The sequence below is a fragment of the Pseudomonas sp. Hz4 genome (assembly GCF_054898165.1).
In genome coordinates, this window is record NZ_CM142719.1 from 5,557,295 (window position 1) to 5,614,965 (window position 57,671).

Below are 57,671 nucleotides of genomic sequence, written 5' to 3' on the forward strand. Positions count from 1 at the left end.
AGAGCCGCAGGCCAGCGGGGGTTTGGGTCAATCCCGGCGCGATGTCGATTTCACCTTCGCGCGCGGCGGTTTCCAGCTGCGCCAGGTCGGGAAAATTACGCCAGCTCAGCTCGACCTTGAGTGACTTGGCCAGCCATTTCATCAGCTCGACGTTAACCCCGGACAGGCGTTGCAAGCGGCGATCGTATTGGGCGTAGGGCACCTGCAACACCAGCCCCACGCGCAACTCGCCATGCTGCGCCAGCCATTGCTGCTGGTCTGCGGACAATGGCGCGACGTGCCCCGCTGGCGCGGGAGCCGCCCAGCCCATCAAGGGAAACCACAAACAGCCGATAACCCACAGGCAGCGAAAACGCATCATCGAAATCTCACACACTGACAAATACTGACCAACCCATTAGGCTGCCGGAATAACTTCTGGCCTGGAATATCCGATGCCCCCTGTTTACCGCCTGGCACTGCCAGCATTGTGCCTGTCGCTGATCCTGCCTTGCGCCTTTTCCGTCGAGGCCGCCGACACGGCACCTGCCGCGACGCAAATACCCGCCGACGCAAAACCGGTCGAGCGCCAGCCGCTGCTTGAGCGTAGTCAGGAAGAAGCGAACGCACTTGAGCGACAAATCCCTGCTCAGGAACAGCAGCAACTGCAAGCGGGCAGCGACACGTTTCTGGCCTTGTGGAAACCGGCCAATACCGCCGACCCCAAAGGCGCGGTGATTATAATCCCGGGTGCCGGCGAAAGCGTTGACTGGCCGCAAGCAATAGGTCCATTGCGACGTAAATTGCCAGACGCCGAGTGGAGCAGCCTGAGTATCACCTTGCCGGACGTGCAAAGCGATGCCATTGCACCCCGTATCGTAGAAGTGGCAACCACGCCAAAAACCCCCGACACCGGCAGCAAAGATTCGACCACCGCAGCGCCCATCGAACAAGCCGCGGGCGGTGAAGCGGAGGTGGCGGACAAGGCGATCGCCGAAACCACCGAGGAACAGGCCAACGCCGACGCCGAACGAATCTTCGCCCGCATCGACGCCGCCATTGCCTATGCCGAACAGCAAAGCGCTCGCCGCATTGTCATATTGGGTCATGGTACCGGCGCTTACTGGGCGGCACGTTATCTGAGCGAGAAGCAGCCCTCGCAAGTGGAGAAGTTTGTGATGGTCGCCGCTCAGATGCCGGCGAAAGCCAAACCAGAGCTGGCCGAACTGACACCGACCCTGAAGCTTCCCACCGCAGACATCTTCTATAGGGATAAGCCGCTGGATCGCAACGCGGCGCTGGCACGTATGCAAGCCAGCAAACGTTTGAAAGCTTCGGCATTCAGCCAGGTGTCGCTCAAGGCTTTGCCCGGTAATACCAAGGCTGAGCAAGAGCAGCTATTCCGACGGGTGCGCGGCTGGTTGAATCCGCTAGCCGATTGACCCTCGCCGCCTGGCAGGTATTACACCCCTGCCCTACTAGCGAAAATCCCGCCGCTCACGAATCAATGTGTAGGCGCTATGCAGTTCGCGAGTCTTGTCAGTGGCTTCGCGAACCTGCGACGCCGTCGCACCGCTGCCGGCAATCTTGTCCGGGTGATGACGACTCAGCAGGCGTCGATAAGCGCGTTTGATCTGCGCCGGCTCGCTGGTCGCCGACACGCCCAAAAGCCGCAGGGCATCTTGGTAGGTGACCGTGCTGCTGACCGGCGCCAGCTTGTGCTGTTCATAATCGGCCGCCAGCGCCTGCACTTGATGCCGTGTCCAGCCCAGCCATTTGCCCCACTGCGTAATCAGCGCTCGCTCAGCGCTACCGGCGCGACCATCAGCCCAGATCATCCGCCAACAGGCGCGCAAGACGCCTTCGGCCGCATGGGGTTGAGCACTCAAGCGGCGCAGGTAACCGCGCAACCGGTCATCTCCCGACTTGCCGCGATTGAACGCGGCAATTGCCCGGCGCTGGGCCGACTCGTTCATTTCCAGCGAACGCATTTCCTGACGGGCCTGCAGAATGTGGCCCTCCACCACCCGTCCATCGCATTTGGCCAGCCGTCCCAACAACACAAACAGCAGTTCGTCGTTGCGCAGCACCGAGCGACCACCGAGCTTTTCTCGCAAGTGCGCCCAGCTCTGCAATTTCAAGCGCCGATCCAGCGCCTGCCCCAATAAGGCGCCAAGCATGGCCCCCGGAATGCTGGCGATGGCATAGCCCGCTCCGGCTCCAATCAGAGTCCCTGGCCACAGCATGTCAGCGTCTCGCTTCTAACAGAGTTTCGACTTCAGCCAGACGCTCGTGAGTGCCGACATCCACCCAATGTCCGTTCAAGCGCTCGCCGGTGACTTGTCCATCGGCCATGGCCTTGCGCAACAGCGGTGCAAGCTTGAACGCGCCGGCTGAGCAACCGTCGAACAGTTGCGGGTGCAGCACCGCGATGCCGCTGTAGGTCAGGGTTGCAGTGTCTGGCTGACCGTCGTGTACTTGCCCATCTATCAGACTGAAATCCCCGGCTAGGTGATGGGCCGGGTTGTCCGCCAGCACCAAATGCGCCAGCCCGGTGATGGGTTGGTGCAACACGCTGAAGGCGTAGTCGGTCCAGATGTCACCGTTGACCACCACAAAGGCCTCGTCACCCAACAACGGCAACGCGCGGAAAATCCCGCCTCCGGTTTCCAGCGGCTCACCTTCCGGCGAGTACTGAATACGTACGCCGTATTGAGAGCCATCACCGAGGTAGTTTTCGATCAGCTGGCCAAGCCAGGCGTGGTTGATCACCACTTCGGTAAACCCCGCCACCGCCAACGCCTTCAAGTGATACTCGATCAACGGAATACCGCCCGCGCGAACCAGCGGTTTCGGTGTAGTCAGGGTCAGCGGGCGCATGCGCTCGCCTTTGCCTGCCGCCAGAATCATCGCCTTCATGCCTTCGCTCCAGCACGCAGACTGGCCAGCAACACATCCAGCTCGGCCAACTCAGAACGACGAGCGATCACTGCGTCTATATAAGCAAAGAAGCGCGGCACATCGCCGAGATAGCGCGGTTTGCCATCACGGTGGCAGATGCGGGCGAAGATGCCGATCACTTTCAGGTGACGCTGCACGCCCATCAGGTCGCTGGCACGCAGGAAATCTTCGAAGTCAGACTGAACCGGAATGCCCAAGGCGCCTGCTTGTTGCCAGTAATCTTGCAGCCAGGCGCACACGCGCTCTTCGGGCCAACTGAGGAACGCATCCTTGAACAGGCAGGTCACGTCGTAGGTCACAGGGCCATAGACTGCATCCTGGAAATCCAGCACACCGGGATTCGGTTCGCTGAGCATCAGGTTGCGTGGCATGTAATCGCGGTGCACCAGTACTTTTGGCTGGGCCAGGGCGCTGTCGATCAATAGCTCAGTCACGTTCTGCCAGAGCAGTTGCTGGGCCGAGTCGAGCTCGATACCCAATTCGCGCTTCACGTACCACTCCGGGAACAATTCCAGCTCGCGCCGCAGCAACGCCACGTCATAACTTGGCAGCGGTGCAACCATCGGCAATTGCTGAAAAGCCAGCAGTGCTTGCAGGGCATCCTTGAACAAATCGTCGGCATTTTCGCTGTCGATCACGTCCAGGTAAGTCTTGTTGCCCAGGTCATTGAGCAAAAGAAAACCACGTTTGAGGTCTTCGGCATAAATTTTCGGAACATTTATTCCGGACTTCGCCAGCAAAAAAGCGATATCCACGAAGGGTTTGCAGTTTTCCTGGGGGGGGGGCGCGTCCATAACGACGAAGCTTCTGCCCTCGCCTTCCCAGCGGAAATAACGTCGAAAACTCGCGTCGCTACTGGCCGCGATCAACGTGGCCGGGGGTACGGCACCCCAACCCTGTTCTGCAAAGAGGACAGCCAATTGCTCATCGAGCCAAACTTTCAGGTGTTGCAAACGTACATCTTGGTCAGGCATTGCAAGGGTCTCCGACGGCGCTAGCCGTCAAGCGGGGCATGCTTTATTATCCAGCATCTTTTTCAGACCATCGAGAGGCGTGCGGCCCACACCGCGGGCAGATGGCACGCAGGAAGCCCGGACTAATAAGATGGCATTGAAATCCCCCGCGTTTCGTAAAAAATTTCCGTTGTTGGTTACCGGCAGTCTGCTGGCCCTGCAACCTCTAGCCACTTCGTTCGTGGTCGCCGCGGAACAGTATGACTGCTCAGTCTCTGCTTCGGGTGCCTGGAACTGTGCGCCAAAATCTCCAGCAGCTGCGCTGCCACCGCGTCCCGTCCATGACGGCAGTGCGGCGGTAAGCGCGAGCGGCGAGACTCCGGCCGACAGCGGTTCCAGTCAAGACATCGGCGCCAAGCCTGTGCTGGTGACCGAGTCCAAGGGCCGCGGCTTGAAGTCGCGTAGCGAAGACTACAGCCACCTCGACTGGGTTCCGCGCGAGAAGCTCACTGCAGCGCAATTGGCCGAAACCGGTCCTTACTGCTCTGGTTCCTATATCGAACCGATTCGTCCTGGCATGAATGACAAGACGAATAAAAGTGACGCTCCGACCTTTCTCGGCGCCAAAGCCTCTCGCTATAAGCAGGATGAGCAGGTCGCGACCCTGGCCGGTGACGCGGTCATGCGTCAGGGCAGCATGCAGGTCGAAGCCGACGAAGCGAACCTCTACCAGGCCGAGAGCCGTGGCGAACTGAGCGGCAACGTCCGTGTTCGCGACAACGGCGCACTGATCGTGGGCGACCATGCCGACGTGCAGCTCGACACCGGTGAAGCCAAGGTCGACAACGCCGAATACGTCCTGCACAAATCCCGCATCCGCGGCAGCGCGCTGTACGCCAAGCGTGCCGAGAACGCGATCATCCGTCTCAAGGATGGTACGTACACCACGTGCGAACCGAACAGCAACGCCTGGCAGCTCAAGGGCAACAATATCACCTTGAACCCGGCCACCGGTTTCGGTACCGCGACCAACGTGACGCTGCGGGTCAAGGACATTCCGGTTCTGTACACGCCGTACATCTATTTCCCGATCGATGACCGTCGCCAGTCCGGCTTCCTGCCGCCGACCATCGGCACCGGAACCGATACCGGCTTCCTGCTGGTCACACCGTATTACTTCAACCTGGCACCGAACTACGACGCCACGTTGTACCCGCGCTACATGAGCAAGCACGGCTTGTTGATGGAAGGCGAATTCCGTTACCTGACCCCGTCCAGCGAAGGTCAGCTCGGCGCCGCGTACCTCAACGACGAAGACACCGATCGCAGTGGTCAGACCGATTACCAAAAAAATCGCTACATGTACAACTGGCAGCACAAGGGTGGTCTCGACTCGCGCGTTCTGACTCAAGTCGATTACACCAAGATCAGCGATCCGTATTACTTCCAGGATCTGCAAACCGACCAGATCGGGGTTAAAAGCTCCGATTATGTGAACCAGCAGGGTTCTGTCACCTATCGTGGCGACAGCTACACCGCTCGCGTGAACGCCCAGGCTTATCAGCTCGCAACCATTTCGAACATTACGCCGTATGACCGCTTGCCACAGATCACTTTCAATGGTCAGTTGCCGACTCACCCTGGCGGCCTGGACTTCGACTACGAGACAGAAGTCGTACGGTTTGATCGTGACTTGAAGAACGGCAACTTCGTAAATGAAGACGGCACCGTCGAGCCGCGTCTTGATAACAACGTGACGGGACTGGCACGGGCCAACGGCGACCGTTTGAATCTCAAACCGGGTGTCAGCCTGCCGCTGGACTGGACTTATGGCTACCTGAAGCCATCGCTCAAGTACCAATACACCCAGTACCAACTGGATCTGGACGGTACCGGCAAAAGTCAGATTGACGCGCAGACTGCGGAACAGCAAAAGCTCAACGGCACCTTCAGCAGCAACCAGAACCGTGGCGTGCCGATTGCAAGCATCGACAGCGGCCTGTATTTCGATCGAAACACCCAATGGTTCGGCAAGAATTATCGCCAGACCCTCGAACCGCGCCTGTTCTACCTGTACGTGCCTGAAACGGATCAGGAAGACATTCCGGTGTTCGACACCAGCGAATACACCTTCAACTACGCGTCGCTGTTCCGTGACAACCGCTTCTCCGGCTCCGACCGCGTCGGCGACGAGAACAAACTGTCGCTGGGCGTCACCAACCGCTGGATCGAAGACAATGGCTTCGAACGCCAACGCATCAGCGTCGGCCAGGCCGTGTACTTCAAGGATCGTGAAGTTCAGTTGCCGGGTATTGATGCAAAAACCCGCCAGGATGCGCAGGCTAATGTCTCGCCCTATGCACTGGAATACGAATATCGCTGGAACCGCGATTGGCGCACCACGGCCGATTACAACTGGGATCCGGACAGCCGCAGCCCGCGCTCGGGCAGCGCGATGTTCCACTACCAGCCTGAAGACAACCCGAACAAGGTCATCAACGCTGGCTATCGCTATCGCAATGATCAGGTCCGTTACGACCAGAACACCGGTAGGTGGCAAGTGGGCGGTGGTGACTACGGCACCCCGGGCACTCCTGGCTATGTGAAGGACTACTACAAGATTCAGCAGCACGATTTCTCGGTGATCTGGCCGATCGTGCCGCAATGGAACGCCATCAGCCGCTGGCAGTATGACTACAACCGCAACCGTACCCTGGAAGCCTTCGGTGGCTTCGAGTACGACAACTGCTGCTGGAAACTGCGCCTGATCAACCGTTACTGGGTTTCGTATGACGAGTTCAGTCAGAACGCCCCGGAAAACGAAAAAGGCGACCACGGCATTTTCCTACAAATTGTTCTGAAGGGACTCGGCGGCCTCACCGGCGCCAAAGTAGAGAGCTTCCTCGACAAAGGCATCCAAGGTTATCGTGAACGTGAAGACCAAGCTTTCTGATTGTCTGCGCCCGCTGATGCTGGGCGCGCTGTTCCTGGGTACCGCGGCGAACGCCGCGGTGCAGTCCATCGATAAAGTGGTGGCCATTGTCGACAACGACGTGGTCATGCAGAGCCAACTGGACCAACGCGTCCATGAAGTTCAGCAAACCATCGCCAAGCGCGGTTCAGCCGTGCCGCCGGCCGGCGTGCTGGACCAGCAGGTGCTTGAGCGCCTGATCGTCGAAAACCTGCAGCTGCAGATCGGCGAACGTTCCGGCATCCGCATTACCGATGAAGAACTGAACCAGGCTGTCGGCACCATTGCCCAGCGCAACAACATGTCCGTGGATCAATTCCGCGCCGCCCTGACTCGCGATGGTCTGTCTTATGAAGACGCCCGCGACCAGATTCGCCGCGAGATGGTCATCAGCCGTGTGCGTCAGCGCCGTGTGGCCGAGCGCATCCAGGTTTCCGAACAGGAAGTGAAGAACTTCCTCGCTTCCGACCTTGGCAAAATGCAGTTGTCCGAAGAGTTTCGTCTGGCCAACATCCTGATTCCTACGCCGGAAAGTGCTAACTCCGACGCCATTCAAAATGCCGCCAAACAAGCCGACACGGTTTACCAGCAGCTCAAGCAAGGCGCTGACTTCGGCCAGTTGGCAATCGCCAAATCCGCCAGCGAAACCGCACTGGAAGGTGGCGACATGGGCTGGCGTAAAGCCGGTCAACTGCCACCTCCGTTCGATCGCATGCTGAGCACCATGGCTGTCGGCGACATTACCCAGCCAATGCGCACGCCGGGCGGCTTCATCATCCTGAAGATCCTCGACAAGCGTGGCGGCGAGACCCAGGTGCGTGACGAAGTGCACGTGCGTCATATCCTGGTCAAACCGAGCCCGATCCGCGACGAGGCTAAAACCAAGGCTTTGGCTGAGTCGCTCTATACCCGAATCGAAGCGGGCGAAAATTTCGGCGAGCTGGCGAAAAGCTTCTCGGAAGATCCGGGTTCCGCCCTCAACGGTGGCGACCTGAACTGGATCGACCCGAATGCATTGGTGCCTGAATTCCGCGAAGTGATGGCCAAGACCCCGCAAGGTCAGCTGTCCAAGCCGTTCCAGACCCAATATGGCTGGCACGTTCTGGAAGTCCTTGGCCGTCGCGCCACTGACAGCACCACCCAGGCCCGTGAGCAGCAAGCGATGACCGTACTGCGTAACCGCAAATACGACGAAGAGCTGCAAACCTGGCTGCGTCAGATCCGTGACGAAGCGTACGTAGAGATCAAACTCCCTGGTGCAGACCAGGCAGCGCAGTGAAACCCAAACGTTTCGCGCTGACACCCGGCGAGCCGGCCGGCATAGGTCCTGACCTGTGCCTGCTGCTCGCCTCGCAAGCCCAGCCACATCCCCTGATTGCCATTACCAGCCGCGACCTGCTCTTTGAGCGGGCCGCGCAGCTGGGCGTGGTTGTCGATTTGCTGCCGGTAACCCCGGACAGCTGGCCGGATGTACCCGCGCCAGCCAACAGCCTGTATGTCTGGGATACACCGCTCAACGCCAAGGTCACCGCCGGGCAACTGGACAAGGCCAACGCGGCTTTCGTCCTGGAAACCCTGACTCGCGCTGGCCAAGGCTGCCTGGACGGGCATTTTGCCGGCATGATCACGGCCCCTGTGCACAAGGGCGTGATCAATGACTCCGGGATCGCCTTTTCCGGGCACACAGAATTTCTTGCCGACCTGACCCATACCGCACAAGTGGTGATGATGCTCGCCACTCGCGGATTGCGCGTGGCGCTGGTCACCACTCACCTGCCTCTTCGCGAGATTGCCGATGCGATCACGCCGGAGCGACTGGAACGGGTCACGCGAATTCTGCACACCGATCTACAAGAAAAATTCGGCATCGCCCAGCCGCGCATCCTGGTGTGTGGGCTCAACCCTCATGCCGGCGAAGGCGGACACCTGGGCCATGAAGAAATCGACATTATCGAACCTACATTAGAGCGCCTGCGTGGCGAAGGAATGGACCTTCGCGGCCCCCTGCCCGCCGACACTCTGTTTACCCCCAAATATCTGGAGCACTGCGACGCGGTGCTGGCGATGTACCACGACCAGGGCCTGCCGGTGCTGAAGTACAAAGGCTTCGGCGCGGCAGTCAACGTGACCCTCGGCTTGCCGATCATCCGCACATCGGTGGACCACGGCACTGCCCTGGACCTGGCCGGCAGCGGCAAAATCGACACCGGCAGCCTGCAAGTCGCCCTGGAAACCGCTTACCAGATGGCCGAGACCCGTTTATGACCGAGCATTACCAACACAAGGCGCGCAAACGCTTTGGCCAGAACTTCCTGCACGATGCCGGCGTTATCGACCGCATCCTGCGCGCCATCCGCGCCAAACCCGAAGACCGCCTGCTGGAAATCGGCCCGGGCCAGGGCGCGCTGACTCAAGGTTTGCTCAACAGCGGCGCGCAGTTGGACGTGGTGGAGCTGGACAAGGACCTGATCCCGATCCTCAACCAGCAGTTCGCCGGCAAGGATAACTTCAACCTGCACCAGGGCGACGCGCTGAAGTTCGACTTCAACAGCCTGAATGCCGCGCCGAACAGCCTGCGTGTGGTCGGTAACCTGCCGTACAACATCTCCACGCCACTGATTTTCCACCTGCTGAACAACGCCGGCATCATTCGCGACATGCACTTCATGCTGCAAAAGGAAGTGGTCGAGCGTCTGGCGGCAGGCCCTGGTGGCGGTGACTGGGGTCGCTTGTCGATCATGGTTCAGTACCACTGCCGGGTCGAGCATCTGTTCAACGTCGGCCCGGGCGCGTTCAATCCGCCGCCGAAAGTCGATTCGGCCATCGTGCGCCTGGTACCCCACGCGGTATTGCCGCACCCGGCCAAGGATCACAAGCTGCTCGAACGCGTCGTGCGCGAAGCCTTTAACCAGCGCCGCAAGACCCTGCGCAACACCCTCAAATTGCTGTTGAGCAACGATGAAATCGAAGCCGCCGGCGTCGATGGCAGCTTGCGCCCCGAACAACTCGATCTAGCCGCCTTCGTGCGCCTGGCCGACAAGCTCAGCGAACAAGTCCTACAAAAGCCTGCTGATATCTGACAGGCCTGAAGCGTTATCGGGTAGGACACCAGCGCCCATGTCTGGTTTACTACCCGATACTTGGCCTAGACTGAGTTCCATCAGCTACGCCCCGCGTTCCGCTTCGATTTTAAGGCCTCTTGCATGTCCGATCCTCGTTATCAGGTCGACGTCAGCGTCGTCACCCGCTATCTGGCAGAACAATCGCAACCCGAGCAAAACCGTTTTGCCTTCGCCTACACCATCACCGTGCACAACAATGGCGAGCTACCGGCCAAACTGTTGTCGCGGCACTGGGTGATCACCGACGGTGACGGGCATGTCGAAGAAGTTCGCGGCGCGGGCGTTGTTGGCCAGCAGCCGTTGATCGACGCGGGCGAAAGCCACACCTACAGCAGCGGCACCGTCATGACCTCCAAGGTCGGCACGATGCAGGGCACTTATGAGATGGTTGCCGACGACGGCAAACACTTCGACGCCATCATTGCCCCATTCCGTCTGGCGGTGCCCGGAGCCCTGCACTGATGGCAACGTACGCCGTCGGCGATCTGCAAGGCTGCCTTCAAGCACTGCAGTGCCTGCTCAAGCAAGTCGCCTTCGACCCGACACGGGATCGTCTGTGGCTGGTAGGTGACCTGGTCAACCGTGGCCCGCAGTCCCTGGAAACCTTGCGTTTCCTCTATAACATCCGCGAATCGCTGATGTGCGTGCTCGGCAACCATGACCTGCACTTGCTGGCCGCCGGGCAAAACATCGAGCGCCTGAAGAAGGCCGACACCCTGCTCGAGATTCTCGGAGCACCCGATTGCGCGGAACTGCTGGAGTGGCTGCGTCAGCAAAAACTCATGCACTACGACGAACAGCGCAACGTTGCTCTGGTCCATGCCGGCATACCGCCCCAGTGGTCGCTGCGCAAGGCCTTGAAATGCGCCGCCGAAGTCGAGACTGCACTGCGCGACGACAACCTGTTCCCGGCCTACCTCGATGGCATGTACGGCAACGATCCGGCGAAATGGGACAACGACCTCAAAGGCGTGACACGCCTGCGGGTGATTACCAACTATTTCACCCGCATGCGGTTTTGTACCGCCGAGGGCAGGCTTGACCTCAAAAGCAAGGAAGGTCTCGACAATGCGCCACCGGGTTACAAACCCTGGTTCCAGCACAAGGAACGCAAGACCAAGGGCCTGAAGATCATCTTCGGCCACTGGGCCGCGCTAGAAGGCCAGTGCAACGAACCCGGTATCTCGGCCCTCGATACCGGCTGTGTCTGGGGTGGCGCCCTGACCCTGATGAATGTCGACAGCGGTGAACGGCTGTCTTGCAAATGCGACGAGCACGGCCTTGCCCTGCCGCCAGTCGCCCCACTTAGACCCGAACCATCGTCAGCCAGCGCCCCGCGCTAGACTGCGCTTTCAGCCGAGCCACAGGAGCCCGCCATGAGCGAATTCAAACGTATCCCCCCGCAACAGGCCCAAGCTCTGCGCGAACAAGGCGCAGTGGTGGTCGATGTCCGCGATCCTGCGACCTTTGCCGCGCTGCACATCGCCGGCTCGAAGCATCTGGACAATGTTTCCATCTCGGATTTCATTCGTGCCGCCGACCTCGACGCGCCGACCGTGGTTGTCTGCTATCACGGCAATTCCAGCCAGAGCGCCGCTGCGTACCTGATCAGCCAGGGCTTCTCCGACGTCTACAGCATGGATGGCGGTTTTGAGCTGTGGCGTACGACTTATCCTTCGGAAACGGCGCAAGGCACTTCCGAATAATTTTTTTGTAACGCGCAAGCCCCGGCCCCTGTGGGCTCGCGCGGTGGCAGACGAACGGTCTGCCACAACTAATTACGTATCTCGCCTTTACCTGCCGAATTCCCAACTATCCTTAAGCGCAGGCCATCCAAAACAGGGGAGAGCCGGTACACCGGCGCGCGGGTCATCGGGAGTAGCTTTCGGGGTAGTCAGCTCCGAAAGAGTTCTGGGGGGTAAACAGCGACTGCATATCCAGTGGCTGCCAGCATCGACTGAATGATCCGGCGTCGGCTCCACGTATCGAGCGAGGTGACGTCATGAGTATCTTTAGCCACTTCCAACAACGCTTCGAGTCCACACGCCAGGAAGAACTCTCGCTGCAAGAGTATCTTGAACTGTGCAAAAGCGACCGTAGCGCCTACGCTTCCGCCGCCGAGCGTCTGTTGCTGGCCATCGGTGAACCGGAACTTCTCGACACCTCGGCCAACTCGAGACTGTCGCGAATCTTTTCCAACAAGGTGATCCGCCGCTATCCGGCCTTTGAAGACTTCCACGGGATGGAAGAATGCATTGACCAGATCGTGTCGTATTTTCGCCATGCTGCTCAGGGCCTGGAAGAGAAGAAACAGATTCTCTATTTGCTCGGCCCTGTGGGTGGCGGTAAATCGTCCCTGGCCGAAAAGCTGAAACAGCTTATCGAGAAGGTGCCTTTCTACGCGATCAAAGGCTCGCCGGTATTCGAATCGCCTCTGGGTCTGTTCAACGCCACTGAAGATGGCGCGATCCTCGAGGAGGACTTCGGCATTCCACGGCGCTACCTCAACACCATCATGTCGCCATGGGCTACCAAGCGCCTGGCCGAATTTGGCGGCGACATCAGCCAGTTCCGCGTGGTGAAACTGTATCCGTCGATCCTTAACCAGATTGCCGTAGCCAAAACCGAGCCGGGAGATGAAAACAACCAGGACATCTCGGCACTGGTGGGCAAGGTCGATATCCGCAAACTCGAAGAATTCCCGCAGAACGACGCCGACGCCTACAGCTACTCTGGCGCACTGTGCCGGGCCAACCAGGGCCTGATGGAGTTCGTCGAAATGTTCAAGGCACCGATCAAGGTGCTGCACCCACTGCTGACCGCCACCCAGGAAGGCAACTACAACAGTACCGAAGGTCTGGGGGCGATTCCGTTTACCGGGATCCTGCTGGCCCACTCCAACGAATCGGAATGGCACACCTTCCGCAACAACAAGAACAACGAAGCCTTCATCGACCGGATCTACATCGTCAAAGTGCCGTACTGCCTACGGGTCAGCGACGAAGTGAAGATCTACGACAAGCTCTTGTTCAACAGCTCCCTGGCCAAGGCTCACTGCGCGCCTGACACCCTGAAAATGCTCGCCCAGTTCACCGTACTCTCGCGCCTCAAGGAGCCGGAAAACTCCAACATCTACTCCAAGATGCGTGTGTATGACGGCGAGAACCTCAAGGACACCGACCCGAAGGCCAAGTCGATCCAGGAATACCGCGACAACGCCGGTGTCGACGAAGGCATGAACGGCCTGTCGACCCGTTTCGCGTTCAAGATTCTGTCGAAAGTGTTCAACTTCGATCCGCACGAAATCGCCGCCAACCCGGTGCATTTGCTCTACGTGCTGGAACAACAGATCGAGCAGGAACAATTCCAGGCCGAAACCCGCGAACGCTATTTGCGCTTTCTCAAAGAATACCTGGCACCGCGTTATATCGAATTCATCGGCAAGGAAATCCAGACTGCCTATCTCGAATCTTATAGCGAGTATGGCCAGAACATCTTCGATCGCTATGTGCTGTACGCCGACTTCTGGATCCAGGACCAGGAATACCGCGACCCGGAAACCGGCGAAATCCTCAACCGCGTAGCGCTGAACGAAGAACTGGAGAAAATCGAAAAACCGGCCGGCATCAGCAATCCGAAGGATTTCCGCAACGAAATCGTCAACTTCGTACTGCGCGCCCGGGCCAATAACAACGGCAAGAACCCGACCTGGCTCAGCTACGAAAAACTGCGGGTGGTCATCGAGAAGAAAATGTTCTCCAACACCGAGGACCTCCTGCCAGTCATCAGCTTCAACGCCAAGGCCAGCAAAGAGGACCAGCAGAAACACAACGACTTCGTCACACGGATGGTCGAGCGGGGCTACACCGACAAACAGGTACGGCTGCTGTCCGAGTGGTACTTGCGGGTCAGAAAATCACAATAACCCGTTGCCGGTCAGACCGGTTGTCGTCAGCCAGAGGCCTGTGTTCGCATTTTCTGTTACACAGACCTCTGGAAGGTGTTCGAAAGTCGGTAGCGAGGTTCAGTCAGCGTCCAAGAGCGCTTGGGGGAGCGTGAACATCCCTTGGCACGGTCGATGCTGCATAACCGCTCGCCCCTTTCAGGACAGCTTCTAAGGAGCAGTCATGAGCTATGTGATCGACCGACGTCTCAATGGCAAGAACAAGAGCACGGTGAACCGTCAGCGGTTTCTGCGGCGTTACCGTGATCACATCAAAAAGGCTGTCGAAGAGGCGGTCAGCCGGCGCTCCATTACCGATATGGAGCACGGCGAACAGATCAGCATCCCCGGCCGCGACATTGACGAGCCGGTGCTTCACCACGGTCGCGGTGGCAAGCAGACCGTCGTGCACCCGGGTAACAAGGAATTCACCAGCGGCGAGCACATTGCCCGCCCGCCTGGAGGTGGCGGTGGCAGAGGCCCCGGCAAGGCCGGCAACTCGGGCGAAGGGATGGACGAATTCGTCTTCCAGATCACCCAGGAGGAATTCCTTGAATTCATGTTCGAGGACCTTGAGCTTCCGAATCTGGTCAAGCGCAACCTGACCGGCACCGACACCTTCAAGACCGTTCGTGCCGGGATCAGTAACGAGGGCAATCCGTCACGGATCAACATCATCCGCACCTTGCGCTCGGCCCATGCACGGCGAATTGCTCTGTCGGGCAGCAGCCGGGCGAAATTGCGCGAAGCCAAAGACGAACTGCTGCGACTCAAGCGGGATGAGCCTGACAACTTCGGCGATATTCAAGAAACCGAAGCAGAAATCGAAAAACTCAGTGCGCGCATTCATCGCGTACCGTTCCTCGATACTTTCGATCTCAAGTACAACCTGCTCATCAAGCAACCCAACCCCAGTTCCAAGGCAGTCATGTTCTGCCTGATGGACGTGTCCGGCTCCATGACCCAGGCGACGAAGGATATCGCCAAGCGCTTCTTTATCCTGTTGTACCTGTTTCTCAAGCGTAACTACGACAAGATCGACGTCGTATTCATCCGCCACCACACCAGTGCCCGGGAAGTGGATGAAGAGGAGTTTTTCTACTCCCGCGAAACCGGCGGCACCATCGTTTCCAGCGCCTTGAAACTGATGCAGGAGATCATGGCCGAACGCTATCCGACAAACGAGTGGAACATCTATGCCGCCCAGGCCTCTGACGGCGATAACTGGAACGACGACTCGCCGATCTGCCGCGACATTCTGATCAACCAGATCATGCCGTTCGTGCAGTACTACACTTACGTTGAGATCACCCCGCGTGAGCACCAGGCCCTGTGGTTCGAGTACGAACGCATCGCGGAAGCCTTCTCTGACAATTTCGCCCAGCAACAATTGGTCTCGGCCGGGGATATCTATCCGGTCTTCCGTGAACTCTTCCAGCGCAGGTTAGTGACATGACCGCCAAAGAGCAGAAGCGCCAACCCATTTCCACCGGCTCCGAATGGACGTTCGAGCTGATTCAGGCGTACGACAAAGAAATCAGTCGCCTGGCGGCTCGTTATGCCCTGGATACCTACCCCAACCAGATCGAAGTGATCACTGCCGAGCAGATGATGGACGCTTATGCCTCCGTCGGCATGCCGCTGGGTTATCACCATTGGTCCTACGGCAAACACTTCCTCAGCACCGAGAAGTCCTACAGCCGTGGGCAGATGGGGCTGGCCTACGAGATCGTGATCAACTCTGACCCGTGCATCGCCTATTTGATGGAAGAAAACACCATCTGCATGCAGGCGTTGGTCGTCGCCCATGCCTGCTACGGGCATAACAGCTTTTTCAAAGGCAACTACCTGTTCCGCACTTGGACTGACGCCAGTTCGATCATCGATTACCTGGTCTTCGCCAAGCAGTACATCATGCAGTGCGAAGAGCGCCACGGCATCGACGCGGTCGAGGACCTGCTCGATTCCTGCCACGCCCTGATGAACTACGGGGTCGACCGCTACAAACGCCCGTACCCGATTTCCGCCGAAGAAGAACGCCGTCGGCAAAAGGATCGGGAAGAGCATTTGCAGAAACAGATCAACGATTTGTGGCGGACCATTCCAAAAGGTGCGGACAAGTACAGCGACAAGGACAACGCGCGCTTCCCCGCCGAACCTCAGGAAAACATCCTTTACTTCATCGAAAAACACGCACCGCTGCTGGAGCCATGGCAGCGGGAAATCGTGCGGATCGTGCGCAAGATCGCCCAATACTTTTATCCACAGCGTCAGACCCAGGTGATGAACGAAGGGTGGGCCACGTTCTGGCATTACACGCTGATGAACGACTTGTACGACGAAGGCCTGGTAACCGACGGCTTCATGATGGAGTTTCTGACGTCCCACACCAGCGTGGTCTATCAACCCGGCTTCGACAGCCCCTACTACAACGGCATCAACCCCTACACCCTGGGTTTTGCCATGTACCGGGACATCCGGCGCATGTGTGAAAAGCCTACCGAAGAGGACTACCGCTGGTTCCCTGAAATTGCCGGCACTGATTGGCTGTCGAGCATCAAGTTCGCCATGAGCAGCTTCAAGGATGAAAGCTTCATCCTGCAGTACTTGTCACCCCAGGTGATCCGCGACCTGAAATTGTTCAGCATTCTCGATGACGACCAGAAGGACGATTTGCTGGTCCCCGCCATTCACGATGAACCCGGCTACCGGTTCATCCGTGAAACCCTGGCGGCGCAGTACAACCTGGGTAATCGTGAACCCAACGTGCAGATCTACAGCATCGACCGGCGCGGCGACCGCTCTCTTACCCTGCGTCACCAGCAACATGACCGCAAACCGCTGGGCGAGTCCACCGAGGAAGTGCTCAAACACCTGCACCGCCTCTGGGGCTTCGACATTCACCTGGAAACCCTGCAAGGGGATCAGGTCATGAAAACCCAGCATGTTCCGCCCAGAGGTGAACACAGCGAGGGGGATTACGGCCGGCTGGACCTGGCTGTCATCCATCTTTGATCCTGTTTCTGCCTCCGGAAGTTCGACGCAACGGTTATTCTGTCGAGCTAACGGAGGGTTCTTATGCAGATTTATAAAGTCGGCGGTGCGGTACGCGATCGCCTGCTGGGCAAGCCTGTCACCGACATCGATTGGGTCGTGGTTGGCGCCACCACTGAAGAAATGCTCGCCAAGGGCTTTCGCCCGGTGGGTGCGGACTTCCCGGTTTTTCTTCACCCCAAAAGCGCTGAGGAATACGCCCTCGCCCGGACCGAACGCAAAAGCGGACGCGGCTACGGCGGCTTTACCTTTCACGCCAGCCCCGAAGTCACCCTTGAAGAAGACCTGATCCGTCGTGACCTGACAATCAATGCCATGGCAGAAGACGATCAGCAGAACCTGACCGATCCTTACCATGGCCAACGGGATCTCAAGGATCGCCTCCTGCGCCACGTTTCCCCCGCATTCGCCGAAGATCCTCTCAGAGTTCTGCGCGTTGCCCGCTTCGCCGCTCGTTATGCGGGGCTGGGTTTCACCGTCGCACCTGAGACACTGGAACTGATGCGTCAACTCAGCGAGTCAGGTGAACTGCAAGCCTTGACCGCGGAACGAAGCTGGAAAGAAATCTCTCGCGCCCTGATGGAAGACCAACCCCAGGTGTTCGTTGAGGTGCTTCGCGAGTGCGGTGCGCTCAAGGTGCTGATGCCGGAACTCGACGCGCTGTTCGGCGTACCGCAACCGGAAGTCCATCACCCGGAAATCGACACGGGCGTGCACACCCTGAGCGTGCTGGAGCAAGCGGCACTGCACAAACAACCACTCACTGTGCGCTGGGCCTGCCTGCTGCATGACCTGGGAAAGGGACTGACGCCCGAGGAGGAATGGCCCCGGCACATAGCCCACGAACACAAAGGCCTGAAGCTGATCAAGACAGTCAACGAACGCTTCAAGGCGCCGAGAGACTGTCAGGAGCTGGCTTTGCTGGTCGGCGAATATCACACCCACGGCCATCGCGCCTTGGAGCTGAAACCGTCGACCTTGCTGGAGTTGCTGCAACGTTTTGACGTTTACCGTCGACCGCAGCGGTTCGAGGATTTTATCGCGGCGTGCGAGATGGACGCGCGTGGACGCAAAGGGCTGGAACAGCGAAGTTATCCACAGGCGGATTATTTGCGCGGGGCGGCGAATGCCGCTCGGACCGTGGCGGTTCAGCCGTTGCTGGAGAAAGGATTCAAAGGGCCGGAGCTGGGTGAGGCGATCAAGCGTGAACGGCTCAAGGCGTTGAAGACTTACAAAGACGCGGCGTCCACCTGAGAAGCTTCGCGGGCAAGCCTCGCTCCTTGTCCGCATTGTTCTGTAGGAGCGAGCGGTGCGGCGATCCGACTTGCCCGCGAAGGCGTCAACAGGGTCACAGCAAATTCGAAGGGGTCAATTGCTCACCGCGCCACTCAAAAGCCACCGGCGCCAACACCTGATCAATTTGCGCCTCGCGCCACAACGTCGCGAAGCTCTTGCCTACCCCCGGATGCACGCGATCCGGTGCGATCAGCGACAACGGCCACAGCACGAAGGCATTTTTCAGAATTTCTGCCCGCGGCAAAATCAAGCCATCAAAGTTGCCCACCAGATCGCCGAACAGCAGCACGTCGATATCCAGCGGCAAACCCTTGCGGTCCGGTGCATAACGGCCGTTGTCCGCCTCGATGAATTTCAACCGGCGATCCAGTTCCATCAGCGGTAAATCGGTAAAAGCCGACACCACAAAATTGAAGAACGGCCCGCTCTTGATCCCCACTGGCTGGCTTTCGAACACCGCCGAGCAGCGTATATCCACCATGAAACCTGCCAAGGCTTCCAGGCCAGCCTGCAAATGGGATTCACGCTCGATATTGCTACCGAGCCCGAGATACACCTGAGTCAGCGGCATCCGCGCTCGATCTCCACGCCCACACCACCCGTGGCAGCCGGGATGGCACCTGGCTTGGTTAGCTTGAGGCGCATCCAGGTGATGTTGAATTCGCTCATCAGCACTTCAGCCAGACGCTCGGCGAAGGTCTCGACCAGCTGGAACTGCGCCTGCTCGGCAAAAGCCTGGATGCGCGACGAAACGCTCGCGTAATCGAGCGCCAGCGTCAGGTCATCACCGGCGGCGGCCGGGCGATTGTCCCAAGCGAAACTCAGATCAAGTCGCAAGCACTGTCGGATGCCTCGCTCCCAGTCATAGGCACCAATCACGGTGTCGACTTCCAGGCCCTCGATAAACACTCTGTCCAAGCACTTTTCTCCGCTGCACGACAAGGGCGCAATGCGCCGTTAGAATCAGGGCGTCCTTGCCCGGAATAGTTAGCATGTTTTGGTTATTGGCGACTCTCGCCTACCTGCTCGGCTCTCTGTCCTTCGCCATTTTGCTCAGCCGCCTGACCGGTAACCCCGATCCGCGAATGAGTGGCTCGGGCAATGCCGGCGCCACCAACATGTTGCGCTTGGCCGGCAAGAAACTCGCCGTCCTGACTTTGCTCGGCGACCTCTGCAAAGGCCTGCTGCCGGTGCTGATCGCAGGGCTTGCGGGCCTTTCGCTGCAAGAACAGGCCTGGATCGGCGTCAGCGCTGTCATCGGCCACCTGTTCCCGCTGTACTTTCGCTTTCGCGGTGGCAAGGGTGTCGCCACCGCTGCCGGAATGCTGCTGGGCCTCTACCCGCCTGCTGCACTGCTGGCGGTCTGCGCCTGGCTGCTGACGTTCTACCTGACTCGCACCAGCTCACTGGCCGCATTGATCGCCACGCCGCTGACCCTGCCGCTGCTTGCCTGGCAAGAACCGGCGGCACTGCTGCCCATGAGCGCACTCACGGGACTGATCGTCTGGCGCCATCGCGGCAATCTACGCGACCTGTTTGCCGGGCGCGAACGGCATTTTTAAATACCGGGCATGAGCGCCGCTCATCCCGCACGTCATCACAGCGCCGACAATTGCTCCATTGGCCAGCGCGCCTGCACGCTGATCGCCAGGCTTTCGTGCTGACCGGCCTGCAAGCGCTGGCAGCCGGCAAATGCGATCATCGCGCCGTTGTCGGTGCAGAACTCTGGACGGGCATAAAACACATCGCCCTTCATGTCGCCGAGCATTTTTTCCAGTGAAGTGCGCAGTGCCTTGTTGGCACTGACGCCGCCAGCGATCACCAGACGCGTCATGCCCGCCTGTTTCAGGGCGCGCTTGCACTTGATGGTCAAAGTCTCCACCACGGCCTGCTGGAACGCCAGCGAGATGTCGCAACGGGCTTGCTCGCTGTCGTCCCCGGCGCTGACGCTCTGCTGCCAAGTGTTCAGGGCGAAGGTTTTCAAGCCGCTGAAGCTGAAGGCCAGGCCTGGACGGTCGCACATCGGACGCGGAAAGGTGAAACGTCCTGCGACGCCTTGCTCTGCCAGTTTCGCGATTTCCGGGCCACCCGGATAATTGAGGCCCATCATCTTCGCGGTCTTGTCAAAAGCTTCACCGGCGGCATCGTCGAGGGTCTCGCCCAAGAGCGTGTATTGACCGATCCCGTCGACCTGAACCAGCTGCGTATGACCGCCTGACACCAACAAAGCGACGAACGGAAATTGCGGTGGTTGCGCCTCTAGCATGGGCGCCAGCAGATGACCTTCCATGTGGTGCACACCCAGCGCCGGAATGCCCCAGGCGAAGGCCAGCGCCTGAGCACAGGAGGCGCCCACCAGCAAGGCACCGACCAGGCCAGGACCCGCGGTATAGGCGATGGCGTCGATCTCGGTCGGCACACAGTCAGCTTCGGCCAACACCTGACGAATCAAGGGCAGCATGCGTTTGACGTGGTCACGCGAGGCCAGCTCCGGCACTACCCCACCATAGGCGCGGTGCAGGTCAATCTGGCTGAACAGCGCGTCGGCCAGCAGGCCGCGCTCACTGTCATATAATGCGACACCGGTTTCGTCGCAGGAGGTTTCTAATCCCAGTACTAGCATGGGTTTACGCCTTGTTTAGGCTGAATTCGAAGGCGCGCATAATAGTCGCCATGGGATGCCCCGACTAGCGGTTTTCGATCAGAGGCTTTGCATTCCGAGCGATGAGGGGTTAACATCCGCAACCCTTAAAAACCGACGTCTTCAAGTGCTCTTTTGCCACGAGGATGTTGACCCCGGTAATGAATGAAGGTAGCTCTGGATGCCAGCCGTCAAAGTAAAAGAGAACGAACCCTTCGACGTAGCTCTGCGTCGTTTCAAGCGCTCCTGCGAAAAAGCCGGTGTATTGGCTGAAGTTCGTAGCCGCGAATTCTACGAGAAGCCTACTTCTGAGCGTAAACGTAAAGCAGCAGCCGCTGTTAAGCGTCACGCCAAGAAAGTACAGCGCGAACAGCGCCGCGCCGTTCGTCTGTACTAATACACAGACGTTCGTAGCAAGCTTCTGCCAAGCCCGGCCCTCAGCCGGGCTAATGGCATTTGCGGACAACGCTTGATGCTTCACCGTCAAAGCCGCACACGCGACCGCGACACATCTGCTTCACAGCGTCAGACCTGGCTCTTTTGCCAGCGGTGCACGTCTTTTCTGACGAGCCTTCCAAGGCTACTGACGAGCACACCCACTGATTCCTCTCACGACGATCAGCCCAAGGCACCTTCTTGCGTGCCAGCTTATGAGCTATCCGAGGCCATTGACAGGCCGCAGCCGGATTCAGCGCAACACTTTCAAATAGCCGAATACTGATGGGTACTAACGTCAGTGGATTTTCGGCAGATACACTTCCCGACAGCGATTATGCAGACGACACCGGTCGAGCCGCACATTTTGCGCGCCTCAAACAACGACCCGCGTTCGGCCGCTCATTGTTTTGGGTCCATTTCAGCGCAGATGACGAGAACGCCATGGCCGGGCTAATTCCCCAGAGCTTCATTGACGACCTTCTGAACCGCACCGACATCGTCGATGTGGTCAGCTCGCGCCTGCAGATGAAAAAGGCTGGCAAGAATTACACCGCCTGCTGCCCGTTTCACAAAGAGAAAACCCCCTCCTTCAGCGTCAGTCCCGACAAGCAGTTCTATTATTGCTTTGGCTGCGGCGCTGGCGGCAATGCCCTCGGCTTCATGATGGACCACGACAACCTGGATTTCGTCCAGGCTGTCGAAGAACTGGCCAAAGCCGCCGGCATGGAAATCCCCCGCGAAGAAAGCGGACGGCCGCACAAACCGCGGCAGCCGACCGATTCGCCGCTCTACCCGCTGCTCACCGCCGCCGCCGACTTTTACCGCCAGGCCCTGAAAAGCCATCCGTCGCGAAAAGCGGCTGTGGACTATTTGAAAGGACGCGGGCTGACCGGTGAAATCGCTCGAGACTTCGGTCTCGGCTTTGCCCCGCCCGGCTGGGACAACCTGTTCAAGCACTTGAGCAGCGATACCCTGCAACAGAAAGCAATGATCGATGCCGGCCTGCTGATCGAGAACGCCGAAACCGGCAAACGCTATGATCGCTTCCGCGATCGCGTGATGTTCCCGATTCGCGACAGCCGCGGACGCATCATCGCTTTCGGCGGCCGGGTTTTGGGCGACGACAAGCCCAAATACCTGAACTCACCGGAAACCCCGGTATTCCATAAGGGCCAAGAACTCTACGGCCTTTATGAAGCACGCAAGAACAACCGCAACCTCGACGAAATCATCGTCGTTGAAGGCTACATGGATGTTATCGCCCTCGCACAGCAAGGCCTGCGCAATGCTGTCGCGACCTTGGGCACCGCCACCAGCGAAGAGCACTTGAAGCGGCTGTTTCGCGTCGTGCCCAACGTGCTGTTCTGCTTCGACGGAGATCAGGCAGGTCGAAATGCCGCTTGGCGGGCATTGGAAGCGGCGCTGCCGAGCCTGCAGGATGGGCGGCGCGCACGTTTTCTGTTTCTGCCCGAAGGCGAAGACCCGGACACGCTGGTCCGCTCCGAAGGCACTGACGCCTTCCGCGCACGGATCAACCAGCACGCCCAACCATTAGCGGATTATTTTTTTCAACAGCTGACCGAGGAATCGGACCCACGCTCGCTCGAAGGCAAGGCCCACATGGCCACCCTCGCCGCGCCGCTGATCGACAAAGTCCCGGGCGCAAACCTGCGGATTCTGATGCGTCAGCGACTGACCGAAATTACCGGCCTAAGCGGTGAAGCCGTGAGCCAGCTGGTGCACAGCGCGCCTCTGGAAGCACCACCGGCTTACGATCCGGGCATCGATTACGACGCCATGCCGGATTACAGCGACTACCATCAGCCGCAGGCACAAGAGATGTACGTGCCGCAGCAGGAATGGACGCCGAAGAAACCCGGTGCGGGCGGCAAGAAGTGGGACAAGAAACCGTGGGACAAGAACGGTAAACGCGGCGGTGATCGCGACCAACACAGCGCCCCACGCACACCGATTGCAGTCGAAGCTCCAACGCTGATAGCGCTGCGCACCCTCATTCATCATCCGGAGCTGGCGGGCAAGGTAGAAACCGCCGATCACTTCGCGAATGAGAGCAACACGTACGCGCAACTGCTGGTAGCCCTCATCGGGACCGTGCAGAAAAATCCTAAGCTAAACTCTATTCAGCTAATGGCGCGCTGGCATGGCACTGAACAGGGGCGCCTGCTTAAGGCTTTAGCGGAAAAGGAGTGGCTGATTGACGGCGACAACCTTGAACAACAGTTTTTAGACACCATTACTAGGTTATCGGCAAGTCAGCACACGGATAGCCTGGAAGTACTTATCAGAAAAGCAAGGCAGCCAGGATTGACCGCGGAGGAAGCAATTCAGATCGCAAATCAGATGCGCGACCTATTAAAACGCAATTTGGCTGTATCAGACCCGACCTCAACTGGCGCGTGAGGTCATAGCTCAGGTATAATCCTCGGCTTGTTTTTTGCCCGCCAAGACCTTCAGTGGATAGGGTGTTATGTCCGGAAAAGCGCAACAGCAGTCTCGTATCAAAGAGTTGATCACACTTGGTCGTGAGCAGGGCTACCTGACTTACGCGGAGGTCAACGACCACCTGCCGGAGGATATTTCAGATCCGGAACAGGTGGAAGACATCATCCGCATGATCAATGACATGGGGATCAACGTATTCGAGGTTGCGCCAGATAAGGATTCCCTTATGCTGGCCGACGCCGATACCGACGAAGCCGCGGCCGAAGAGGCAGCAGCAGCGTTGGCAGCGGTCGAGACCGACATTGGTCGCACCACCGACCCAGTGCGCATGTACATGCGTGAAATGGGTACGGTAGAGCTCCTCACACGTGAAGGCGAAATCGAAATCGCCAAACGTATTGAAGAGGGCATCCGTGAAGTGATGGGCGCAATCGCGCACTTCCCTGGCACGGTTGACCATATTCTCTCCGAGTACACTCGCGTCACCACCGAAGGTGGCCGCCTGTCCGACGTCCTGAGCGGTTATATCGACCCGGACGACGGTATTGCGCCGCCTGCAGCGGAAGTGCCACCGCCTGTCGATCCGAAAGCCGTGAAAGCGGACGACGACACCGAAGACGATGACGCCGAAGCGACGACTGATGACGAAGAAGAAACCGAAAGCGGTCCGGATCCGGTCATCGCTGCACAGCGTTTTGGTGCTGTCTCCGATCAGATGGAAGTCACCCGCAAGGCGCTGAAAAAGCACGGCCGTGGCAACAAGCTGGCAATTGCCGAGCTGGTGCTCCTGGCTGAGCTGTTCATGCCGATCAAACTGGTTCCGAAGCAATTCGAAGGCCTGGTCGAGCGTGTTCGCAGTGCCCTGGATCGTCTACGTCAGCAAGAGCGCGCGATAATGCAACTGTGCGTTCGTGATGCTCGTATGCCGCGTGCCGACTTCCTGCGCCAGTTCCCAGGCAATGAAGTCGACGAAAGCTGGACCGATGCACTGGCCAAAGGCAAAAGCAAATACGCTGAAGCCATTGGTCGCCTGCAACCGGACATCATTCGTTGCCAGCAGAAGCTGACCGCACTGCAAACCGAAACCGGTTTGACGATCGCCGAGATCAAGGACATCAACCGTCGCATGTCGATCGGTGAGGCCAAGGCCCGCCGCGCGAAGAAAGAGATGGTAGAAGCGAACTTGCGTCTGGTGATCTCCATCGCCAAGAAGTACACCAACCGTGGTCTGCAATTCCTCGATCTGATCCAGGAAGGCAACATCGGTTTGATGAAAGCGGTAGACAAGTTCGAATACCGCCGCGGCTACAAGTTCTCGACTTATGCCACCTGGTGGATCCGTCAGGCGATCACTCGCTCGATCGCCGACCAGGCCCGCACCATCCGTATTCCGGTGCACATGATCGAGACGATCAACAAGCTCAACCGCATTTCCCGCCAGATGTTGCAGGAAATGGGTCGCGAACCGACCCCGGAAGAACTGGGCGAACGCATGGAAATGCCTGAGGACAAAATCCGCAAGGTATTGAAGATCGCTAAAGAGCCGATCTCCATGGAAACCCCGATCGGTGATGACGAAGACTCCCACCTGGGTGACTTCATCGAAGACTCGACCATGCAGTCGCCAATCGATGTCGCTACCGTTGAGAGCCTTAAAGAAGCGACTCGCGAAGTTCTGTCCGGCCTCACTGCCCGTGAAGCCAAGGTTCTGCGCATGCGCTTCGGTATCGACATGAATACCGACCACACCCTCGAGGAGGTTGGTAAGCAGTTCGACGTGACCCGTGAACGGATTCGTCAGATCGAAGCCAAGGCACTGCGCAAGCTGCGCCACCCGACGAGAAGCGAGCATTTGCGCTCCTTCCTCGACGAGTAACAACTAAACCCCCGGCCCAGGCCGGGGGTTTTGCTTTATGCAGATAAAATCCCCCGCACTTCGCTCCCGCCGAATTGCCCGACTACACTCGAAACATTCCCCCGAGCCATAACGAGACCGTTATGCCCAGACTGCCGACCGTGCTTTTTTTGCTGTCGCTATTGACCTGGACCGCAACGGCTGGCGCGCTGACTCTTACCGACGAAGAACGTAGCTGGCTGGCGGCACACCCGGATTTACGCCTGGGTGTCGATGCGTCATGGCCTCCCTTCGAGTTTCGCGACGATCAGGGCCGCTATCAGGGCCTTGCGGCAGACTATATCGACCTGATTCGCCAACGCCTGGCGATCAAGCTGACGCCCATCGAGCCCGTTAGCTGGACAGTCGTCCTGGAACAGGCCAAAAAAGCCAAGCTGGACTTGTTGCCGGGCATTATGTCGACCCCGGAGCGCCAGACTTACCTGTCATTCACCCGCCCCTACCTGGACTTTCCGATTGTCATCCTTGCCCATGTCGGAGGCCCCCAACCACGCAAGCTCGAAGACCTGTATGGCCTGAAAGTCGCCGTGGTGGAAAACTACGCCCCCCACGAGCTGTTGCGCACCCACAATCCCGACCTGAATCTGGTGGCGATGCCCAATGTCAGCTCAGCGCTGCAAGCGCTGGCAACCGATGAAGTGGACGCTGTGGTAGGCGATCTCGCCTCCAGCGTCTGGAGCCTGCGTCAGCTCAAGCTCGACGGGCTCTACGTCAGCGGCGAAACCCCCTATCGCTATCAACTGGCTATGGGCGTGCCTCGGGACAACAAAATGCTGGTCGGCATTCTGGATAAAGTCCTGGCCGACATGACCCCGGACGAAATCAATGCCATTCAGGAGCATTGGGTCGGCAACGTTCTCGATCATCGAACCTTCTGGACCAATCTGCTGATTTACGGTCTACCGGGGTTGCTGATGCTGATCATCGTGCTGGCGGTGGTTATTCGGATCAACCGCCGACTGAGTTCAGAAATTGCCCGTCGGGTCGATCTGGAACAAGAACTGCGCAGCAGCGAATACCACTACCGCGGGCTGGTGGAGAGCCTTTCGGCCATCGCCTGGGAAGCGCGAATCAGCGATTTCACTTACAGCTATGTGTCGCCCCATGCCGAGGATCTACTCGGCTACCCCCTGTCTCATTGGCTGATTCCGGGCTTCTGGCGCAACATTATTCACCCGGCCGACCTGACCCGCGCCCAGACCTTCTGCGATCACGAAGTACTGGCAGGGCGCGATCACAGCCTCGATTACCGAGTGATCACCGCCGATGGCCGCTGCATTTGGGTACGCGATATCGTCAGCCTGATTGAGCATGGGAATGAACCAGTGATGCGCGGATTGATGATCGACATCAGCGAAGCCAAGCGCACTGAAGAGGCGTTGCGCCTGTCGGAGCAGAAGTTCGCCTCGGTGTTCCAGCAATGCCCGGACATTCTGGTCATCGCGCGGCTCTCCGACGGCTGCCTGCTGGAGGTCAACGAAGCGTTCGAAGAACAGATCGGCCTCATGGCCGAAGACGTCATCGGCCAGACCGCCACCGACCTGAACATCTGGGGCATACCCGGCGTCGGGCCGGGTTTGTTGCAGCGGTTGCAGGCCGGCAGCATCCGTAACCTGGAGATGCCCTTTCGCCGCAACAATGGCCAAGCGTTTACCGGCCTGATCTCCGCGGAACCGTTCGACCTCGATACAACCCCAGCGCTGGTGGTGGTGGTGCGGGACATCAGCCAGCTCAAGGAAACCCAGCAACAGCTGCAGACCTCCGAAGAGAAATTCGCCAAAGCCTTCCATGCTTCCCCCGACGGCTTGCTATTGTCCCGGCAGAGCGATGGTTTACTGCTTGAGGTCAACGAGGGTTTCAGTCGCATTACCGGTTTCAACAGCGCGATGTCCGTGGATCGCTCCGTCCTCGAGCTGGGGATCTGGGTCAATCTCAACGAACGCAAACAGATGCTCGACTTGCTTCACCGGGACGGTTTCGTCCGCGACTTCAGTTGCCATATACGCCGCAGCGACGGGCAGATCCGCCTCTGCGAGGTGTCCAGCCGTCCGCTGCCGATCGGCGATGAAGCCTGCATGCTGACCATCGCCCGGGACATCACCGAGCGGCATCTGATGCAGGAGAAACTGCAACAGGCCGCCACGGTATTCGAGAGCACCGCCGAGGGTGTATTGATCACCGACACTCAACAGCACATCAGCGCGGTCAATCGTGCGTTTACCGAAATCACCGGCTACAGCGAGAGCGAAGCATTGGGTCACACCCCTCGCCTGCTCGCCTCAGGCCTGCATGACAGCGCGTTCTATGCCGCCATGTGGCATCAACTGACCGCCGAAGGTCATTGGCAGGGCGAAATTTCGAACCGGCGCAAGAATGGCGAGCTCTACCCGAGCTGGCTGACCATCAGTGCGGTGCGCAACCGGGACAAATTCGTTACCCACTTTGTCGCGGTGTTCGCGGACATTTCCAGCCTCAAACACGCCCAGGCCAAACTCGATTATCAGGCACACCACGACCCGCTGACCGGCCTGCCAAATCGCACGCTGTTCGAGAGCCGATTGCTGACCGCGCTCAACAACCAGCAGGAAAATGGCGGCCAGGGCGCGGTGCTGTTCCTGGACCTGGACCGTTTCAAACACATCAACGACAGCTTGGGTCACCCGGTCGGCGACCTGCTGCTCAAGGGCATTGCCGTGCGCCTCAAGGAACAGTTGCGCGACATCGACACCGTAGCGCGCCTGGGCGGCGACGAATTCATCATCCTGCTGCCCGGTCTGCAGCAAGCCAGTGACGCCGACAACATCGCGACCAAGTTGCTCAATTGCTTCGGCGCACCGTTCCAGGCCGGCGAACATGAGTTTTTTATCAGCGCCAGTATCGGCACCAGCCTGTACCCCAAGGACGGCTGCGACGTCGCCACGCTGGTCAAGAACGCCGATGCGGCGATGTATCGCTCAAAGGCGAAGGGTCGCAACCGGGTCGAAAGCTACACCCGCGACCTCACCGCTCAAGCGAGCGAGCGAGTGGCACTGGAACATGAACTGCGACGCGCTATCGAGCGCAATGAACTGCACCTCCACTATCAACCGAAGATCAGCCTGATCGACCATCGCCTGGTCGGCGCAGAAGCACTCATTCGCTGGCGCCACCCGACCTTCGGTGATGTGCCACCGGAGCACTTCATTCCGCTGGCCGAAGAAAACGGCATGATCCTGCAAATCGGCGATTGGGTTCTCGAAACCGCCTGCCGGCAGATGTTCGAGTGGAATCAGGCTTACCAACCCGTCGGCCCGCTGTCGGTCAACCTCGCGGGGGCTCAGTTGCGTCAGCCGAATCTGCTCGGCCGAATCGAACAGTTACTCAAGGACAACCGCCTCAAGCCCGGTTTCCTGCAACTGGAAATTACCGAAAACTTCATCATGAGCCAGGCTGAAGAGGCGCTGGCAGTGCTGCACCAACTCAAACACCTGGGTGTGCAACTGGCGATCGACGACTTTGGCACCGGGTACTCGTCCTTGAGTTACCTCAAACGTCTGCCGTTGGACATTCTCAAGATCGACCAGTCTTTCGTCCGCGGCCTGCCGGATGATCCCCACGACGCAGCCATCGTTCGCGCCATCATCGCCCTGGGCCGCAGCATGCAATTCACCATCATTGCCGAGGGCGTCGAAACCCTCGCGCAGCAGCAATTTCTCGCTGCCGAAGGCTGTGAACAGATCCAGGGCTATATCGTCAGCCTGCCCTTGCCACCGGACGAATTTGCCGCGACGTTTCTTCGTATAGCCATTTCAGACTTTTCGGATAGCACAGCGGAGAAACCGTCGCTATAATCCGCGGCCTACTGAGGGCCTATAGCTCAGTTGGTTAGAGCAGGGGACTCATAATCCCTTGGTCGTAGGTTCGAGTCCTACTGGGCCCACCAAACAAGAAAGCCGCGCAATGCGCGGCTTTTTCGTACCTTATGTTTAATTTAGTTTGCTTCGCGTGTCGCTAAGTCGGATGCCGCCCGCAGCCTTGTAGGCAAACTCTGAAACTTACATTTGGCGCTTTGCTGCCATGTTGTGCTTTTCTTCGACGGGATACTCTCCGGACGTCGCTGACCATTCAGCGATCGGGCTTGGAAACCCGACGAACGAATCGCAACAACGCGCCCAACATGACCGCAGACGAAAAGGGACTTATCGTTCCCTTTTTGGGACCTATCGAGCCTGCCAGGCAACCGATGCACTACGCCCACTCTTGCAAATCGCTTTGCGAGCAAGTAATCGTTTGGCCCGTCGTTACTTTCTGCGCTGACCGGCATCACTGCCACAGTCAACCCGGACACTTAACGAAGGAATAGCCTGCACGGGCTGCATCCGTTCAAGCATTTCCCCCGTCAGAACGACCTCATACGTATCCGCCGCCCTACCCCATTGCTCCACGATGACCATGCCGTCTACCAGCGCTCCTGCCAATCCGGTAATCGTAACGGCCAATGCCTCTACGATCGCTTGAGTCCGGAGCCACACGCGATCAGTTATCTCTTTCAGCTCAGCCGTTATGCGGTCAGGCGACGCGGGATCCGTATTGGGGTAGGCGATATTGCGCAGCAAGTGCCGCAACTCCCTTATTTTCGCGTAGTCCTGTTCCGCCCCCTGCTCTCCTTTCAGGATGGCTGCCGTTTTCGACTTATCGACCAATTTCTTGGACGAATGTTGTGAAGGCAATGCCTGCCCCATAGCGCCAGCCAAGAGGACCATCATCCTGGCTTCCAAATGCTCCTTCATCGCATCTATCGACGAAATAGATCGCACCAAGGTGATGGAAGCGCCCCCTTGATGCCTTAAGTCCATGGTCACTGTCAGGGTCACGCCGCCCGTTGCAAACCCCAGGGCGCGGGCCATGACGTAGTGCCCCATTTCGTGATGTGCAATCTGCAATGCATGGTCCCGTACAGCGGAAGGCATCTTGTTCGTCATTTCCATCGCCTCGCGTCACAGCCCTCGATTGCGCATTCGACTACGAGTTAGTGTGGGTGTCCATCGGATGAAGTCGATTCAGCGCACGAGTTTGCAGGATAATTCCTAATTTAATGAGGCTCTATTCTGAGAGCCCTATTTACGCTACATAACGAGTAATACCCATGATAAACAGCTGAGACAGGCGGCCTCAGGGCATGAAAAGATAAGGTTCTCCAACACGAAAGCAATTCGAGAGACCTGATGCAAACCACGGTACATCCGCCTATCGACCTACTAGCAAAAAACTTGCAAAGCGTAGCGGTTCTACCTAGTCTTGCCCCCAATACACCCGCCATGCCTATGGTTGCGTCAGCAGCTAAGCACAAATTGCGCGGGTTTTTTTTGCCCGGCGTTTTTAGGGTATGAACTTCTTTCATAAACCAGTGCTCGATATCACTGCGCAGATCGAACTACTCAAGCAGCGCGGTCTGCATATACAGGATGAGACTCGCGCTCGATATTTCTTGCAGGCTGTCAGCTACTTTCGCCTCTCGCCCTATATGCGTACTTTTCAGCAAGCTGAGGATCAAGACCATCCTTTCCGAAAAGGTGCCGGATTCCGTGATCTGACGACTCTCTATGATTTCGACCGCAGGCTACGTTTACTTACCATGGACGCCATTGAGCGTGTCGAAGTCGCCATTCGCTCATTGATCAGCAACCACATGGGTCCAAATCATGGTGGCCATTGGTACATGGACGCTCGGTTGTTTCAGCACACCTACGACCATGCTCGATTACTGGAAACCATACGTACCAAACAAAACACTGCCAAACGCGACTACGAAAAAGAATGCCAACGGATAGATCGCCTGCAATCCGATACACCGCGAAAAGATCATCTCAAACGCCAACGGGCAAAAGAAAGCTACGCGCGGCACTACCCAGTAACGTACGACCAACCGTTACTTATGCCGGGATGGGCCATGCTGGAAGAGCTGACCTTCGGTGATCTGTCACACCTCTACAAAGGGCTCGCCCGAGACGCAGACAAGAAAGTTATCGCCAAATGCCTCGAACTGCCAGCTCCACTATTGCAGTCATGGCTGCATACCCTGACCACCATCCGTAATATTTGTGCTCACCACGCGCGGCTGTGGAATCGAGAGTTAGGAATCCGACCGGAACTGCCTAAGAAAACCAGCTTTCAATGGCCTCAGGCGTTGCTTCAGCAGGGACAACATCCAAGGATTTTTTCAGTTTTGTGCATCCTCAATCACCTGATGCACCAAGTGAGCCCGCACACCAGTTGGGATCGCCGTTTATTGGAACTGATGCGGGAGTTTCCCAATCTGGATCAGCGAGCCATGGGGTTTCCTCAGGATTGGCGCCAAGACCCTTTCTGGCAGATAACTGTGTAATTCCAACAACGAAAAAGCCGCGCAATTGCGCGGCTTTTTCGTACCTGCGCTTCAGCCTTTACTTCGGCAAGGCGTACGCAATCACGTAGTCCCCGCGATCCGTCGACTGACGCGCACCGCCAACGGTGAGCAGAATGTACTGCTTGCCGGTCTTGGGCGAAACGTAAGTCGTCGGACCGGACTGGCTGCCGACGGGCAAGCGGGTTTGTGGGTCTTGAGGTCGATGGCGGACATCGTACAGAACGGCGTCGCGCCCCACGTCGGACACGGTCAGTGTCTTATTACCGAGTGACGGCACGTTGCCCCGAGACACCGGGCGTTCTTCGACCCTACGAGCGCTGTGCGAGATGTGCCTGTAACATGCCAACCCATTGATCTGTACCGCTGGAGACAACCTTTGCCTGACACTCGCCCACCCGTTCTTGACGAAATCGACCGCCAGTTGATCGCAGCCCTGCAAATCAATGCCCGCGAGAGCGTGGCCATGCTCGCGCGACAATTGGGCATCGCTCGCACCACCGTCACTTCGCGATTGGCCCGGCTGGAAAAGGCCAAAGTAATCACCGGTTACGGCGTGCGTTTGGGTCAACGTGTCGTGGATGGCGGCTTGCAGGCGTACGTCGGGATCACGGTGCAACCGCGCTCGGGCAAGGAAGTGCTGCGACGTCTCAGTGCGATGGCTCAGGTGCAGCAGCTGTGTGCGGTGAGTGGCGAATTTGATTACGTGGCGTGGTTACGCACCGATTCACCTGAGCAACTGGATCAGTTGCTCGATCAAATTGGCAGCGTGGATGGCGTGGAGAAGACCACGACCTCAATCATTCTCAGCAGCAAGATTGATCGCGGCCAGCCGGTTTAATCCAATTTGCTCGTTGCGCTCGTCAAATTGCAGTGTTTATAACCAAAACGACGACACATTGCGTCTTATTAACGTGTTCTACGCTCTCTAGAATGGCTGCCATCTTTTCCTATACTCAGATGCGCATTCCGCATCGGGTCGCCAGCAAGGTCAGCCATGAACAAGAACAATCGCCATCCTGCAGACGGTAAAAAACCAGTCACCATTTTCGGCCCGGACTTTCCTTTCGCCTTCGACGACTGGATCGAACACCCGGCCGGCCTGGGCAGCATCCCTGCGCACAACCATGGAGCCGAGGTAGCGATCGTCGGCGCCGGTATCGCCGGTCTGGTGGCAGCGTACGAATTGATGAAACTGGGCCTCAAACCCGTCGTCTACGAAGCCTCGAAAATGGGCGGCCGTCTGCGCTCCCAGGCATTCAACGGTGCTGAAGGCATCGTCGCCGAACTCGGCGGCATGCGCTTCCCGGTGTCGTCCACCGCGTTTTATCACTACGTCGACAAGCTGGGCCTGCAAACCAAACCTTTCCCGAACCCGCTGACACCTGCCTCGGGCAGCACGGTGATCGACCTCGAAGGCCAGACCCATTACGCACAGAAACTGGCGGATCTTCCTGCACTGTTCCAGGAAGTCGCCGATGCCTGGGCCGATGCACTGGAAGCCGGTTCGCAGTTCGCTGACATCCAGCAAGCAATCCGCGACCGCGATGTACCGCGCCTCAAAGACCTGTGGAACACCCTCGTTCCGCTGTGGGACGACCGCACCTTCTACGACTTCGTTGCCACTTCCAAAGCCTTCGCCAAGCTCTCTTTCCATCATCGCGAAGTGTTCGGCCAGGTCGGTTTCGGTACCGGCGGCTGGGACTCGGACTTCCCGAACTCGATGCTGGAAATCTTCCGTGTGGTCATGACCAACTGCGACGATCACCAGCACTTGGTGGTCGGTGGCGTGGAACAAGTGCCGCTGGGCATCTGGCGTCATGTGCCGGAGCGTTGCGTGCATTGGCCTGAAGGCACCAGTCTCAGCTCGTTGCACAGCGGTGCACCGCGTTCCGGTGTGAAAAAAATCGCCCACGCACCGAACGGCCGTTTTACGGTCACTGACAACTACGGTGACACACGCGAATATGCGGCGGTACTGACCACCTGCCAGAGTTGGCTGCTGACCACCCAGATCGAATGCGATGAAACCCTGTTCTCGCAAAAGATGTGGATGGCCCTCGACCGCACGCGCTACATGCAATCGTCGAAAACCTTCGTGATGGTCGACCGGCCGTTCTGGAAGGACAAGGATCCGGAAACCGGCCGCGACCTGATGAGCATGACCCTCACCGATCGCCTGACCCGCGGCACTTACCTCTTCGACAACGGCGACGACAAGCCCGGCGTGATTTGCCTGTCGTACTCGTGGATGAGCGACGCGCTGAAAATGCTCCCGCACCCGGTGGAAAAGCGCGTGAAGCTGGCACTGGATGCGTTGAAAAAGATCTACCCGAAAGTCGACATCGCCGCGCGGATCATCGGCGACCCGATCACTGTGTCCTGGGAGGCCGACCCGCATTTCCTCGGTGCTTTCAAAGGCGCCCTGCCCGGCCACTACCGCTACAACCAGCGCATGTACGCACACTTCATGCAGGCCGACATGCCGGCCGAGCAGCGCGGGATTTTCATCGCCGGCGACGACGTTTCGTGGACACCGGCCTGGGTCGAAGGCGCGGTGCAAACCTCGCTTAACGCGGTGTGGGGCATCATGAAACACTTCGGCGGTGAAACTCACGCCGAGAATCCGGGTCCAGGAGATGTGTTCAACGAAATCGGTCCGATCGCCTTGCCCGAGTAAGAGGAATCCGAAATGCGCGTAGCCCTTTACCAATGTCCACCGCTGCCCCTGGATGTCGCAGGCAACCTGCAACGTCTGCATCAACTGGCGCTGGAGGCCAAAGGCGCCGATTTGCTGGTGCTGCCGGAGATGTTCCTGACTGGCTACAACATCGGCGTCGATGCGGTCAGCGTCCTCGCGGAGGTGCATAACGGTGAATCGGCGCAGCAGATTGCGCGCATTGCCAAGACGGCCGGGATTGCCATTCTTTATGGCTACCCCGAGCGTGCGGAGGACGGCCAGATCTACAACGCCGTACAGTTGATCGACGCTCATGGCGAGCGGTTGTGCAACTACCGCAAGACTCACCTGTTCGGCGACCTCGATCACTCTATGTTCAGCGCCGGAGGGGATGATTTCCCGCTGGTCGAGCTCAATGGCTGGAAGCTCGGTTTCCTGATCTGTTACGACATGGAGTTCCCGGAAAACGCCCGGCGCCTGGCCCTGGCCGGTGCCGAGCTGATTCTGGTGCCGACGGCGAACATGATTCCCTTCGATTTTGTTGCCGATGTCACCGTCCGTGCCCGGGCCTTCGAAAACCAATGTTATGTGGCTTACGCCAACTACTGCGGCCACGAAGGCGACATCCATTACTGCGGCCAAAGCAGCATCGCCGCGCCGGATGGCAGCCGTATCGCCCAGGCCGGGCTGGATGAAGCGTTGATTGTGGGCGCGCTGGATCGGCAGTTGATGGTCAATTCCCGCGCTGCCAATCGCTATCTGCTTGATCGTCGTCCCGAGCTTTACAGCAAGCTGAACAAGCGCTGAGTTATCCGCTAGCATTAGCACTTCTCTGCTCTGGAAGTGCTCATGCCTGCGCTGAATCACCCCCACCTTCACACTGAAACCCTGGCCAACGGTCTGCGGGTGACGCTGCGTCATGTGCCCGATTTGAAGCGCAGTGCTGCTGCGTTACGAGTCGCTGCTGGCAGCCATGACGTGCCGCTGGCATGGCCCGGGCTGGCGCACTTTCTCGAACACCTGCTGTTTCTCGGTACAGAGCGCTTTCCCGCTGGCCTTGGGCTGATGGCCTACGTCCAGGGTCATGGCGGTCAGGTGAATGCCAAAACCAGCGAACGCACCACGGACTACTTTTTCGAATTACCGCCTCAGGCGTTTTCCGGGGGACTGGAGCGCCTGTCGGACATGCTCGCTCATCCGCGCATGACTGCGGACGATCAGCGGCGGGAACGGGAAGTGCTGCACGCAGAATTTGTCGCATGGGCTCGGGATACGGCCGCTCAGCAGCAATTCGCGCTGTTCGACGGTCTTTCAGCGGCACATCCACTGCGGGCGTTTCATGCCGGCAACCGCTACAGCCTGCCGGTCCCGCAACCTGAGTTCCAGCAAGCCTTGCAGGATTTCTATCAGCGGTTTTATCAGACCGGGCAGATGACCTTGAGCCTGGCCGGGCCGCAGAGTTTCGATGAGTTGAGGACGATGGCTGAGCGCTTTAGCGCTGCTATTCCCATAGGGGAAAAGGTCCCGCAACAAGCGCCTACATCGCTGATGGATTCTTCTGACAAAAGTTATCACCAAGCTGGAGCGCGCCGACTGGATCAGCTGTTTGCCTTCGAAGCGTTGCCGGGTTCATCGCCCGAAGCGTTGGCGTTCCTGTGTCATTGGTTGAACGCCGCGAAACCCGGTGGCCTGCTGGCGCAATTGCGTGAGCGCGGGCTGGCTGACAGCCTGAAAGCTGCGCCGCTGTATCAATTCGCCGGTCAGGCCTTGTTGCACATCGAATTCACGGTGCCTGCCAAAGCGACGCCCACCGGAATCCGCGAGCAGCTACTGGATTGGCTTGGATTCTTTGCCTCGCAGCAACCCTGGACCGGGTTGCGTGAAGAATACGCCGCCGTGCTGCAACGCCAGCAGCACGTCAGCGGCGCCCTGCAACAGGCCGGGCTGGACAGCGAACAGCGCGAAAGCGGGTTATCCGAATCGGGCGTTATAGCCCTCAAGGAAATACTGAAACAAATCGGCGCTGTGGATAACTTCACCGGCCAATGGCAACTGCCAACACTCAATCCGTTTTTGCGCGCCGAGGCGCCGGCCCCGAGTGCCGGACTGATCCGCGGCCAGACCAGCAAACACCGAGGCCTGCGGACCTTTGCCCAGGATCGTTCGCGAGGCCGTCGCGAACGTTCGCCCATGCAGTTCAGTCAGGCGTTGCCGGATAACACTGCCGAAGGTGCCGTTTATCTGCGCTGGCGTCTGGACTCGGCACCTCGTAACAACCTTCAGGCGAGCCTGGAAAACCGTCTGCAGCCATTGCATGAAGACGCTCGTCAGGCAGGTGTCGATTTTTCCTTCAGCGCATCAGGCAATGAATGGCTGCTGAAAATGACCGGGCTACAGGAGCCGATGCCGACCGTCCTCGAACATGCGCTGAAAGAACTGACAAAACCTGATGACGATTTCTCGCAAGAAGAGCCGACGAGCGTTGCGCTGATGCCGATTCGACAGCTGCTTAAAGCGCTGCCCGATCATTGCCTTGTGCGCACTGCCGACTCGGACGATTTGATGCAACTTTGGTCAAGCGCACGCTGGGATGGTCTGGCGACCGGCCTGTCCGCCCAGACACAAGCGGCGATGGGCCTTGCCTTGAGTCGTGTACCCGGCACTGCGGACAATCAACTGACGCCACCCTCCCCGATCAGCACGCAGCGTCTCTGGAGCGCTGTCGATACCGGGTCCAGCGAACACGCGCTGTTGCTCTTCTGTCCGACCGCAACCCGGGACATCGCTGACGAAGCCGCCTGGCGCTTGCTGGCTCACCTCTGCCAGACGCCGTTTTACCAACGCCTGCGGGTGGAGCTGCAACTCGGTTATGCGGTGTTCAGCGCCCTGCGGCAGATCCATGGACAGACCGGGCTACTGTTCGGCGTGCAATCGCCCAGCGTCCCCCCTCGGGATCTGTTGAAACACATTGAACATTTCATGAGCGATTTGGCCGGGATGATCGGCGACATCGATGTCGTGACCTTCATCAGCCAGCGCCAGGCACTGGCCAATCAATTCGATAGTGCGGCACTAACTGATGCCCAGGCTGCCGAACTGCTCTGGCAAAGCAAACTGGCTGACCGCTCGTCGGATTATCTGGAGCTTCTGCCTCAGACGATTCTGATGATCGACCGTGAAATGTTACTGGCCGCAGCACATCGACTGAATCAGACAGAAGGTGGTTGGCGCTGTCTAGCCAGCGGACCGTGCCCGAGCTCGCCTTGGCAAGCGGCAAAATGATCATTACCGGTGCTGCAATTAGCTTTCTCAAAGATTCACGGCCAATCGCCCTGTAATTTTGAGTAACATAGCCACCTAACTATCTGAACATCTCCGGCTGGAGGTGGACTATATGTATAGATCTCAACTGTCCCATCACCTGAAGGAGCGCTCCTATGTCTTGGTCCAAACCTGCTTACACCGACCTGCGTATCGGCTTTGAAGTCACCATGTACTTCGCAAGCCGCTAAGTTCTGCCGTTTAGGTAGAGAGCTTGGTTCAGCGCCTCGGTTTGCCGAGGCGTTTTTATTTTCAGCTTTCAAAATGATGGAGCGGCCATGTTTGTTCAGATTCTAGGTTCCGCCGCCGGCGGTGGTTTCCCGCAGTGGAATTGCAATTGCGTGAACTGCGCAGGCTTTCGCGACGGCAGCCTGAACGCCAAGGCGCGGACCCAGTCGTCCATTGCGATTTCCGATAACGGCGCGAACTGGGTGCTGTGCAACGCATCGCCGGACATCCGCGCCCAGCTCCAGAGCTACGCCCCGATGCAACCGGGCCGCGCCCTGCGCGATACCGGTATCGACGCGATCATCCTGATGGACAGCCAGATCGACCACACCACCGGCCTGCTCAGCCTGCGCGAAGGTTGCCCGCACCAGGTCTGGTGCACTGACATGGTCCACGAAGACCTGAGCACCGGTTTCCCCCTGTTTACCATGCTGACCCACTGGAACGGCGGGCTGACCTGGAACCGCATCGAACTTGACCAAAGCTTCACCATCCCGGCCTGCCCGAGCCTGCGCTTCACCCCCTTGCCGCTACGCAGCGCCGCGCCGCCGTACTCGCCGCACCGCTTCGACCCACACCCGGGCGATAACATCGGCCTGATCGTCGAAGACCTCAACACCGGTGGCAAACTGTTCTACGCACCGGGCCTGGGCAAGGTCGACGCACCGCTGCTGGAGATCATGGCCGGCAGCGATTGCCTGCTGGTGGACGGCACGATGTGGGACGACGACGAAATGCAGCGCCGTGGCGTCGGCACTCGTACCGGTCGGGAAATGGGCCACCTGGCGCAGAACGGCCCCGGCGGCATGCTGGAAGTGCTGGAACAACTGCCCAAGCAGCGCAAAGTACTTATCCACATCAACAATACCAACCCGATTCTTGATGAGGATTCGCCTGAGCGTGCAGAACTGACTCGGCGCAATGTTGAAGTGGCCTACGACGGCATGAGTATTGTGCTGTAGGGATTTGTTCCCACAGTTCCAGGAGACCGATATGACTGACACAGCAATGTCCCCCGACGAATTCGAAGCCGCCCTGCGCGCCAAGGGCGCCTACTACCATATCCATCACCCGTATCACGTGGCGATGTATGAAGGCCGGGCGACGCGCGAACAGATCCAGGGCTGGGTCGCCAACCGTTTCTATTATCAGGTGAACATTCCCCTGAAAGACGCAGCGATCCTCGCCAACTGCCCGGACCGCGAGATTCGTCGTGAGTGGATTCAGCGCTTGCTCGACCATGACGGAGCGCCTGGCGAAGACGGCGGCATCGAAGCCTGGCTGCGTCTGGGTCAGGCCGTCGGCCTCGACCCGGATCAGCTGCGCTCTCAGGAATTGGTACTGCCCGGCGTGCGTTTTGCCGTCGACGCCTACGTCAACTTCGCCCGCCGGGCCAGTTGGCAGGAAGCCGCCAGCAGCTCGCTGACCGAACTGTTCGCGCCGCAGATCCACCAGTCGCGCCTGGACAGCTGGCCGCAGCATTACCCGTGGATCGATCCGGCCGGTTACGAGTATTTCCGCACCCGCCTGGGTCAGGCGCGCCGCGACGTGGAACACGGTTTGGCGATCACTTTGCAGCACTACACGACGCGGGTCGGCCAAGAGCGCATGCTGGAAATTCTCCAGTTCAAACTGGACATTCTTTGGAGCATGCTCGATGCCATGAGCATGGCCTACGAATTGAATCGCCCGCCGTACCACAGCGTGACCGAGCAACGGGTTTGGCACAAAGGAATCACCTGATGAGTTTCGATCGCAGCAAGACCCCAACCTGGCGTCAGGGCTACCGCTTCCAGTACGAACCGGCGCAGAAAGGCCATGTGCTGCTCTACCCGGAAGGCATGATCAAACTCAACGAAAGCGCCGCAATGATCAGCGGCTTGATCGACGGCCAGCGTGATGTTGCGGCGATCGTCGCCGAACTGGAGGCGAAATTCCCCGGCGTACCGGAGCTCTGTGATGACATCGAGCAATTCATGGAGGTCGCCCGTGCTCAGCACTGGATCGAACTTGCCTGATTCCGCGTCAGACAAGTTACCGCCCAAGCCCGAAATCGGTCTGCCCTTGTGGCTGCTCGCCGAGCTGACGTATCGCTGCCCGTTGCAATGCCCGTACTGTTCCAATCCGCTGGACTTCGCCGAGCAAGGTAAAGAACTGAGCACCGAACAGTGGATCAAGGTGTTCCGCGAAGCACGGGAGATGGGCGCAGCCCAGTTGGGCTTTTCCGGTGGTGAACCGCTGGTGCGCCAGGACCTCGCCGAGCTGATTGCCGAGGCGCGCAAGCTGGGCTTCTACACCAACCTGATCACCTCGGGCATCGGCCTGACCGAGCAGAAAATCAGCGACTTCAAGAAGGCCGGCCTGGACCACATTCAGATCAGCTTTCAGGCCAGCGACGAGCAAGTGAACAACTTGCTGGCCGGCTCGAAAAAGGCCTTCGCCCAGAAGCTGGAAATGGCTCGCGCAGTGAAAGCCCACGGCTATCCAATGGTGCTGAACTTCGTGACCCATCGGCACAACATCGACAAGATCGACCGGATCATCGAGCTTTGCATTGAGCTTGAGGCGGACTTTGTGGAACTCGCCACTTGCCAGTTTTACGGTTGGGCGCAGCTCAATCGGGTCGGTCTGTTGCCGACCAAGGAACAACTGGTCCGCGCCGAACGCATCACCAACGAATACCGCGCCAAACTCGAAGCCGAAGGGCATCCGTGCAAGCTGATTTTCGTCACCCCGGACTATTACGAAGAGCGCCCGAAAGCCTGTATGAACGGCTGGGGCAGTATCTTTCTGACGGTCACGCCGGACGGAACTGCCCTACCTTGTCACGGCGCCCGACAGATGCCGGTGCAGTTTCCCAACGTGCGCGACCACAGCATGCAGCACATCTGGTACGACTCGTTCGGCTTCAACCGCTTCCGCGGTTACGACTGGATGCCCGAGCCGTGCCGTTCCTGCGACGAGAAAGAAAAAGACTTCGGCGGCTGTCGCTGCCAGGCATTCATGCTCACAGGGGACGCAAGCAATGCCGACCCGGTGTGCAGCAAGTCGGAACATCACGGCGTGATCCTCAAGGCCCGCGAAGAAGCCGAGCACGCGACCCAGACCATCGAACAACTGGCGTTTCGCAATGAACGAAATTCACGACTCATCGCTAAAAGCTGAACCCTTCAGCGCTGCCAAGGCTGTTGCGGCCGGCATCGACTTCGCCGAATTGCAGGTCGGCCCACATGGCTTGTTCTGGAACGAGTACCGCCCCGAGGACGCCGCCTGCCGGATCTGGCATTGGCGTGACGGCCAGGCGCATTGCCTGACGCCTGCGGGCTTCAGTGTGCGCAGTCGGGTGTACGAATATGGCGGCGGCGCGTTCTGTCTGACCGATGACGGGATAGTGTTCGTCAACGAGGCCGACCAACAGCTGTATCGGCAGTCGCTGGCAGGCGAAACACCTGAGTTGCTGAGCTTAAGCGAATGTCGATACGGCGATCTGCAGTTCGCCAATGGGCAGGTATTGGCGGTTGAAGAAAACCGCGATCGGCATCGTCTGGTGGCTATTGATGTGGCTGACGGTGTACGTCATCTGCTGGCCGAAGGCGCCGACTTCTATGCCGCGCCGACATTGAGTCCCGACGCGCTACGACTGGCGTGGATCGAGTGGAGTCGTCCGGATCAACCATGGACCGCGACTCGCCTGATGGTTGCCGAACGCCAGAACGATGGCAGCTTTGCTCCGCCGCGTTGCGTGGCTGGCGAAGACGCTGAGGAATCGCTGCAACAACCGAGGTTCGATGCAAGTAGCCGCCTGTTTTGCCTGACTGATCGCGGCGGTTACTGGCAGCCCTGGGTGGAATCGGCAGATGGCCTTCGCCCGCTGCCGAGTGCCGCTGCCGATCATGGGCCAGCGCCATGGCAGCTGGGTGGCAGCACCTGGTTGCCGCTGAGCGAAGGCAGCTATCTGGCAACCTGGACCGAAGAAGGGTTTGGCAGACTGGGTCTTTGTGGTAACTGCCGTGAAGACTTCACTGGCGATTACAGCCGGTTCCGCCATCTCGCGCTGGATGAGCGGTTCATTTACTGCATCGCCGCCTCGCCAGTCAATTCGTCGGCAGTCATTGCCTTCGACCGCCAAACCCGGCAGGTCAAAACATTGGCTGGCGGTATTGCACCGTTGCCCGCTGAACAGATCAGCGTCCCGCAAACCCTGCGCTACCCGAGCGGTTCGGGCGAGGCACACGGTTTTTTCTATCCAGCGATGACCCGTGAGGAAAAACCGCCTCTGGTGGTGTTTATCCACGGTGGCCCAACTTCGGCCTGCTACCCCATGCTCGATCCGCGCATCCAGTATTGGGCGCAACGCGGCTTCGCTGTGGCCGACCTCAACTACCGCGGCAGCAGTGGCTATGGCCGGGCTTATCGACAAGCGCTGCACTTGAGCTGGGGCGAAGTGGATGTGGAGGATGCCTGCGCAGTCGTTGCTCATCTTGCCGAACGCGGACTGATCGACGGCAACAAGGCGTTTATTCGCGGTGGCAGTGCCGGCGGCTACACCACACTGTGCGCGCTGGCCTTTCACACAGTCTTCCGCGCCGGCGCCAGCCTGTATGGCGTTAGTGATCCGGTGGCACTGGGCCGGACGACCCACAAGTTCGAAGGCGATTATCTGGATTGGCTGATCGGCGACCCGGTGCAGGATGCCGAACGCTACGCTGCACGAACACCGCTATTGCATGCGGACAATATCAGTGTGCCGGTGATTTTCTTTCAGGGTGAGCTGGACGCCGTGGTGGTTCCTCAACAGACCCGCAACATGGTCACGGCGTTGCAGGACAACGGCATTCTGGTTGAAGCGCATTATTACGCTGACGAACGCCATGGCTTTCGCAAGGCCGGCAATCAGGCCCATGCGCTGGAGCAGGAGTGGTTGTTTTATCGAAGGGTGATGGCGCTGGTGGACTGAGATCGCAGCGTTCCATTCGAGGGCAAGCCTTGCCCGCGAATGGAATTTAACTGACGCTGCGAAACTCAGCGCTTGGCGATGATGTACACCGCATGCACGATCCCAGGGATGTAACCGCACAACGTCAGCAGAATATTCAGCCAGAACGCGCCGGCGAAACCGACCTGCAGAAACACACCCAGTGGCGGCAATAGAATGGCGATGATGATGCGAATAATGTCCATGGGTAGCTCCTGATTTAAAGTTGGCTCATGTGAGCCTACAGCTAATCGACCTGTACCGTTCGTCAGGGTTCAGTGCGATGCTTCAGGCCAGTATCTCAAGACCGTGTTTCTGAACGATGCTCAGCAACTTCAGCGCCATGCTCGAATTGAAAGTCGGTTGGTGTGTCGGGATGTGCAGTGACAACAAGCCTCGCTGGCCTTATGGCGTACGCTGCTGGAAGAAGTGATGAATGGCTCGGAGGGGCGTTTGAGCAGTCCGGCAACACTGGATGATATGAACTGAGCACTTTTCTGCAGGTAAAAGAAAACCCCGCCGAAGCGGGGCTTTGCAGACTGTTTCCCTGACATCCATTTCACTCCACCGTCCTGGCAGAATCCTACGTGTCCGTGTTGTTGCTTTGCGCTTCCTGCGCGACGTCCATGTGAAGTAGATTAGCTGTGGATCCAATTTGCATCTATGGGAGAAGAGCAGCACGTCATGTAAGAAAATGCTTACACGACGTTACATTGTCAGAACTGTCCTGCGTCCAGCAGGAACAACGACTCGCTGCCGGCCTTCACCGACGCGCTCAATGAGTGAATACGCGGCAGCAGGCGTGCGAAATAGAACCGCGCCGTGCCCAGCTTGCTCGCGTAGAAATCGTCCTGCGCTTCTTTGCCAAAGGCAGCCTTGGCCATCAGTGCCCACATGTAGGCGTAGGCCACATAACCGAAGGCTTGCAGGTACTCGACCGAGGCCGCGCCGATTTCGTTCGGGTTGTTTTTCGCCCGGTCGAGTAACCAGGCGGTCAGTTCGTCGAGGGTGGTCACCGCATCGTTCAGCGGTTTGGTGAACTCCACCAAGTCAGCACTGGCGGTCGCGGTGAAATGACGGATCTCGTCAGCGAACAGGTTGTAGAACGCCCCGCCGGTGCCGACGATCTTGCGTCCTACCAGGTCCAGCGCCTGAATGCCGTTGGTGCCTTCGTAGATCTGGGTGATGCGCACGTCGCGCACCAGTTGCTCCTGACCCCACTCACGGATGTAACCGTGACCGCCGAAAATCTGCTGTCCATGAATCGTGACTTCCAGACCGAGGTCGGTCAGGAATGCCTTGGCCACCGGGGTCAGCAAGGCCACCAAATCTTCCGCGCGTTTGCGGGTCGTGGCGTCTTCACTGAATTTGGCGGTGTCCAGTTGCATGGCCACGTAAGTCGAGAAGGCACGACCGCCTTCGTTCGACGCTTTCATGGTCAGCAGCATGCGACGCACGTCCGGGTGGACGATGATCGGGTCGGCCACTTTGTCCTTGTTCTGCGCACCGGTCGGCGAACGGCTTTGCAGACGGTCGCGGGCGTACTCGACGGCGTTCTGGTAGGAGCGCTCGCCGCAGGCCAGGCCCTGGATACCAACGCCCAGACGTTCGTAGTTCATCATGGTGAACATTGCCGCCAGGCCTTTGTTCGGCTCGCCGACCAGGTAACCCACGGCTTCGTCGAAGTTCATCACGCAAGTCGCTGACGCCTGAATGCCCATCTTGTGTTCGATCGAACCGCAATTGGCCGGGTTACGCGCACCGAGAGTGCCATCGGCGTTGACCATGAACTTCGGCACCAGGAACAACGAGATGCCTTTCGGGCCTGCGGGTGCATCCGGCAGTTTGGCCAGCACCAAATGGATGATGTTTTCGGTCAGATCGTGCTCACCACCGGTGATGAAGATCTTGGTGCCACTGACTTTGTAGGAACCGTCGGCCTGAGGTTCGGCCTTGGTGCGGATGATGCCCAGATCAGTACCGGCGTGCGACTCGGTCAGGCACATCGAACCGGCCCAGACACCGGCGTACATGTTCGGCAGGTACGCGGCTTTCAGCGCTTCGCTGGCGTGGGCATTGATCGACAGGCAGGCACCCGCGGTCAGCATCGGATACAGACCAAATGACAGACTGGCGGAGTTGACCATTTCTTCGACCTGAGCCGAAACAGCCTTGGGCATGCCCATGCCGCCGTAGGTCGGATCGCCACCGACACCGACCCAACCGCCTTCAGCGTAGGTCTGATAAGCCTGTGGGAAACCGGCCGGCGTGGTGACGGCACCGTCCGCCCAATGGCAACCTTCTTCGTCAGCCGCACGGCTCAGGGGCGCGATGCTTTTGCTGGTGACCTTGCCGGCTTCTTCAAGAATGGCTTCAACGGTTTCTGCATCGACAGTCTCGGCCAGCACAGGCAGTTCGGCCCAGAGTTTGGCGACCTCGAACACTTCATTGAGGACGAAGCGCATATCGCGCAGGGGCGCTTTGTAGTCAGCCATGGCAAACCTCGCAGGATCTAAACAGGTGATTCGTAGGAGTTGTGTTTTCGTTGAGTTCGAGTGTAACCCAACAACTTTTACGACACATAGGGTCAGCTCATGACTGTTTTGTTATTTTTGGTCACTGAAAAGCCGAGCATTAAAGAAGCCCGCAGCTAGGCAGGCTCTTTTACGTCGGCTTGAACAACTAGAGCGCGAACAACTCCGCAGGCAACTTCATCAGGCAATCGCTGCCTGCCTCAATGGCCGCTCGATGAGCAGCCGTGCGTGGCAGCAAACGTTTGAAGTAAAACTCGCTGGTCGCCAGTTTTGCCTGGCAGTAATCGGCATCGCCACTGCCCGAATCGAGCTGTGCCTGAGCGACCAGCGCCATGCGTAACCACAGATAGCCTAGGATGATGTAACCGCTGTACATCAGGTAGTCCACCGAAGCCGCGCCGACTTCATCCGGATTTTTCATCGCGGCCATGCCGACCTTGGTGGTCACCTCTCCCCACTGCCGATTCAGGTCGTTGAGCTGCGCCACATAGCTGGCGAGTTGCAGATGCTCGGCGTTTTCCGCACAGAACTTGTGGACGATTCTGGTGAACCCGCGCAGCAATTTCCCTTGGCTGCCGAGGACTTTTCTTCCCAGTAAGTCCAGCGCCTGAATACCGTTGGTGCCTTCGTAGATCGGTGCGATCCGGCAGTCACGAACCAGCTGCTCCATGCCCCACTCGCGGATGAATCCGTGACCACCAAACACCTGCATGCCGTGGTTGGTCACTTCCAGCCCGGTATCGGTCATGAAGGCTTTGCAGATCGGCGTGAGAAACGCCAGCAGGTCTTCGGCTTCCTGACGCGCCGTTTCATCCGGGCCCAGATGCGCTACGTCCAGCAACTGTGCGGTGAAATAAGTCAGCGCCCGGTTGCCTTCGTTGAAGGCCTTCATGGTCAGCAACATCCTGCGCACGTCAGGATGAACAATGATTGGATCGGCGGCTTTTTCCGGCGCTTTCGGGCCGGTCAGCGAGCGCATCTGCAGGCGGTCGTTGGCGTACTTGATCGCACCCTGGAAGCTCGCCTCCCCCAGACACAAACCCTGCATGCCGGTGCCCAGCCGTGCATGGTTCATCATGGTGAACATGCAGTTCAGGCCCTTGTTCGGCTCACCGATCAAGAAGCCCTTGGCGTCGTCGAAGTTCAGTACGCAGGTGGCCGAGGCCTTGATGCCCATTTTGTGTTCGATCGAGCCGCAGGAAACGCCGTTGCGCTCGCCAGCATCACCCTCGTCATTGGGTAGGAATTTAGGAACGATAAACAGCGAAATGCCCTTGGTGCCGGCCGGAGCATCCGGCAGTTTCGCCAGCACCAGGTGAATAATGTTGTCGCTCAAATCGTGCTCGCCGGCGGAGATGAAAATCTTGCTGCCGGAGATCGCGTAACTGCCATCGGCCGCAGGCACCGCGCGGGTTTTGATGATGCCCAGGTCGGTGCCGCAATGGGCTTCGGTCAGGCACATGGTGCCGGTCCATTGGCCGGCGGTGAGTTTGCTCAGATACGTCTGTTTTTGTTCTTCAGTGCCATGGGCGTGGATTGCCGACATCGCGCCGTGGGTCAGGCCGGGGTACATGCCCCAGGAGGTATTGCTGGAGCCGACCATTTCGCTGATAACCAGCCCCAGTGAACTCGGCAAACCCTGGCCACCGTAAACCGGATCAGCCGCCAGGCCATGCCAGCCGCCTTCAACGTATTGTGCGAATGCCCGCTTGAAGCCTGTAGGCGTCGTGACCACACCATTGTCGAAATGGCAGCCTTCTTCGTCGCCGCTGCGGTTCAGCGGTGCGAGAACGTTCTCACAGAATTTGGCACCTTCTTCGAGGATCGCATTGACCATGTCCGGGCTGGCATCGGTGGCGCCCAGCGCGGCGTAGTTGCTGTGAAAATCGAAGACGTGGTCGATCAAAAAGCGCATGTCGCGCAGGGGAGCTTTGTACTCAGGCATGGTCATTTCTCCGGCAGCAGATTCCCCAAACCTACTGCCGCGCACCCGCCCTCACAATCACAGTCCAGACGCTGAATGCGTCATCATCACTCAATCATTAGCGGCGTCCATGCGCACCGCGCCACGGCGGTTCTGACCGAACGCCACCACGCAGTTTCGCCCTGCACCCTTGGCGCTGTAGAGCGCCTCGTCAGCGGACTTGAGCACTTTTTCGGGGGTACGCTGCTCCAGTCGTTCGGCGACACCAATACTGACGGTGACCGACACACTTGAGGCGCCCGAACCCGCCCGGCGTTGGCGACCTTGCTGGTCGTCCTGGGGGCGGCTGTCCTGATTGCGCAGCTGAATGTTGTAGGTGGCGATGGACTCGCGGATGACTTCCAGGTGCGGCATGCACTCTTCTAGGGTCTTGCCCGCGAACACCAGGGCGAATTCCTCACCGCCGTAGCGATATGCCTTACCGCCTCCGCCGATTTTCGACAGTTTGCTGGCGACAAGTCGCAGCACCTGGTCGCCGACATCGTGGCCGTGGGTGTCGTTGAATTTCTTGAAGTGGTCGACGTCACTCATTGCCAGCACGTAATTGCGCCCCAACCGCTGCATCCGCTCGTTCAAGGCGCGGCGGCCCGGCAGACCGGTGAGCTCGTCACGGAAGGCCATTTGATAGGCCTCATGGGCGACCGCTGCGGCAATCATCAACATCACCTGACTGCACATGATGTTCAGGGTGAACGGCAGGATGAACGTTTTCGGCAACATCCAGAACAACCCGAGCAAGCCCACCAATTGGGCAGCATGCAAGGGTCTCGGGTTGCGCCAGTATTGCCAGGCCAGTAACGCAAACGAGGCGATGAACACTGGATAAGACAACTGGATCAAGCTCATCCAGGCGCCATGCAAGGCTGGCCAACGGATCTGCGACAGCCACATCAACAGCGCTTGTGGGTAACTTTGTTCCAGCCCCAACGCTACGCTACCGAAGGCGATCAATACCGCAAAGCGCGCCACCATGTCCTGGAACAGGTGGGTGCGCTCCTGCCAGGCGGCGAACACGCCAAAGAGCAGCGGCAGCAACAGGCAGCACAGATGAAAGACCACCGCGGCGTCTTCACGGACTTTGCCATTGTCGCGGTAGTAATCAGTCTGGGTGTCGAGCAGGAAGTAGGCGATGTACACCGTGACCATCAGAAACAGCTCACGCTGACGTCGGTAAACCGCGCAGTAAGCACCGCCGAGCAACAACACGAGCGTTGGCAGTACGTTGAACAGCGAGGTGAAAAAGACGTTCAGATCTTTCACGTACGCAGCCGCAAGCCCCGCAAGCAAAAGCACTAATGACGGCAGGAAATGGCTGTAACGCACAGCGGAAGAACGCGGCAAGGGTAAAGCTCCGACCCGGCTAACAAAGATGGCACTGTGCCTGCCCCTTGAGCAGCATGTCACATCGCCACCCTCTTTAACGGCAGCAAAGGCGTTCTTCTTAGCGTTTTAGTCAGGAATATTTACACGTTGATATCGCGCACAAAAAAGCCGCTGCTCCCGAGGAAGCAGCGGCTTTATGAAGCGACAGCGTGGGACTTAGTAACCCAGTGCGAAGTCTTCTTCTTTCATGTCCATCAGGTTGTTGGCGCCCGACAGCATGGTGACAACATGAGTGCGAGTACGCGGCAGGATGCGCTGGAAGTAGAAGCGCGCAGTCTGCAGCTTGGCGGTGTAGAACGCCTCTTCGGTGGTACCGGCAGCCAGTTTCTCGGCAGCCAGACGCGCCATGTCGGCCCAGAAATAAGCCAGGCAGGCGTAACCGGAGTACATCAGGTAGTCCACCGATGCCGCGCCGACTTCTTCGCGGTCTTTCATGGCCGCCATCCCGACCTTCATGGTCAGCTCGCCCCACTCTTTGTTCAGCGCAGCCAATGGCTCGACGAACTCTTTGACCGCTTCGTTGCCTTCGTTGGTCTGGCAGAACTTGTGGACGATCTTGGTGAAGCCTTTCAGAGCCTCGCCTTGAGTCATCAGCACTTTACGGCCCAGCAGGTCGAGTGCCTGGATACCGGTGGTGCCTTCGTACAGCATCGAAATGCGGCTGTCGCGAACGTTCTGCTCCATGCCCCACTCGGCGATGAAGCCGTGGCCGCCATAGATTTGTACGCCGTGGTTGGCGGACTCGAAGCCGACTTCAGTCATGAAGGCTTTGGCGATTGGCGTCATGAACGCCAGCAATGCGTCGGCTTTCTTCTTCTCTTCTTCGTCCACGCCGTATTTGACGATGTCGACTTGCTTGGCGGTGAAGTAAACCATCGCACGGTTGCCTTCGGCGAAGGCTTTCATGGTCAACAGCATGCGACGTACATCAGGGTGAACGATGATCGGGTCAGCAGCTTTTTCTGGTGCTTTCGGGCCGGTCAGCGAGCGCATTTGCAGACGATCGCGAGCGTATTTCAGGCCGCCCTGGAAACCGATCTCGGCGTGAGCCAGACCTTGCAGCGCAGTACCCAGACGTGCGGTGTTCATGAAAGTGAACATGCAGTTCAGGCCTTTGTTCGCCGCGCCGATCAGGAAACCGGTGGCCGCGTCGAAGTTCATCACGCACGTGGCGTTACCGTGGATACCCATTTTGTGTTCCAGGGACCCGCAGGTCACGGCGTTGCGAGCGCCGATCGAACCGTCTTCGTTCGGCATGAACTTGGGAACGATGAACAGCGAAATGCCTTTGGTGCCTGCCGGTGCATCCGGCAGGCGTGCCAGCACGATGTGGACGATGTTGTCGGCCATGTCGTGTTCGCCGGCCGAGATGAAGATCTTGGTGCCGGATACTTTGTAGGAACCGTCGGCCTGAGGTTCGGCCTTGGAGCGCAGCATGCCCAGGTCGGTGCCGCAGTGCGGTTCGGTCAGGCACATGGTGCCGGTCCACTCGCCGGAAACCAGTTTAGTCAGGTAAGCCTCTTGCTGCTCAGGCGTGCCGTGCTCGGAAATGGTGTTCATCGCGCCATGGGACAGGCCTGGGTACATGCCCCACGACCAGTTGGCTTCGCCAACCATTTCGCTGACGGCCAGACCCAGAGACTCCGGCAAGCCCTGGCCGCCGTGCTCTACGGCGTGGGCCAGGCTTGGCCAGCCGCCTTCGACGAATTGTTTGTAGGCTTCTTTGAAGCCCGTCGGGGTTTTAACGCCGGACTCGCTCCAGGTGCAACCTTCGGTGTCACCCACGCGGTTCAGCGGTGCCAGCACCTGCTCACAAAACTTGGCGCCTTCTTCGAGAATGGCGTCAACCATGTCTGGAGTTGCGTCCTGGCAAGCCGGAAGGCTTTGATAATGCGCTTCGTAGCCGAGCAGCTCGTCACGAACGAAGCGAATATCACGCAAGGGGGCCTTGTAGTCAGGCATAGCGATAAACCTCTGCTGATGTAACCGGGAATGAACGACCGTGTTGATTTGTTGTGACGGTCAAACAGTTGTTTGAAACATACGTTTGCGCCTAAAGCTTGTCAAGCGCCGATCTTTTGCCATTCGTCATCACGTCATGGGAATACCGGGCACAGCGCAGGGCAACACCGTTGACTGAGCAACACGCTGTGCAGGAAATATTAGTTGAGCGAGAAAGACTTACGCAGAAAAACGCCGCGAAAAGTCGCGGCGTCGAAGAAGCGGATTCAGCGAGGGATCAAGCGAACGTATCAATCAACGTACCGAGCACTTCGTCGGATGCCTTGGCGACTTTGGCACCCAGCTCAACCTGAAATTTGCCTTGGGACATTTCGACCATGTTACTGGTCAGGTCCGACTGCTGACTGCGATCGACTGAACGCAGACGATCAGCCTGAGCTTCGGAAGACTGGCTGGTCACCGAGCGCTCGATCGTAGTGTTGGCGATCTGGCCGGAGGCTTGATCGACACGGTTCTGCCCTGTCTGAATAGTGCTCAGACCGGCATAAAAAGCGGTGTTTCCTGAGATTTCCATGGGAGAACTCGTCCTTGCAAAGGATCAACAGCGGCCATTGAACCAGACCCACCGGCAAAAGGCCCGACAAAAACACTAATGGCACAGTGCCTTGTCATAGTGAAAATCTAGTCCAACAAATCCAGTTGAAGGTGCTCGGCCACCGCTTCGGCGGTCACCCACTTGAGTTTCGGCACCCGACCCAGGCACGGTGCCGGGATCCGCTCAGCGAGTGTCGCAAGGTTTTCCTCCAGACGCGCAGTCTTCGCATCAATGATATTGGCCACCCACCCCGCCAACTGCAAACCGTCCTGAGCAATTGCCTCGGCCGTCAGCAGCGCATGGTTGATGCAACCCAGACGTACACCCACCACCAGGATCACCGGCAGATCCAGCGCCATCGCCAGGTCCGACAGATTGTCCTGATCTGCCAAAGGCACCCGCCAGCCTCCAGCGCCTTCGATCAGGGTGAAATCGGCCTGCATATCGAGGATCTCCCGCATCGGCACCAACAACGATTGCACCGTCAATGCCACACCGGCCTCCCGTGCCGCCAGATGCGGAGCGATGGCGGGTTCGAACGCCACAGGGTTGACCTGTGCATAAGTCAAAGGCACCGAGCACTCCGCCAGCAACGCCAATGCATCGGCGTTGCGCAAGCCCTTGGGCGTCACATCGCAGCCGGAGGCGACCGGCTTGCCCGCCGCCGTACTCAACCCCGCCGACCGCGCGGCATGCAGCAAGCCTGCGGCAATGGTGGTCTTGCCGACATCAGTGTCCGTGCCGGTGATGAAATACGCTGCGCTCATTAGGGTTTCTCCAAAACGGCGTACACCACTTGATAAGTCGCCGGCAGACCTTCGGCCTGACGAAATTGCTCATAAGCCTCGACCAAGCCGAGGATCCGCGCCCTGCCGGTCAAACCACCCGGCCGACCGGGGTTCAGGTTGTGCGCGCCCAGTGCCTTGAGTTCATGGGTCAGGCTGCGCACATCCGGGTAATGCAACACGTGCGGCCGGGTTTCCAGGCTCGCGACGCTCAAACCGCTGGCCGCGCACAGCTGTTGATAAACCCCGAACTCGCGGAAGCGGTTGACGTGCACCATGCCGTCCACCTGACGCCAGCTGTCACGCAGCTCAAACAACGTGCCCACGCACAGACTAGCAAACGCGAAAATTCCGCGCGGTTTTAGCACCCGATCTGCCTCACTGAGCACCGAGGCGAAGTCTGCACACCACTGCACCGCCAGGCTGGAGAAGATCAAATCGCAGGTCGCATCCTGCAACGGCAACCGCTCGGCATCGCCTGCGATGAAATGCGTCGCACCACCCAAAGGCCGGGCGTGATTGAGCATACCCTCGGCGATGTCGAGCGCGACCCCGTTTCCCGAAGGGAATTTCTGTGCCATTGCTCGGCTGAAATGTCCGGTGCCACAGCCCAGATCCAACCAGCGAGCCGGGGAAAAACCCTCCGGCAACCGGCTCAACAATTGGCTGCCAACATCACGCTGCAATTCGGCCACGCTGTCATAGCTCGCCGCCGCGCGGGAAAAGGATGCCGCCACCTGGCGTTTGTCGGGCAAGCCGCCGGGCAGGTCGGGAAGGGATAAATCAGTCATCACCGAACTCATGCAAAAAGGCTTGGATCGCCCCCGCCACACCGTGAGGGTCTTCCAGAAGAAACGCGTGACTGGCCTGCTCAATCAGACCGATTTCGACATCCGGCAGCAACGCCAGCAGGTCCCCTGCCGCTTCGGCCGGAACCAGTCCGTCGAGGCCGGCGAACAAGTGCAATTGCGGACCGCGGAATGCTTGCAATGCCTCGCGGGTATCCAATTGTGCGAGCAACTCCAGGCCGCTCATCAGCACATCAGGCGACGTGTGTGGCGCGCCACCGAGCAACAGCCGCGACAACCCGCGTGGATCTTCAGCGCCCTGGGCACAGAGCAGCGAAAAGCGTTTCAACGTCATGCGCGGATCGGTGTGACAACCCGCCAGAAACGCATCGAAGGTCTCACCGGGCATCGCGCTCGGCCATTGCTCATGGGCGACAAATGAAGGATTGCTCGCCAGGGTCAGCAAGCCGCAGCAACGATCGCCGCGCCGGGCCGCTAACTCGGAAGCGAGCATGCCGCCGAGCGACCAGCCGCCGAGCCAGACATCCTGAGGCACCGTCGAATCCAACTCATCGAGCCACTCCTCAAGATCGCTTGATTCCAGTTCCGGCAATGGTTCGATCTCGACCTGCAGGTGTTCATCCAGCCCCTGTAACGCGGCGGCCAAAGGTTCCAGCGGCGAAATACCAAGGCCCCAGCCGGGCAGCAGAATCAAACGATTACGCATGGCTTGGCTCCGGTCCTAGTTGTTGAAAACAATCGGCCAGTCCATTTAACAATAGCTGCACCTGCGCCTCGCTGTGCGCGGCGGTCAGGGTCACACGCAGTCGGGCGCTGCCGGCAGGCACGGTCGGTGGACGGATCGCCGTCACCATCAGACCGCGTTCGCGCAACATCTGCGACAGTCGAACCGCACGCCCGGCATCGCCGATCATGATCGGCTGGATCGGCGTGAAACTGTCCATCAACTCCAGGCCGATCTGCTCGGCACCGTGGCGGAATTGGCGGATCAGCGTTTTCAGATGCCCACGTCGCCAGTGTTCGCTACGCAGCAGCTCAAGGCTTTTCAGCGTCGCGCAGGCCAGCGCCGGCGGCTGACTGGTGGTGTAAATGTAAGGACGGGCGAACTGGATCAGGCTCTCGATCAGTTCCTCGCTGCCCGCCACAAACGCCCCGGCCGTACCGAACGCCTTGCCGAGGGTGCCAACCAATACCGGCACGTCTTCCTGACTCAGGCCAAAATGCTCGACGATCCCGCCGCCATGGGCACCCAGCGGACCAAACCCGTGAGCGTCATCAACCATCAACCATGCACCTTTGGCTTTTGCCTCCCGAGCCAGCGTCGGCAGGTCGGCGATGTCGCCGTCCATGCTGAATACGCCGTCGGTGACGACCAGGGTGTTGCCGGTTGCCTTCTCGAGACGCTTGGCCAGACTCGCCGCGTCGTTGTGCAGGTAGCGATTGAAGCGCGCACCGGACAACAGCCCTGCATCCAGCAAGGACGCGTGATTGAGCCGGTCTTCCAGCACTGTATCGCCCTGCCCGACCAGCGCGGTGACCGCACCAAGGTTGGCCATGTAACCGGTGGTGAACAACAGCGCGCGCGGGCGACCGGTGAAATCGGCCAAGGCTTCTTCCAGCGCGTGATGCGGGCTGCTGTGGCCGATGACCAAGTGCGATGCCCCGCCGCCGACGCCCCAACGTGTTGCCCCGGCGCGCCAGGCTTCGATCACTTGCGGGTGATTGGCCAAGCCCAGGTAGTCGTTGTTACAGAACGCCAGCAACGGCTGGCCATCAACCACCACTTCCGGGCCTTGAGGGCTTTCGAGCAATGGGCGTTGGCGATAAAGATTTTCGGCACGACGGGCCGCCAGGCGCGCGCTGAGATCGAAAGACATGCAGGCCTCGTGGGTCAGATCACAGAATGTGGGCGTTACCCAACCCCAATGTGGGAGCGGGCTTGCTCGCTCCCACACTCGATTTGTGTCGGGTCAGATAGCCGCGTTGTAGAACTGCTCGCTGCTCTTCTGCTCAACCAGCGCTTGTTCGATCGCGGCCTGATGCACTTCGTCGGCGTGCTCTTCGCGCGCTTCCGGCAGAATCCCCAGACGCGAAAACAGTTGCATGTCCTTGTCGGCCTGCGGGTTGGCGGTGGTCAGCAATTTATCGCCGTAGAAAATCGAGTTGGCACCGGCGAAGAACGCCAGGGCCTGCATCTGCTCGTTCATCGCTTCGCGGCCGGCGGACAGGCGCACGTGGGATTGCGGCATCAGGATGCGGGCGACAGCAAGCATGCGGATGAAGTCGAACGGGTCGATATCGTCGGCGTTTTCCAGCGGCGTACCGGCGACTTTCACCAGCATGTTGATTGGCACCGACTCAGGATGCTCTGGCAGGTTGGCCAGCTGGATCAGCAGATTGGCGCGGTCATCAAGCGACTCGCCCATGCCGAGAATGCCGCCGGAGCAGATCTTCATTCCCGAATCACGCACATAGGCCAGGGTTTGCAGGCGCTCGCTGTAAGTGCGGGTGGTGATGATGCTGCCGTAGAACTCAGGCGAGGTATCGAGGTTGTGGTTGTAGTAGTCGAGGCCGGCGTTGGCCAACGCCTCGGTCTGATCCTGATCCAGGCGACCGAGGGTCATGCAGGTTTCCAGGCCCATGGCTTTCACGCCTTTGACCATTTCCAGCACGTACGGCATGTCTTTGGCCGACGGATGTTTCCACGCCGCGCCCATGCAGAAACGGGTCGAACCGATGGCCTTGGCGCGAGCGGCCTCTTCGAGGACCTTCTGCACTTCCATCAGTTTTTCTTTTTCCAGGCCGGTGTTGTAGTGACCGGACTGCGGACAATATTTGCAATCTTCCGGGCAGGCGCCGGTTTTGATCGACAGCAGCGTCGACACCTGGACCCGGTTCGCGTCGAAATGTGCGCGGTGCACCGTCTGCGCCTGGAACAACAGGTCGTTGAATGGCTGAACGAAGAGTGCTTTGACTTCGGCCAAAGACCAGTCATGACGCAGGGTTGCAGCGGTGCTGGCGCTCATGGGCGTTTCCTTGTTTTATGCATGGCTTGCGGCTGGGGAATGGAATACCCACAGACGCGACACGGATGTTCGGCATATTTAAGGAAGAGCGATGCGCTGTCAACCACGATACGTAGGACCGGTCTACATCTGGTTAAACAATGACCAACACTGTCTACTCTGCAGTGAAACAACCGAAGGACCCACGCCCATCTGCATGGCGTGCGAAACCGACCTGCCCTGGCTTGGCGATCATTGTCAAACCTGCGCACTGCCGTTGCCCGCCGCTGGCCTGACCTGCGGCCAATGTCTGAAACAACCGCCCACCTTCGAGCGAGTTGCCGCGCCATGGACGTACAGCTTTCCGGTGGACACGTTGATCACTCGCTTCAAACATTCTGCGAAGTGGCCGTTTGGCCGCCTGCTCGCCGAACTTCTCGCGCAATTCCTGCAAAATCGCTTCGATGAGGATCTAGAACGGCCCGACGCTCTGGTCCCGGTGCCGCTGGCCGCCAGGCGCCTGCGCCAACGGGGTTTCAATCAGGCCGCGATGCTGGCCCGCTGGCTTAGCGCCAGCCTCGACATTCCTTGTGATGAAACGCTGCTGTTGAGGATTCAGGACACCCGCGCGCAACAGGAGCTGAATGCCGACGCACGCAAAAAAAACCTGCACAATGCTTTCACTTTGGCGCCCGATGCGGCCATCAAGGGTCGACATCTGGCAGTGGTCGACGACGTGCTCACCACCGGCGCCACAGCCCAGGCCCTCGCTCGGCTGTTGATGGACGCCGGCGCTGCGCGGGTGGACGTCTATTGCCTGGCCCGCACACACAAACCCGGCGATGCGCCCTGACTTGACTCCCAAGCCCCAAGCCGCCAACGTCCTTCCCATCGCCACAGCCCAAAGCGTCTTGCCATGTCCTTGCCTACGTTGTTGTCCCAGCACATCGTCCGTCGTCCGCAGCGCATCGCGTTACTGCAGCACATCGCCGAACAGGGCTCGATCACCCGCGCCGCCAAAAGCGCGGGCCTGAGCTACAAAGCGGCCTGGGACGCCATCGATGAGTTGAACAACCTCGCGCAAAAGCCGTTGGTGGAGCGCAGTGTCGGCGGCAAGGGCGGCGGTGGCGCCAAACTCTCCAGCGAAGGCGAGCGCGTATTGCGCCTGTATCAAAAGCTCCAAGTCTTGCAGGCCCAGGTGCTGGAAGTTGCAGAAGATGCCAGCGACCTGGACCTGCTCGGTCGGCTGATGCTCAGAACCAGCGCGCGCAACCAATTGCATGGCAAGGTTG

At 58.8% G+C, this 57,671-nt stretch carries 50 protein-coding genes, 1 tRNA gene and 1 pseudogene (2 of these 52 running past the window's edge); 32 read left to right on the forward strand and 20 right to left on the reverse strand.

The window, feature by feature from the left end:
- Positions 1–361, reverse strand: the beginning of a protein-coding gene (locus ACYZTR_RS25695) for a PAS domain-containing sensor histidine kinase (protein WP_461974855.1). 2,039 nt of this gene lie to the left of the window's left edge; the window shows 361 of its 2,400 coding nt (coding positions 1–361); its start codon is at positions 359–361; its stop codon lies beyond the left edge, outside the window.
- Between the two features lie 73 nt (positions 362–434).
- Between ACYZTR_RS25695 and ACYZTR_RS25700 the strand changes: the two genes are divergently transcribed.
- Complete coding sequence (locus ACYZTR_RS25700; protein WP_461974857.1) at positions 435–1,421, forward strand: alpha/beta hydrolase family protein; 987 nt, start codon at positions 435–437, stop codon at positions 1,419–1,421.
- Between the two features lie 36 nt (positions 1,422–1,457).
- Here ACYZTR_RS25700 and ACYZTR_RS25705 read toward each other — a convergent pair whose 3' ends face one another.
- Genes ACYZTR_RS25705 through ACYZTR_RS25715 form a run of 3 tightly spaced genes read right to left on the reverse strand, consistent with a single transcriptional unit; the run spans position 1,458 to position 3,914 of the window.
- Positions 1,458–2,225 (reverse strand): DnaJ domain-containing protein, encoded by a 768-nt coding sequence (locus ACYZTR_RS25705; protein WP_461974859.1) that lies wholly within the window; start codon positions 2,223–2,225, stop codon positions 1,458–1,460.
- A gap of 1 nt (position 2,226) precedes the next feature.
- Entirely contained in the window at positions 2,227–2,898 is a 672-nt protein-coding gene (gene murU / locus ACYZTR_RS25710; RefSeq protein ID WP_461974861.1) for an N-acetylmuramate alpha-1-phosphate uridylyltransferase MurU, read from the reverse strand.
- Positions 2,895–3,914, reverse strand: a complete 1,020-nt coding sequence (locus ACYZTR_RS25715) for an aminoglycoside phosphotransferase family protein (RefSeq protein WP_461974863.1) — start codon at positions 3,912–3,914, stop codon at positions 2,895–2,897. The genes murU and ACYZTR_RS25715 overlap by 4 nt, the downstream gene beginning before the upstream one ends.
- 130 nt (positions 3,915–4,044) lie before the next feature.
- On the opposite strand from ACYZTR_RS25715, the gene ACYZTR_RS25720 reads away from it, so the two are divergent.
- From ACYZTR_RS25720 to ACYZTR_RS25770, 11 genes are all read left to right on the forward strand, one after another.
- Entirely contained in the window at positions 4,045–6,846 is a 2,802-nt protein-coding gene (locus ACYZTR_RS25720; protein WP_461974865.1) for an LPS-assembly protein LptD, read from the forward strand.
- Entirely contained in the window at positions 6,827–8,143 is a 1,317-nt protein-coding gene (surA, locus tag ACYZTR_RS25725) for a peptidylprolyl isomerase SurA (RefSeq protein ID WP_461974867.1), read from the forward strand. Before ACYZTR_RS25720 ends, surA begins: the two co-directional genes overlap by 20 nt.
- Positions 8,140–9,129: a 4-hydroxythreonine-4-phosphate dehydrogenase PdxA gene (gene pdxA, locus ACYZTR_RS25730; protein WP_449645254.1), complete on the forward strand. Its 990-nt coding sequence runs from the start codon at positions 8,140–8,142 to the stop codon at positions 9,127–9,129. Before surA ends, pdxA begins: the two co-directional genes overlap by 4 nt.
- Positions 9,126–9,944, forward strand: a complete 819-nt coding sequence (gene rsmA, locus ACYZTR_RS25735; RefSeq protein ID WP_449645255.1) for a 16S rRNA (adenine(1518)-N(6)/adenine(1519)-N(6))-dimethyltransferase RsmA — start codon at positions 9,126–9,128, stop codon at positions 9,942–9,944. The genes pdxA and rsmA overlap by 4 nt, the downstream gene beginning before the upstream one ends.
- 123 nt (positions 9,945–10,067) lie before the next feature.
- The gene (gene apaG, locus ACYZTR_RS25740; RefSeq protein ID WP_123368659.1) at positions 10,068–10,448 is read left to right on the forward strand and encodes a Co2+/Mg2+ efflux protein ApaG; all 381 of its coding nucleotides are present in this window, start codon (positions 10,068–10,070) and stop codon (positions 10,446–10,448) included.
- Positions 10,448–11,329: a symmetrical bis(5'-nucleosyl)-tetraphosphatase gene (locus ACYZTR_RS25745; protein WP_461974869.1), complete on the forward strand. Its 882-nt coding sequence runs from the start codon at positions 10,448–10,450 to the stop codon at positions 11,327–11,329. Before apaG ends, ACYZTR_RS25745 begins: the two co-directional genes overlap by 1 nt.
- A gap of 33 nt (positions 11,330–11,362) precedes the next feature.
- Positions 11,363–11,692, forward strand: coding sequence for a thiosulfate sulfurtransferase GlpE (gene glpE / locus ACYZTR_RS25750; RefSeq protein ID WP_461974871.1), 330 nt, complete (start codon positions 11,363–11,365; stop codon positions 11,690–11,692).
- 296 nt (positions 11,693–11,988) lie between these two features.
- Positions 11,989–13,911: a PrkA family serine protein kinase gene (locus ACYZTR_RS25755; protein ID WP_033056218.1), complete on the forward strand. Its 1,923-nt coding sequence runs from the start codon at positions 11,989–11,991 to the stop codon at positions 13,909–13,911.
- Positions 13,912–14,113: 202 nt separating this feature from the next.
- A complete protein-coding gene (locus ACYZTR_RS25760) occupies positions 14,114–15,385 on the forward strand; it encodes a YeaH/YhbH family protein (RefSeq protein WP_461974873.1) in 1,272 nt (423 codons plus the stop codon).
- Positions 15,382–16,944, forward strand: coding sequence for a SpoVR family protein (locus ACYZTR_RS25765; RefSeq protein WP_449645257.1), 1,563 nt, complete (start codon positions 15,382–15,384; stop codon positions 16,942–16,944). The genes ACYZTR_RS25760 and ACYZTR_RS25765 overlap by 4 nt, the downstream gene beginning before the upstream one ends.
- A gap of 63 nt (positions 16,945–17,007) precedes the next feature.
- Positions 17,008–18,237, forward strand: coding sequence for a multifunctional CCA addition/repair protein (locus ACYZTR_RS25770; protein ID WP_461974875.1), 1,230 nt, complete (start codon positions 17,008–17,010; stop codon positions 18,235–18,237).
- A 94-nt stretch (positions 18,238–18,331) separates the two neighbouring features.
- On the opposite strand, the gene folK is transcribed toward ACYZTR_RS25770, so the two are convergent.
- Both folK and folB read right to left on the reverse strand, forming a co-directional pair.
- Entirely contained in the window at positions 18,332–18,850 is a 519-nt protein-coding gene (gene folK, locus ACYZTR_RS25775; protein WP_461974877.1) for a 2-amino-4-hydroxy-6-hydroxymethyldihydropteridine diphosphokinase, read from the reverse strand.
- The gene (gene folB, locus ACYZTR_RS25780; protein WP_008008297.1) at positions 18,841–19,197 is read right to left on the reverse strand and encodes a dihydroneopterin aldolase; all 357 of its coding nucleotides are present in this window, start codon (positions 19,195–19,197) and stop codon (positions 18,841–18,843) included. The genes folK and folB overlap by 10 nt, the downstream gene beginning before the upstream one ends.
- 74 nt (positions 19,198–19,271) lie before the next feature.
- Between folB and plsY the strand changes: the two genes are divergently transcribed.
- Positions 19,272–19,841, forward strand: a complete 570-nt coding sequence (plsY, locus tag ACYZTR_RS25785) for a glycerol-3-phosphate 1-O-acyltransferase PlsY (protein WP_461974879.1) — start codon at positions 19,272–19,274, stop codon at positions 19,839–19,841.
- A 35-nt stretch (positions 19,842–19,876) separates the two neighbouring features.
- Here plsY and tsaD read toward each other — a convergent pair whose 3' ends face one another.
- Positions 19,877–20,902, reverse strand: coding sequence for a tRNA (adenosine(37)-N6)-threonylcarbamoyltransferase complex transferase subunit TsaD (gene tsaD / locus ACYZTR_RS25790; protein WP_461974881.1), 1,026 nt, complete (start codon positions 20,900–20,902; stop codon positions 19,877–19,879).
- 199 nt (positions 20,903–21,101) lie between these two features.
- Here tsaD and rpsU point away from each other — a divergent pair, with 199 nt between their 5' ends.
- The 5 genes from rpsU to ACYZTR_RS25815 all read left to right on the forward strand — a co-directional run bounded on the left by rpsU (position 21,102) and on the right by ACYZTR_RS25815 (position 29,658).
- Positions 21,102–21,317: a 30S ribosomal protein S21 gene (rpsU, locus tag ACYZTR_RS25795; protein WP_002551877.1), complete on the forward strand. Its 216-nt coding sequence runs from the start codon at positions 21,102–21,104 to the stop codon at positions 21,315–21,317.
- Positions 21,318–21,799: 482 nt separating this feature from the next.
- Positions 21,800–23,779: a DNA primase gene (gene dnaG / locus ACYZTR_RS25800; RefSeq protein ID WP_461979892.1), complete on the forward strand. Its 1,980-nt coding sequence runs from the start codon at positions 21,800–21,802 to the stop codon at positions 23,777–23,779.
- Positions 23,780–23,846: 67 nt separating this feature from the next.
- Positions 23,847–25,697, forward strand: a complete 1,851-nt coding sequence (gene rpoD, locus ACYZTR_RS25805) for an RNA polymerase sigma factor RpoD (RefSeq protein WP_461974883.1) — start codon at positions 23,847–23,849, stop codon at positions 25,695–25,697.
- A 122-nt stretch (positions 25,698–25,819) separates the two neighbouring features.
- Positions 25,820–29,566 carry an EAL domain-containing protein gene (locus ACYZTR_RS25810; protein WP_461974885.1) on the forward strand — a complete coding sequence of 1,249 codons (3,747 nt, stop codon included), beginning with the start codon at positions 25,820–25,822 and terminating at the stop codon, positions 29,564–29,566.
- Between the two features lie 15 nt (positions 29,567–29,581).
- Positions 29,582–29,658: transfer RNA gene (locus ACYZTR_RS25815), tRNA-Ile, on the forward strand.
- A gap of 358 nt (positions 29,659–30,016) precedes the next feature.
- On the opposite strand, the gene ACYZTR_RS25820 is transcribed toward ACYZTR_RS25815, so the two are convergent.
- Positions 30,017–30,697, reverse strand: a complete 681-nt coding sequence (locus ACYZTR_RS25820) for a peptidase M41 (protein WP_461974887.1) — start codon at positions 30,695–30,697, stop codon at positions 30,017–30,019.
- A gap of 404 nt (positions 30,698–31,101) precedes the next feature.
- On the opposite strand from ACYZTR_RS25820, the gene ACYZTR_RS25825 reads away from it, so the two are divergent.
- Positions 31,102–32,100, forward strand: a complete 999-nt coding sequence (locus tag ACYZTR_RS25825) for an Abi family protein (RefSeq protein WP_461974889.1) — start codon at positions 31,102–31,104, stop codon at positions 32,098–32,100.
- A gap of 58 nt (positions 32,101–32,158) precedes the next feature.
- Here the strand turns inward: ACYZTR_RS25825 and ACYZTR_RS25830 are convergent, their stop codons facing one another.
- The gene (locus tag ACYZTR_RS25830) at positions 32,159–32,413 is read right to left on the reverse strand and encodes a hypothetical protein (RefSeq protein WP_461979925.1); all 255 of its coding nucleotides are present in this window, start codon (positions 32,411–32,413) and stop codon (positions 32,159–32,161) included.
- Between the two features lie 84 nt (positions 32,414–32,497).
- Here ACYZTR_RS25830 and ACYZTR_RS25835 point away from each other — a divergent pair, with 84 nt between their 5' ends.
- The 10 genes from ACYZTR_RS25835 (at position 32,498) to ACYZTR_RS25880 (ending at position 43,304) form a co-directional block, all read left to right on the forward strand.
- The gene (locus ACYZTR_RS25835; protein WP_007980298.1) at positions 32,498–32,959 is read left to right on the forward strand and encodes an Lrp/AsnC family transcriptional regulator; all 462 of its coding nucleotides are present in this window, start codon (positions 32,498–32,500) and stop codon (positions 32,957–32,959) included.
- Between the two features lie 156 nt (positions 32,960–33,115).
- Positions 33,116–34,798 carry a flavin monoamine oxidase family protein gene (locus tag ACYZTR_RS25840; RefSeq protein ID WP_461974891.1) on the forward strand — a complete coding sequence of 561 codons (1,683 nt, stop codon included), beginning with the start codon at positions 33,116–33,118 and terminating at the stop codon, positions 34,796–34,798.
- 12 nt (positions 34,799–34,810) lie between these two features.
- Entirely contained in the window at positions 34,811–35,605 is a 795-nt protein-coding gene (locus ACYZTR_RS25845; protein ID WP_461974893.1) for a carbon-nitrogen hydrolase family protein, read from the forward strand.
- 42 nt (positions 35,606–35,647) lie between these two features.
- The gene (gene pqqF, locus ACYZTR_RS25850; RefSeq protein ID WP_461974894.1) at positions 35,648–38,080 is read left to right on the forward strand and encodes a pyrroloquinoline quinone biosynthesis protein PqqF; all 2,433 of its coding nucleotides are present in this window, start codon (positions 35,648–35,650) and stop codon (positions 38,078–38,080) included.
- 155 nt (positions 38,081–38,235) lie between these two features.
- Entirely contained in the window at positions 38,236–38,310 is a 75-nt protein-coding gene (gene pqqA / locus ACYZTR_RS25855) for a pyrroloquinoline quinone precursor peptide PqqA (RefSeq protein ID WP_009045898.1), read from the forward strand.
- Positions 38,311–38,397: 87 nt separating this feature from the next.
- Positions 38,398–39,309: a pyrroloquinoline quinone biosynthesis protein PqqB gene (pqqB, locus tag ACYZTR_RS25860; protein WP_461974896.1), complete on the forward strand. Its 912-nt coding sequence runs from the start codon at positions 38,398–38,400 to the stop codon at positions 39,307–39,309.
- A gap of 31 nt (positions 39,310–39,340) precedes the next feature.
- On the forward strand, positions 39,341–40,090 hold the full coding sequence (pqqC, locus tag ACYZTR_RS25865) for a pyrroloquinoline-quinone synthase PqqC (RefSeq protein ID WP_461974898.1): 750 nt from the start codon (positions 39,341–39,343) through the stop codon (positions 40,088–40,090).
- Positions 40,090–40,365, forward strand: a complete 276-nt coding sequence (gene pqqD / locus ACYZTR_RS25870; protein WP_461974900.1) for a pyrroloquinoline quinone biosynthesis peptide chaperone PqqD — start codon at positions 40,090–40,092, stop codon at positions 40,363–40,365. The genes pqqC and pqqD overlap by 1 nt, the downstream gene beginning before the upstream one ends.
- On the forward strand, positions 40,337–41,512 hold the full coding sequence (pqqE, locus tag ACYZTR_RS25875; protein WP_461974901.1) for a pyrroloquinoline quinone biosynthesis protein PqqE: 1,176 nt from the start codon (positions 40,337–40,339) through the stop codon (positions 41,510–41,512). Before pqqD ends, pqqE begins: the two co-directional genes overlap by 29 nt.
- The gene (locus ACYZTR_RS25880; RefSeq protein WP_461974903.1) at positions 41,478–43,304 is read left to right on the forward strand and encodes a S9 family peptidase; all 1,827 of its coding nucleotides are present in this window, start codon (positions 41,478–41,480) and stop codon (positions 43,302–43,304) included. Before pqqE ends, ACYZTR_RS25880 begins: the two co-directional genes overlap by 35 nt.
- A 65-nt stretch (positions 43,305–43,369) precedes the next feature.
- On the opposite strand, the gene ACYZTR_RS25885 is transcribed toward ACYZTR_RS25880, so the two are convergent.
- On the reverse strand, positions 43,370–43,528 hold the full coding sequence (locus tag ACYZTR_RS25885) for a YqaE/Pmp3 family membrane protein (protein WP_003211049.1): 159 nt from the start codon (positions 43,526–43,528) through the stop codon (positions 43,370–43,372).
- 157 nt (positions 43,529–43,685) lie between these two features.
- Between ACYZTR_RS25885 and ACYZTR_RS25890 the strand changes: the two are divergent.
- A pseudogene (locus ACYZTR_RS25890) lies at positions 43,686–43,811 on the forward strand (LysR family transcriptional regulator); the annotation flags it as partial.
- Positions 43,812–44,038: 227 nt separating this feature from the next.
- Here ACYZTR_RS25890 and ACYZTR_RS25895 read toward each other — a convergent pair.
- The 10 genes from ACYZTR_RS25895 to bioB form a co-directional block, all read right to left on the reverse strand.
- On the reverse strand, positions 44,039–45,817 hold the full coding sequence (locus tag ACYZTR_RS25895; protein WP_461974905.1) for an acyl-CoA dehydrogenase C-terminal domain-containing protein: 1,779 nt from the start codon (positions 45,815–45,817) through the stop codon (positions 44,039–44,041).
- A 187-nt stretch (positions 45,818–46,004) separates the two neighbouring features.
- Positions 46,005–47,801 (reverse strand): acyl-CoA dehydrogenase C-terminal domain-containing protein, encoded by a 1,797-nt coding sequence (locus ACYZTR_RS25900; RefSeq protein WP_461974907.1) that lies wholly within the window; start codon positions 47,799–47,801, stop codon positions 46,005–46,007.
- 90 nt (positions 47,802–47,891) lie between these two features.
- The gene (locus ACYZTR_RS25905; RefSeq protein WP_461974909.1) at positions 47,892–49,181 is read right to left on the reverse strand and encodes a GGDEF domain-containing protein; all 1,290 of its coding nucleotides are present in this window, start codon (positions 49,179–49,181) and stop codon (positions 47,892–47,894) included.
- Positions 49,182–49,379: 198 nt separating this feature from the next.
- The gene (locus tag ACYZTR_RS25910) at positions 49,380–51,185 is read right to left on the reverse strand and encodes a phenylacyl-CoA dehydrogenase (RefSeq protein WP_461974911.1); all 1,806 of its coding nucleotides are present in this window, start codon (positions 51,183–51,185) and stop codon (positions 49,380–49,382) included.
- Positions 51,186–51,462: 277 nt separating this feature from the next.
- Positions 51,463–51,759, reverse strand: a complete 297-nt coding sequence (locus ACYZTR_RS25915) for a pyrroloquinoline quinone biosynthesis protein PqqE (RefSeq protein WP_461974913.1) — start codon at positions 51,757–51,759, stop codon at positions 51,463–51,465.
- A gap of 107 nt (positions 51,760–51,866) precedes the next feature.
- A complete protein-coding gene (gene bioD, locus ACYZTR_RS25920) occupies positions 51,867–52,547 on the reverse strand; it encodes a dethiobiotin synthase (protein ID WP_461974915.1) in 681 nt (226 codons plus the stop codon).
- Entirely contained in the window at positions 52,547–53,356 is an 810-nt protein-coding gene (gene bioC, locus ACYZTR_RS25925) for a malonyl-ACP O-methyltransferase BioC (RefSeq protein WP_461974917.1), read from the reverse strand. The genes bioD and bioC overlap by 1 nt, the downstream gene beginning before the upstream one ends.
- Positions 53,349–54,080, reverse strand: coding sequence for an alpha/beta fold hydrolase (locus ACYZTR_RS25930; protein WP_461974919.1), 732 nt, complete (start codon positions 54,078–54,080; stop codon positions 53,349–53,351). Before ACYZTR_RS25930 ends, bioC begins: the two co-directional genes overlap by 8 nt.
- Positions 54,073–55,251 carry an 8-amino-7-oxononanoate synthase gene (gene bioF, locus ACYZTR_RS25935; protein WP_461974921.1) on the reverse strand — a complete coding sequence of 393 codons (1,179 nt, stop codon included), beginning with the start codon at positions 55,249–55,251 and terminating at the stop codon, positions 54,073–54,075. Before bioF ends, ACYZTR_RS25930 begins: the two co-directional genes overlap by 8 nt.
- Before the next feature lie 93 nt (positions 55,252–55,344).
- Positions 55,345–56,400 carry a biotin synthase BioB gene (bioB, locus tag ACYZTR_RS25940; RefSeq protein ID WP_461974923.1) on the reverse strand — a complete coding sequence of 352 codons (1,056 nt, stop codon included), beginning with the start codon at positions 56,398–56,400 and terminating at the stop codon, positions 55,345–55,347.
- A gap of 91 nt (positions 56,401–56,491) precedes the next feature.
- On the opposite strand from bioB, the gene ACYZTR_RS25945 reads away from it, so the two are divergent.
- On the forward strand, positions 56,492–57,232 hold the full coding sequence (locus ACYZTR_RS25945; RefSeq protein WP_461974925.1) for a ComF family protein: 741 nt from the start codon (positions 56,492–56,494) through the stop codon (positions 57,230–57,232).
- A gap of 63 nt (positions 57,233–57,295) precedes the next feature.
- On the forward strand, positions 57,296–57,671 hold the beginning of the coding sequence (locus ACYZTR_RS25950; protein ID WP_461974927.1) for a TOBE domain-containing protein. It continues 389 nt past the right edge of the window; the window shows 376 of its 765 coding nt (coding positions 1–376); the start codon lies at positions 57,296–57,298; its stop codon lies beyond the right edge, outside the window.

Excerpts from the sequence above, each read along its gene's own strand:
- ACYZTR_RS25700 (WP_461974857.1), top strand. The coding sequence starts at position 435 with ATGCCCCCTGTTTACCGCCTGGCACTGCCAGCATTGTGCCTGTCGCTG.
- ACYZTR_RS25705 (WP_461974859.1), bottom strand. The coding sequence starts at position 2,225 with ATGCTGTGGCCAGGGACTCTGATTGGAGCCGGAGCGGGCTATGCCATC.
- murU (WP_461974861.1), bottom strand. The coding sequence starts at position 2,898 with ATGAAGGCGATGATTCTGGCGGCAGGCAAAGGCGAGCGCATGCGCCCG.
- ACYZTR_RS25715 (WP_461974863.1), bottom strand. The coding sequence starts at position 3,914 with ATGCCTGACCAAGATGTACGTTTGCAACACCTGAAAGTTTGGCTCGAT.
- ACYZTR_RS25720 (WP_461974865.1), top strand. The coding sequence starts at position 4,045 with ATGGCATTGAAATCCCCCGCGTTTCGTAAAAAATTTCCGTTGTTGGTT.
- rsmA (WP_449645255.1), top strand. The coding sequence starts at position 9,126 with ATGACCGAGCATTACCAACACAAGGCGCGCAAACGCTTTGGCCAGAAC.
- apaG (WP_123368659.1), top strand. The coding sequence starts at position 10,068 with ATGTCCGATCCTCGTTATCAGGTCGACGTCAGCGTCGTCACCCGCTAT.
- ACYZTR_RS25745 (WP_461974869.1), top strand. The coding sequence starts at position 10,448 with ATGGCAACGTACGCCGTCGGCGATCTGCAAGGCTGCCTTCAAGCACTG.
- glpE (WP_461974871.1), top strand. The coding sequence starts at position 11,363 with ATGAGCGAATTCAAACGTATCCCCCCGCAACAGGCCCAAGCTCTGCGC.
- ACYZTR_RS25755 (WP_033056218.1), top strand. The coding sequence starts at position 11,989 with ATGAGTATCTTTAGCCACTTCCAACAACGCTTCGAGTCCACACGCCAG.
- ACYZTR_RS25760 (WP_461974873.1), top strand. The coding sequence starts at position 14,114 with ATGAGCTATGTGATCGACCGACGTCTCAATGGCAAGAACAAGAGCACG.
- ACYZTR_RS25765 (WP_449645257.1), top strand. The coding sequence starts at position 15,382 with ATGACCGCCAAAGAGCAGAAGCGCCAACCCATTTCCACCGGCTCCGAA.
- ACYZTR_RS25770 (WP_461974875.1), top strand. The coding sequence starts at position 17,008 with ATGCAGATTTATAAAGTCGGCGGTGCGGTACGCGATCGCCTGCTGGGC.
- folK (WP_461974877.1), bottom strand. The coding sequence starts at position 18,850 with ATGCCGCTGACTCAGGTGTATCTCGGGCTCGGTAGCAATATCGAGCGT.
- plsY (WP_461974879.1), top strand. The coding sequence starts at position 19,272 with ATGTTTTGGTTATTGGCGACTCTCGCCTACCTGCTCGGCTCTCTGTCC.
- tsaD (WP_461974881.1), bottom strand. The coding sequence starts at position 20,902 with ATGCTAGTACTGGGATTAGAAACCTCCTGCGACGAAACCGGTGTCGCA.
- rpsU (WP_002551877.1), top strand. The coding sequence starts at position 21,102 with ATGCCAGCCGTCAAAGTAAAAGAGAACGAACCCTTCGACGTAGCTCTG.
- dnaG (WP_461979892.1), top strand. The coding sequence starts at position 21,800 with ATGGCCGGGCTAATTCCCCAGAGCTTCATTGACGACCTTCTGAACCGC.
- rpoD (WP_461974883.1), top strand. The coding sequence starts at position 23,847 with ATGTCCGGAAAAGCGCAACAGCAGTCTCGTATCAAAGAGTTGATCACA.
- ACYZTR_RS25810 (WP_461974885.1), top strand. The coding sequence starts at position 25,820 with ATGCCCAGACTGCCGACCGTGCTTTTTTTGCTGTCGCTATTGACCTGG.
- ACYZTR_RS25820 (WP_461974887.1), bottom strand. The coding sequence starts at position 30,697 with ATGACGAACAAGATGCCTTCCGCTGTACGGGACCATGCATTGCAGATT.
- ACYZTR_RS25825 (WP_461974889.1), top strand. The coding sequence starts at position 31,102 with ATGAACTTCTTTCATAAACCAGTGCTCGATATCACTGCGCAGATCGAA.
- ACYZTR_RS25840 (WP_461974891.1), top strand. The coding sequence starts at position 33,116 with ATGAACAAGAACAATCGCCATCCTGCAGACGGTAAAAAACCAGTCACC.
- ACYZTR_RS25845 (WP_461974893.1), top strand. The coding sequence starts at position 34,811 with ATGCGCGTAGCCCTTTACCAATGTCCACCGCTGCCCCTGGATGTCGCA.
- pqqF (WP_461974894.1), top strand. The coding sequence starts at position 35,648 with ATGCCTGCGCTGAATCACCCCCACCTTCACACTGAAACCCTGGCCAAC.
- pqqB (WP_461974896.1), top strand. The coding sequence starts at position 38,398 with ATGTTTGTTCAGATTCTAGGTTCCGCCGCCGGCGGTGGTTTCCCGCAG.
- pqqC (WP_461974898.1), top strand. The coding sequence starts at position 39,341 with ATGACTGACACAGCAATGTCCCCCGACGAATTCGAAGCCGCCCTGCGC.
- pqqD (WP_461974900.1), top strand. The coding sequence starts at position 40,090 with ATGAGTTTCGATCGCAGCAAGACCCCAACCTGGCGTCAGGGCTACCGC.
- ACYZTR_RS25880 (WP_461974903.1), top strand. The coding sequence starts at position 41,478 with ATGAACGAAATTCACGACTCATCGCTAAAAGCTGAACCCTTCAGCGCT.
- ACYZTR_RS25885 (WP_003211049.1), bottom strand. The coding sequence starts at position 43,528 with ATGGACATTATTCGCATCATCATCGCCATTCTATTGCCGCCACTGGGT.
- ACYZTR_RS25895 (WP_461974905.1), bottom strand. The coding sequence starts at position 45,817 with ATGGCTGACTACAAAGCGCCCCTGCGCGATATGCGCTTCGTCCTCAAT.
- ACYZTR_RS25900 (WP_461974907.1), bottom strand. The coding sequence starts at position 47,801 with ATGCCTGAGTACAAAGCTCCCCTGCGCGACATGCGCTTTTTGATCGAC.
- ACYZTR_RS25910 (WP_461974911.1), bottom strand. The coding sequence starts at position 51,185 with ATGCCTGACTACAAGGCCCCCTTGCGTGATATTCGCTTCGTTCGTGAC.
- ACYZTR_RS25915 (WP_461974913.1), bottom strand. The coding sequence starts at position 51,759 with ATGGAAATCTCAGGAAACACCGCTTTTTATGCCGGTCTGAGCACTATT.
- bioD (WP_461974915.1), bottom strand. The coding sequence starts at position 52,547 with ATGAGCGCAGCGTATTTCATCACCGGCACGGACACTGATGTCGGCAAG.
- bioC (WP_461974917.1), bottom strand. The coding sequence starts at position 53,356 with ATGACTGATTTATCCCTTCCCGACCTGCCCGGCGGCTTGCCCGACAAA.
- ACYZTR_RS25930 (WP_461974919.1), bottom strand. The coding sequence starts at position 54,080 with ATGCGTAATCGTTTGATTCTGCTGCCCGGCTGGGGCCTTGGTATTTCG.
- bioF (WP_461974921.1), bottom strand. The coding sequence starts at position 55,251 with ATGTCTTTCGATCTCAGCGCGCGCCTGGCGGCCCGTCGTGCCGAAAAT.
- bioB (WP_461974923.1), bottom strand. The coding sequence starts at position 56,400 with ATGAGCGCCAGCACCGCTGCAACCCTGCGTCATGACTGGTCTTTGGCC.
- ACYZTR_RS25945 (WP_461974925.1), top strand. The coding sequence starts at position 56,492 with ATGCGCTGTCAACCACGATACGTAGGACCGGTCTACATCTGGTTAAAC.